Source organism: Dactylosporangium sp. NPDC000244, from assembly GCF_040300725.1.
Lineage (GTDB): Bacteria > Actinomycetota > Actinomycetes > Mycobacteriales > Micromonosporaceae > Dactylosporangium.
On the sequence record NZ_JBEPEH010000002.1, the window covers coordinates 1 to 56828 of the forward strand.

The 56828-nt window shown below is 73.3% G+C and carries 52 protein-coding genes and 1 riboswitch (1 of these 53 running past the window's edge); of the genes, 16 read left to right on the forward strand and 36 right to left on the reverse strand.

What is annotated here, in order from left to right:
* Positions 1–190: 190 nt before the first annotated feature.
* The gene (locus ABT369_RS02530) at positions 191–2038 is read right to left on the reverse strand and encodes a glycerol-3-phosphate dehydrogenase/oxidase (protein ID WP_350609901.1); all 1848 of its coding nucleotides are present in this window, start codon (positions 2036–2038) and stop codon (positions 191–193) included.
* Positions 2039–2106: 68 nt separating this feature from the next.
* Here ABT369_RS02530 and ABT369_RS02535 point away from each other — a divergent pair, with 68 nt between their 5' ends.
* The gene (locus ABT369_RS02535; protein ID WP_350609903.1) at positions 2107–2547 is read left to right on the forward strand and encodes an SRPBCC family protein; all 441 of its coding nucleotides are present in this window, start codon (positions 2107–2109) and stop codon (positions 2545–2547) included.
* Here the strand turns inward: ABT369_RS02535 and ABT369_RS02540 are convergent, their stop codons facing one another.
* A complete protein-coding gene (locus tag ABT369_RS02540; protein ID WP_350609905.1) occupies positions 2548–4116 on the reverse strand; it encodes a phytoene desaturase family protein in 1569 nt (522 codons plus the stop codon).
* A gap of 62 nt (positions 4117–4178) precedes the next feature.
* Between ABT369_RS02540 and ABT369_RS02545 the strand changes: the two genes are divergently transcribed.
* The gene (locus ABT369_RS02545) at positions 4179–6482 is read left to right on the forward strand and encodes a S8 family serine peptidase (protein WP_350609907.1); all 2304 of its coding nucleotides are present in this window, start codon (positions 4179–4181) and stop codon (positions 6480–6482) included.
* 199 nt (positions 6483–6681) lie between these two features.
* Here ABT369_RS02545 and ABT369_RS02550 read toward each other — a convergent pair whose 3' ends face one another.
* Positions 6682–6927 carry a hypothetical protein gene (locus tag ABT369_RS02550; protein WP_350609909.1) on the reverse strand — a complete coding sequence of 82 codons (246 nt, stop codon included), beginning with the start codon at positions 6925–6927 and terminating at the stop codon, positions 6682–6684.
* Between the two features lie 696 nt (positions 6928–7623).
* Here ABT369_RS02550 and ABT369_RS02555 point away from each other — a divergent pair.
* Positions 7624–8559 (forward strand): GNAT family N-acetyltransferase, encoded by a 936-nt coding sequence (locus ABT369_RS02555; RefSeq protein ID WP_350609911.1) that lies wholly within the window; start codon positions 7624–7626, stop codon positions 8557–8559.
* 98 nt (positions 8560–8657) lie between these two features.
* Here ABT369_RS02555 and ABT369_RS02560 read toward each other — a convergent pair whose 3' ends face one another.
* A complete protein-coding gene (locus tag ABT369_RS02560; RefSeq protein ID WP_350609912.1) occupies positions 8658–8897 on the reverse strand; it encodes a hypothetical protein in 240 nt (79 codons plus the stop codon).
* 91 nt (positions 8898–8988) lie between these two features.
* Here ABT369_RS02560 and ABT369_RS02565 point away from each other — a divergent pair, with 91 nt between their 5' ends.
* Positions 8989–10083, forward strand: a complete 1095-nt coding sequence (locus ABT369_RS02565) for a dipeptidase (RefSeq protein WP_350609913.1) — start codon at positions 8989–8991, stop codon at positions 10081–10083.
* Positions 10084–10142: 59 nt separating this feature from the next.
* Here the strand turns inward: ABT369_RS02565 and groL are convergent, their stop codons facing one another.
* The 8 genes from groL to ABT369_RS02605 form a co-directional block, all read right to left on the reverse strand.
* Positions 10143–11762, reverse strand: a complete 1620-nt coding sequence (gene groL / locus ABT369_RS02570) for a chaperonin GroEL (RefSeq protein WP_350609914.1) — start codon at positions 11760–11762, stop codon at positions 10143–10145.
* Positions 11763–12001: 239 nt separating this feature from the next.
* Positions 12002–12994 (reverse strand): Gfo/Idh/MocA family protein, encoded by a 993-nt coding sequence (locus ABT369_RS02575; protein ID WP_350609915.1) that lies wholly within the window; start codon positions 12992–12994, stop codon positions 12002–12004.
* Positions 12991–14424, reverse strand: a complete 1434-nt coding sequence (locus ABT369_RS02580; protein WP_350609916.1) for an NDP-hexose 2,3-dehydratase family protein — start codon at positions 14422–14424, stop codon at positions 12991–12993. The genes ABT369_RS02575 and ABT369_RS02580 overlap by 4 nt, the downstream gene beginning before the upstream one ends.
* Complete coding sequence (locus ABT369_RS02585) at positions 14421–15575, reverse strand: nucleotide disphospho-sugar-binding domain-containing protein (RefSeq protein ID WP_350609917.1); 1155 nt, start codon at positions 15573–15575, stop codon at positions 14421–14423. Before ABT369_RS02585 ends, ABT369_RS02580 begins: the two co-directional genes overlap by 4 nt.
* Positions 15575–16828, reverse strand: a complete 1254-nt coding sequence (locus ABT369_RS02590) for a cytochrome P450 family protein (protein ID WP_350609918.1) — start codon at positions 16826–16828, stop codon at positions 15575–15577. Before ABT369_RS02590 ends, ABT369_RS02585 begins: the two co-directional genes overlap by 1 nt.
* A complete protein-coding gene (locus ABT369_RS02595; protein WP_350609919.1) occupies positions 16825–17940 on the reverse strand; it encodes a glycosyltransferase in 1116 nt (371 codons plus the stop codon). The genes ABT369_RS02590 and ABT369_RS02595 overlap by 4 nt, the downstream gene beginning before the upstream one ends.
* A 77-nt stretch (positions 17941–18017) precedes the next feature.
* A complete protein-coding gene (locus ABT369_RS02600) occupies positions 18018–19025 on the reverse strand; it encodes a methyltransferase (protein WP_350609920.1) in 1008 nt (335 codons plus the stop codon).
* Positions 19022–19351 (reverse strand): TcmI family type II polyketide cyclase, encoded by a 330-nt coding sequence (locus ABT369_RS02605; protein WP_350609921.1) that lies wholly within the window; start codon positions 19349–19351, stop codon positions 19022–19024. Before ABT369_RS02605 ends, ABT369_RS02600 begins: the two co-directional genes overlap by 4 nt.
* Positions 19352–19463: 112 nt before the next feature.
* Here ABT369_RS02605 and ABT369_RS02610 point away from each other — a divergent pair, with 112 nt between their 5' ends.
* From ABT369_RS02610 to ABT369_RS02620, 3 genes are read left to right on the forward strand one after another with little or no spacing between them, the layout of a single operon-like run.
* A complete protein-coding gene (locus ABT369_RS02610; RefSeq protein ID WP_350609922.1) occupies positions 19464–19880 on the forward strand; it encodes a hypothetical protein in 417 nt (138 codons plus the stop codon).
* Entirely contained in the window at positions 19877–21154 is a 1278-nt protein-coding gene (locus tag ABT369_RS02615; RefSeq protein WP_350609923.1) for an FAD-dependent oxidoreductase, read from the forward strand. The genes ABT369_RS02610 and ABT369_RS02615 overlap by 4 nt, the downstream gene beginning before the upstream one ends.
* Positions 21151–22320, forward strand: coding sequence for a class I SAM-dependent methyltransferase (locus tag ABT369_RS02620; RefSeq protein ID WP_350609924.1), 1170 nt, complete (start codon positions 21151–21153; stop codon positions 22318–22320). Before ABT369_RS02615 ends, ABT369_RS02620 begins: the two co-directional genes overlap by 4 nt.
* Before the next feature lie 45 nt (positions 22321–22365).
* Here ABT369_RS02620 and ABT369_RS57895 read toward each other — a convergent pair whose 3' ends face one another.
* Genes ABT369_RS57895 through ABT369_RS02640 form a run of 5 tightly spaced genes read right to left on the reverse strand, consistent with a single transcriptional unit; the run spans position 22366 to position 26016 of the window.
* Entirely contained in the window at positions 22366–22812 is a 447-nt protein-coding gene (locus ABT369_RS57895; RefSeq protein ID WP_502891686.1) for an SRPBCC family protein, read from the reverse strand.
* Positions 22813–22815: 3 nt separating this feature from the next.
* Positions 22816–23067 carry an acyl carrier protein gene (locus ABT369_RS57900; protein WP_502891687.1) on the reverse strand — a complete coding sequence of 84 codons (252 nt, stop codon included), beginning with the start codon at positions 23065–23067 and terminating at the stop codon, positions 22816–22818.
* Positions 23068–23090: 23 nt separating this feature from the next.
* Positions 23091–24308, reverse strand: a complete 1218-nt coding sequence (locus tag ABT369_RS02630) for a ketosynthase chain-length factor (RefSeq protein WP_350609925.1) — start codon at positions 24306–24308, stop codon at positions 23091–23093.
* A gap of 11 nt (positions 24309–24319) precedes the next feature.
* The gene (locus ABT369_RS02635) at positions 24320–25591 is read right to left on the reverse strand and encodes a beta-ketoacyl-[acyl-carrier-protein] synthase family protein (protein ID WP_350609926.1); all 1272 of its coding nucleotides are present in this window, start codon (positions 25589–25591) and stop codon (positions 24320–24322) included.
* Entirely contained in the window at positions 25588–26016 is a 429-nt protein-coding gene (locus tag ABT369_RS02640) for a cupin domain-containing protein (RefSeq protein ID WP_502891698.1), read from the reverse strand. The genes ABT369_RS02635 and ABT369_RS02640 overlap by 4 nt, the downstream gene beginning before the upstream one ends.
* Before the next feature lie 322 nt (positions 26017–26338).
* Between ABT369_RS02640 and ABT369_RS02645 the strand changes: the two genes are divergently transcribed.
* Positions 26339–27526, forward strand: a complete 1188-nt coding sequence (locus tag ABT369_RS02645; protein ID WP_350609928.1) for a nucleotide disphospho-sugar-binding domain-containing protein — start codon at positions 26339–26341, stop codon at positions 27524–27526.
* 213 nt (positions 27527–27739) lie between these two features.
* Positions 27740–28555, forward strand: coding sequence for an AfsR/SARP family transcriptional regulator (locus ABT369_RS02650; RefSeq protein WP_350609929.1), 816 nt, complete (start codon positions 27740–27742; stop codon positions 28553–28555).
* Between the two features lie 123 nt (positions 28556–28678).
* Here ABT369_RS02650 and ABT369_RS02655 read toward each other — a convergent pair whose 3' ends face one another.
* The 4 genes from ABT369_RS02655 to thrC all read right to left on the reverse strand — a co-directional run bounded on the left by ABT369_RS02655 (position 28679) and on the right by thrC (position 33492).
* Positions 28679–28882: a cold-shock protein gene (locus ABT369_RS02655; protein ID WP_190251253.1), complete on the reverse strand. Its 204-nt coding sequence runs from the start codon at positions 28880–28882 to the stop codon at positions 28679–28681.
* A 279-nt stretch (positions 28883–29161) separates the two neighbouring features.
* Entirely contained in the window at positions 29162–30835 is a 1674-nt protein-coding gene (paaN, locus tag ABT369_RS02660; protein ID WP_350609930.1) for a phenylacetic acid degradation protein PaaN, read from the reverse strand.
* Positions 30836–30912: 77 nt separating this feature from the next.
* Positions 30913–31917, reverse strand: coding sequence for a GNAT family N-acetyltransferase (locus tag ABT369_RS02665; RefSeq protein ID WP_350609931.1), 1005 nt, complete (start codon positions 31915–31917; stop codon positions 30913–30915).
* Between the two features lie 306 nt (positions 31918–32223).
* On the reverse strand, positions 32224–33492 hold the full coding sequence (thrC, locus tag ABT369_RS02670) for a threonine synthase (RefSeq protein ID WP_350609932.1): 1269 nt from the start codon (positions 33490–33492) through the stop codon (positions 32224–32226).
* 13 nt (positions 33493–33505) lie between these two features.
* Positions 33506–33644: riboswitch (SAM riboswitch) on the reverse strand.
* Between the two features lie 97 nt (positions 33645–33741).
* Here thrC and ABT369_RS02675 point away from each other — a divergent pair.
* On the forward strand, positions 33742–34659 hold the full coding sequence (locus ABT369_RS02675; protein WP_350609933.1) for a glucosyl-3-phosphoglycerate synthase: 918 nt from the start codon (positions 33742–33744) through the stop codon (positions 34657–34659).
* On the opposite strand, the gene ABT369_RS02680 is transcribed toward ABT369_RS02675, so the two are convergent.
* The 5 genes from ABT369_RS02680 to ABT369_RS02700 form a co-directional block, all read right to left on the reverse strand.
* Positions 34647–35537: a hypothetical protein gene (locus ABT369_RS02680; protein WP_350609934.1), complete on the reverse strand. Its 891-nt coding sequence runs from the start codon at positions 35535–35537 to the stop codon at positions 34647–34649. The two genes, ABT369_RS02675 and ABT369_RS02680, sit on opposite strands and share 13 nt — an antisense overlap.
* On the reverse strand, positions 35528–35992 hold the full coding sequence (locus ABT369_RS02685) for a hypothetical protein (RefSeq protein WP_350609935.1): 465 nt from the start codon (positions 35990–35992) through the stop codon (positions 35528–35530). Before ABT369_RS02685 ends, ABT369_RS02680 begins: the two co-directional genes overlap by 10 nt.
* A 17-nt stretch (positions 35993–36009) precedes the next feature.
* The gene (locus ABT369_RS02690) at positions 36010–36495 is read right to left on the reverse strand and encodes a hypothetical protein (RefSeq protein WP_350609936.1); all 486 of its coding nucleotides are present in this window, start codon (positions 36493–36495) and stop codon (positions 36010–36012) included.
* Positions 36496–36538: 43 nt separating this feature from the next.
* Entirely contained in the window at positions 36539–37414 is an 876-nt protein-coding gene (locus ABT369_RS02695; RefSeq protein ID WP_350609937.1) for an ABC transporter permease, read from the reverse strand.
* 85 nt (positions 37415–37499) lie between these two features.
* Positions 37500–40199 carry an alpha/beta fold hydrolase gene (locus tag ABT369_RS02700; protein ID WP_350609938.1) on the reverse strand — a complete coding sequence of 900 codons (2700 nt, stop codon included), beginning with the start codon at positions 40197–40199 and terminating at the stop codon, positions 37500–37502.
* Positions 40200–40276: 77 nt separating this feature from the next.
* On the opposite strand from ABT369_RS02700, the gene ABT369_RS02705 reads away from it, so the two are divergent.
* Positions 40277–42541: an AAA family ATPase gene (locus ABT369_RS02705; protein ID WP_350609939.1), complete on the forward strand. Its 2265-nt coding sequence runs from the start codon at positions 40277–40279 to the stop codon at positions 42539–42541.
* Between the two features lie 18 nt (positions 42542–42559).
* On the opposite strand, the gene ABT369_RS02710 is transcribed toward ABT369_RS02705, so the two are convergent.
* The 4 genes from ABT369_RS02710 to ABT369_RS02725 are packed head-to-tail and all read right to left on the reverse strand — an operon-like array spanning position 42560 to position 45218.
* Positions 42560–42934: a DUF3263 domain-containing protein gene (locus ABT369_RS02710; protein WP_497979256.1), complete on the reverse strand. Its 375-nt coding sequence runs from the start codon at positions 42932–42934 to the stop codon at positions 42560–42562.
* A 28-nt stretch (positions 42935–42962) separates the two neighbouring features.
* Positions 42963–43901: a hypothetical protein gene (locus tag ABT369_RS02715; protein ID WP_350609941.1), complete on the reverse strand. Its 939-nt coding sequence runs from the start codon at positions 43899–43901 to the stop codon at positions 42963–42965.
* Positions 43898–44383, reverse strand: coding sequence for a SigE family RNA polymerase sigma factor (locus tag ABT369_RS02720; protein WP_350609942.1), 486 nt, complete (start codon positions 44381–44383; stop codon positions 43898–43900). Before ABT369_RS02720 ends, ABT369_RS02715 begins: the two co-directional genes overlap by 4 nt.
* A 49-nt stretch (positions 44384–44432) precedes the next feature.
* Positions 44433–45218 (reverse strand): DeoR/GlpR family DNA-binding transcription regulator, encoded by a 786-nt coding sequence (locus tag ABT369_RS02725; protein ID WP_350609943.1) that lies wholly within the window; start codon positions 45216–45218, stop codon positions 44433–44435.
* A 186-nt stretch (positions 45219–45404) separates the two neighbouring features.
* Between ABT369_RS02725 and ABT369_RS02730 the strand changes: the two genes are divergently transcribed.
* A complete protein-coding gene (locus tag ABT369_RS02730; RefSeq protein WP_350609944.1) occupies positions 45405–46346 on the forward strand; it encodes an ROK family protein in 942 nt (313 codons plus the stop codon).
* Complete coding sequence (gene nagA, locus ABT369_RS02735) at positions 46343–47455, forward strand: N-acetylglucosamine-6-phosphate deacetylase (protein ID WP_350609945.1); 1113 nt, start codon at positions 46343–46345, stop codon at positions 47453–47455. The genes ABT369_RS02730 and nagA overlap by 4 nt, the downstream gene beginning before the upstream one ends.
* Here the strand turns inward: nagA and ABT369_RS02740 are convergent.
* From ABT369_RS02740 to ABT369_RS02750, 3 genes are all read right to left on the reverse strand, one after another.
* The gene (locus ABT369_RS02740; RefSeq protein WP_350609946.1) at positions 47419–48135 is read right to left on the reverse strand and encodes a phosphatase PAP2 family protein; all 717 of its coding nucleotides are present in this window, start codon (positions 48133–48135) and stop codon (positions 47419–47421) included. The genes nagA and ABT369_RS02740 overlap by 37 nt on opposite strands.
* 65 nt (positions 48136–48200) lie before the next feature.
* The gene (locus tag ABT369_RS02745; protein WP_350609947.1) at positions 48201–49442 is read right to left on the reverse strand and encodes a trypsin-like serine peptidase; all 1242 of its coding nucleotides are present in this window, start codon (positions 49440–49442) and stop codon (positions 48201–48203) included.
* Between the two features lie 134 nt (positions 49443–49576).
* Complete coding sequence (locus tag ABT369_RS02750) at positions 49577–51406, reverse strand: NAD-binding protein (protein WP_350609948.1); 1830 nt, start codon at positions 51404–51406, stop codon at positions 49577–49579.
* 92 nt (positions 51407–51498) lie between these two features.
* On the opposite strand from ABT369_RS02750, the gene ABT369_RS02755 reads away from it, so the two are divergent.
* Complete coding sequence (locus ABT369_RS02755) at positions 51499–52563, forward strand: hypothetical protein (RefSeq protein WP_350609949.1); 1065 nt, start codon at positions 51499–51501, stop codon at positions 52561–52563.
* On the opposite strand, the gene ABT369_RS02760 is transcribed toward ABT369_RS02755, so the two are convergent.
* Complete coding sequence (locus ABT369_RS02760) at positions 52560–53582, reverse strand: DMT family transporter (RefSeq protein WP_350609950.1); 1023 nt, start codon at positions 53580–53582, stop codon at positions 52560–52562. The two genes, ABT369_RS02755 and ABT369_RS02760, sit on opposite strands and share 4 nt — an antisense overlap.
* Positions 53583–53995: 413 nt before the next feature.
* On the opposite strand from ABT369_RS02760, the gene ABT369_RS02765 reads away from it, so the two are divergent.
* A complete protein-coding gene (locus ABT369_RS02765; RefSeq protein ID WP_350609951.1) occupies positions 53996–54922 on the forward strand; it encodes a hypothetical protein in 927 nt (308 codons plus the stop codon).
* Positions 54923–55202: 280 nt separating this feature from the next.
* Here the strand turns inward: ABT369_RS02765 and ABT369_RS02770 are convergent, their stop codons facing one another.
* Together ABT369_RS02770 and ABT369_RS02775 are read right to left on the reverse strand one after the other, a co-directional pair.
* On the reverse strand, positions 55203–55442 hold the full coding sequence (locus ABT369_RS02770; protein WP_350609952.1) for a hypothetical protein: 240 nt from the start codon (positions 55440–55442) through the stop codon (positions 55203–55205).
* Positions 55443–55527: 85 nt separating this feature from the next.
* Positions 55528–56484 carry a lactonase family protein gene (locus ABT369_RS02775; protein ID WP_350609953.1) on the reverse strand — a complete coding sequence of 319 codons (957 nt, stop codon included), beginning with the start codon at positions 56482–56484 and terminating at the stop codon, positions 55528–55530.
* Positions 56485–56585: 101 nt separating this feature from the next.
* Here ABT369_RS02775 and ABT369_RS02780 point away from each other — a divergent pair, with 101 nt between their 5' ends.
* Positions 56586–56828, forward strand: the 5' portion of a protein-coding gene (locus ABT369_RS02780) for a fatty acid desaturase family protein (protein ID WP_350609954.1). 753 nt of this gene lie beyond the right edge of the window; the window shows 243 of its 996 coding nt (coding positions 1–243); it begins with the start codon at positions 56586–56588; its stop codon lies off the right edge, out of view.

Below are 56828 nucleotides of genomic sequence, written 5' to 3' on the forward strand. Positions count from 1 at the left end.
GACATGCTCAAGGAGCGCTTCGCCTCCGGCTTCGCAAGCGGCACCATGTTCAGCGGCACCAACACCGAACTCGAGGCCGCCAACTGAAAAAGCACGGACACCCGAGATGCGGCCCGCCAACCGGCGGGCCGCATCTGGCTTTGACGCCGCGCACGAAGCCTTCGCAGGCCGCCGAACTCGAAGCCGCCCGCTAGAGCACGGACGCGCGGTCCGCCTGGAAGCCTCGAACGTCCGGGGCGCCCAGGCGGGCCGCGTCCGCGGTCAGGTCGTCCGGCATGCGCTGGGACTCCTGCTCCGCCGCCACCCGCGCCAGGTAGTGGTCCACCTCACGCGAGCGCGTCGCGGCGTCCCAGCCCAGCACGTCGCCCATCACGCGGGCCGCGTCCTGGGCCGTGGCCGTCCCGCGGTGCTCCGTCTCGAACGAGATGCGCGTGCGCCGGGTCAGCACGTCCTCCAGGTGCAGGGCGCCCTCGGCCAGGGCCGCGTACGCCACCTCCGCCGCCAGGTACTCCGGCGCGCCCGCGACCGGGCGGCGCAGCTCCGGGTCGAGCGCGAGGACCTCGAAGGCCAGCGAGCCGTAGCGCTCGAGCAGGTGCTCGAGCACGCCCACGGGCAGGCCGTGACGGCGGGCCAGATCCGCCCGGTTCGTCCACAGTGGATGGTACCCGTCCGCGCCGAGCAGGGGCAGGTCCGCCGTCCGCGACTCCGGCACCAGGCCGCCGTGCCGGCGCAGGCCGCCCAGGCGATGGGCCACCCGGTCGATGACGTCGGCCGCCATCACGCGATACGTCGTGTACTTGCCGCCGGCGATCAGCATCAGGCCCAGCATGGGCTCGACCACGGCGTGGGTGCGGGAGAGCGCCGACGTCTGCTCGTCGCGGCTGTGGGGCTGGCGGTGCCGCGCCTCCCGGGAGAGCAGGGGGCGCAGGCCCGCGTAGACGCCCTCGATGTCCTCCGTGCCCAGGGGGCGGTCCAGCACGGCGTTGACCTGGCCCAGCAGGTATGCGATGTCCGTCGCCGACGCCGCGGGGTGGCCCCGGTCCAGGGTCCAGTCCGTGTCCGTGGTCCCGATGATCCAGTGCCCGCCCCACGGGATGACGAAGAGGACCGACGTGGGCGTACGCAGGATGAGTCCGGCTTCTCCCGTGATGGCCGAGCGCGGTACGACCAGATGCACCCCCTTGCTGGCCCGCACCTGCAGGCCGGCGGACTCGCGCGGGCCCTGGCCCGTGAGCATGCCGGCGATGTCGTCCATCCACACGCCGGTCGCGGCGACGACTGTGCGCGCCCGCACCTCGAACTCCTCGCGCGACTCCAGGTCCCGCACGCGCACGCCGGTGACCTCGCGGGCGTCGCGCAGCAGGCCGACCGCGCGGGCGCTGGGCACGATCGCGGCGCCGAGGCCGGCCGCGGTGCGGGCGAGCGTCGCGACCAGCCGGGCGTCGTCGACCTGGCCGTCGTAGTACTGGATCGCGCCGCTGATCGCGTCCTCGCGCAGCGACGGGAAGCGGCGGTGCGTCTCCGCCCGCGACAGGTGCCGGTGCAGGGGCATCCCGCGCGGCGACGAGCGGCGCAGGCGCGCGGACGCGGCGAAGGCGTCGTAGAGCCCGACGCCGGCGCCGTAGTAGGCGCGCTGCCAGACCCGCTGCCCCAGCCCGGCGAAGCCGCTGTGGGACGGCAGCGGCACCAGGATCGGCACCGGGCGCACGAGGTGCGGCGCGAGCCGGGACGCGAGCAGGCCGCGCTCCTGGAGGGCCTCGGCGACCAGGCCGAACTCGAGCTGCTCGAGGTAGCGCAGGCCGCCGTGGATGAGCTTGGACGAGCGGCTCGACGTGCCGGCGGCCAGGTCGCGGGCCTCGATCAGCGCGACCGACAGGCCGCGGGAGGCGGCGTCGAGCGCGGCTCCGGCGCCCGTCACGCCACCACCGATGATCAGGACGTCGAAACGCTCCCGGCGCAGGCGGGCCACATCGCCGGCGCGGCGCGCGGGCGACAGGCGGGAAGCCTCGAAGCGGGACGTGGAGGGTTCACGGCGCACTACTACACGGTAGCCGCGCCCGTCACGCCACTGGTGTGAGATGCCCGGGCGGGGGAATGAGACGTGACGTGTCCATCACCGAGCGCATCGTGCGCGCACCCGCCGAGACCGTGTACTCCGTGCTCGCCGACGGCTGGTCGTACTCCGACTGGGTGGTCGGCACCGCACACGTCCGGGAAGTCGACGAGGCCTGGCCGGCGCCCGGGTCGCGGCTGCACCACAAGGCCGGCCCCTGGCCGGTGTCGATCAAGGACCGCAGCGAGTCCCTGGACTGGGACCCGGGGCGGATGCTGCTGCTGAAGGTCCACGTCTGGCCGCTCGGCGCGGGCAACGTCCGGTTCACCCTCGACCCGCTCGACGAGCAGGCGACCCGGATCACGATGCAGGAGCAGTTCACCGATGGCCCGATGCTGAGCGTGCGCAACAAGGTCGGCGACGTCTTCCTGCACTTCCGCAACAACGAGGCCCTCCAGCGCCTGGCCGACCTCGCCGAGCGCCGCAAGGGGTAGTCAGGGGTAGATGCGGCGCAGGGCCGCGTGGATCGCGGCCTGGTACGCGTCGCCGAGCAGGGGCCGGTTGCGGGCCAGCGCCGCGCGCGCCGCGTTCGCACCCGGCGCGCCGTGCACCCCGCCGCCCGGGTGGGCGCTCGAGCTGGCGAGGTACAACCGGTCGATCGGCGTGTCCGCCCGCCCGAGCCCGGCCGTCGGCCGCCAGACGACCTGCTGGTAGGCCCCGGCCGTCCCGCCGTTGATCGCCCCGTCGACCAGCGAGGGGTTCTTGGCCTGCAGCTCCGCGGGGCCGGACACATAGCGGGCGAGCACCAGGTCGTCGAAGCCCGGCGCGTGACGCCGCAGCACGTCGGTGACGCGCTCCACGTGGGCGGACACCTGCTCCGCGGTGATACCGCGCGGGAGGTGGGTGTACGCCCACAGCGACTCGGTCCCGAGCGGCGAACGGCTCGGGTCGGCCGTCGTCATCTGGCCCACGAGCAGGAAGGGGTCCTCGGGCGGGCGGCCCGTCGACAGGTCCGCCGCGTATCGCACGGGGTCCGCGCCCACGTGCACCGTGCCGGCCCCGGCGACGTCCGGCGAGATCCACGGCACCGGCCCCGAGAGCGCCCAGTCGATCTTCAGCGTGGCGTTGTCCCAGCGGAAGCCGGCCAGATCCGCCAGCAGCCGCCCGGGCAGATGCTCCGGCTTGATCATCGATTGGTACAGCGGGAGCGCGGGCACGTCCGCGACGACCGCCCGGCGGGCCCGGAAGAGCCGCCCGTCCGCGCAGCGCACGCCGAGCGCCCGGCCGCCGCCCACGATCACCTCCTCGACCGCCGCGCGGCGGTGCACGACGCCGGGGAAGCGGCGCAGCAGGGCCTCGGTGATCTGCTGCGCGCCGCCCTCGGGGACCGGGAAGCCGTGCTGCTGCGCCAGCATCGCCAGCAGCCAGCCGAAGCCGCCGCCGGCCGCGTCGTCGGGGGCCAGATCGGTGTGCAGGGCCAGGCCGGTGAGCAGCATCCGGGCGCCCTCACCCGCGAACAGCTCCTCGCCGAGCACGCGCGCGGGCACCAGGAAGCGCCGCCCGAGCCGCAGCGCGCCGCCGACGCCCGCGGTCCGCGCGAGGCGGGCACCGGCGCGGATCGGAGGGAACGGGGTGAGCAGGGCGGGGACGAGATCGGGTGCGAGGTTGCGCCATTCGGAGTACCACTGCCGCCAAGCCTTGCCGTCGCCCGGCGCGAACCGTTCGAGCGACTCGGCCGTGAGATCGAGCTCGCGACTGATCACGGCGGCGCGGCCGTCGGGGAACAGGTGCGCCACCACCTCGGGCGCGTGCGTCCAGCGCAGGCCGTGCGACTCCAAGCCGAGCGCGAGCAGCGGCGGCGAGGCGGCCGACAGCGGGTAGAACGCGCTGCACAGGTCGCTGAGGAACCCGGGCGCGGTGATCTCGGCCGAGCGGACCGCCCCGCCGGCGTGCTCGGTCGCCTCGAGCACGACCACGTCCCAGCCCGCGTCGGCGAGCATGTTCGCGGCGACCAGGCCGTTGTGCCCGGCGCCGATGACGACGGCGTCGACGGTTTCGGTCATGCCCCTGAGTCTCCCTCTTGCGTCCTCACGTTTTGTCATACCCGACCCGTAGCATCCGGACCATGACAGCGCCGTCGAGACGAAGCTGGGGTTGGTCGCTCGCCCTCACCATCGTGCTCGGCCTCTGGGTGCCGTTCGTCGTCGTGGTGCCGAATGCGGGCCTCTGGCTCATCGCCGACACGCTCACCATCGAGGGCGAGTCGGCGCCGCGCGTGCTGTGGCTCGCGGTCGCGGTGACCAGCCTGGTGCTGGCCGGGGTGCCGGCGCTGCTGCTCGGCCTGTTGTCGCCGGTGTGGTTCGCGCGGCTGGCGGGACGGCAGTGGGCCCTCGCCGCCGGTTTCGGGGCGCTGCTGGGCGTCGCGCGGCTGGTGCCGCCGACCTATCACGAGGTCTATCTCGCCGTCCTGGCCGCGCTCGCCGCCGCGGCGGCCCTGGTCCACCGGCTCGTCACCGGGCCGCTGCAGCCGCGCATCGAGCCGGACCGCTGGATGCCCTGGCTGTCGCTCGCCGCCGGGCTGCTGCTCCTGCTGCCGTGGCTGTGGGTGGGCGCGCTCGGCGGGGCGGCCGAGACCGTGCTCGCCCTGGTGGCGGCGCTCGCGATCGCCTGGCTCGCGACCCGCCCGCTGCTCACGCTCACCATCCGCACGCCGACGGGCGGCAACGCCTGGGGCCGGGCGGCGGTTGGCGGCCTGCTCGCGGGGGTGGCGCTGGTGCCGCTCGCGGCCGGGGTCGGCGAGCCGGCGGTGCAGCTCCTCGCCCTGCTGTGCGTGCCCCCGGCCGCGTTCGCCCTGGCCGCGCTGCGCCGGGCCGGGATGCCCTCGGTCGTCGCGCTGCTCACGCCGGTGCTGTTCGGCCCGCTCGCGCTCGTCGACCCCGACGAGACCTCGCTCATCCTGGGCCTGCGCGACGGGCTCTTCTGGGGTGCCATCGGCGCCGCCGCGGCGGGCGTGCTGGCCGTGCTCACCGCGATCCTGGTGCTGGTCGTGTTCCGGCGGGTGCGCTGGCACGCCTGGCTCGCCGGAGCGCTCGCGCTCGTGGTGGCCGCGGCGGGCGCGACGGTGTATGTCGGGCTCGGGCGGCCCGGGCTCTACGGCGAGCGGCTCTTCGTGGTCATGCGCGAGCAGGCCGACCTGAGCGGGCTCGCCTCGATGCCCGATCGCGGCGCGCGGGCGCGGGCGACCTACGAGCGGCTGGTCGCGACCGCCGAGCGCACCCAGGCCGCGCTGCGGGCCGACCTGCGCTCCAAGCACGTGGCGTTCACCCCGTTCTACCTGGTCAACGGCGTCGAGGTGGACGCGGGCCCGGTCGCCCGGCAGTGGCTGGCGGGCCGCTCCGACGTCGCCCACGTGCTGCTCAACCCGCAGCTGCGCCCGCTGCCGGCCGTCGCCGAGCCGATGCACGGGTCGCGGCCCGCCCCGACGTCGACGCCCTGGAACCTGACGCTGATCGGGGCGGATCGGGTCTGGGAGCGGTATTCCACCGGCAAGGGCATCGTCGTGGGCAGCTCGGACTCGGGCGTCGACGGCACCCACCCGGCCCTGCGCGGCAACTTCCGCGGCGGCGACGACTCGTGGCTCGACCCCTACGACGGCGCGCGCACGCCCACGGACCACAACGGCCACGGCACGCACACGATGGCCACCGCGGTCGGCAAGGGCGTCGGCGTCGCGCCCGGCGCCGAGTGGACCGCGTGCGAGAACCTGCCCCGCAACCTGGGCAGCATGGCCAACTACGTGACGTGCCTGCAGTTCATGCTCGCCCCCTACGCGCCGGGCGCCGACCCTTGGCACGCGGGCCACCCGGAGCGCGCCCCGCAGGTGCTGACCAACTCGTGGGGCTGCCCGGCGGTCGAGGGCTGCGACGAGTTCTCGATGCGCCCCGCGATCGACGCCTTCGCGGCCGCGGGGATCTTCTTCGTCGCGGCGGCGGGCAACACCGGCCCGCGCTGCGAGTCCGTCACCGACCCACCGGCGAACTACGCCGCGACCCTGACGGTCGGCGCCGTGGACCGCACCACGCGCGTGGCCGACTTCTCCAGCCGCGGCCCAACGGCCGACGGCCTGTCGAAGCCGGACCTGATGGCCCCCGGCGTGGACATCCTGTCGGCCCTGCCGGGCGGCGGCTACGACGTGCTGAGCGGCACGTCGATGGCCACGCCACACGTGGCGGGCGTGGTCGCGCTGATGTGGTCGGCCAACCCGTCGCTGATCGGCAACATCGCCAGGACGCGCGACATCCTCCGCACAACGACACGCCCGGCAACGCTGGCGGGCACCGCGTGCGGCGCCTTGTCCAACACCGTCGGCGCCGGCCTGATCGACGCTTACGCAGCCGTCCAGGCCGCGGTCGCACTCAAAACCCCCTAGCCCCCTCAACTCCCTTGAGTCCTGCTCGCCCAGCCCCTTGGAAACCCACAGCTCAGCTCACACAACTACGCAGAGTATCGATCAAGCCCATCAGTTTTTGTCAATCCTGTATGGTGCTTTTAGCAAGTCGGAACGGGGCACCCTGGAGCCACGTGAACTCCCTCGCCCACCCCTTCATCGAGCCTTTCTCTTTCGTGAATCAGGAACTTCCTCCGGACCTTGCCGCAGGGCCGTCGGCTTCGCGCAGCGGAGTGAGGTCGCGGACGAGCGGCCAGACAACGTCGGGGTTGGCCGAGGCGCCGCCGGCGCCCGCGAAGCCGGGCGTGGTCGGGGCGCCGATGTGCTCGGAGTGGCCCAGCAGTTGCCGGGCCGACCTCCGCCGCAGGACCGGCCTCCACTGCTGGGCGAGCTGGGCGGCGGCGGCAAGGTGACCGTGGTCGGCCACTCGCCGTCGCGCCGACGAGGCTGCTGTAACCGGGCCTTTGTCGCGACCGCCCTGGGCGGGGAGGCCGCGACACTGGTGGCGCGCCTCAGCCGCCGCTCGGCCCGCACTGGCCGGTGCCACGACTCGCAACGGAGAGGAAGCCTTCGACACTCGACCTCATCCTCGCCGACGTGGTGTTGATGTCGGACCGCGACGGCCCGGCTCTGCTCGCCGCCCTACACGCGGGCGGGCATCATCCGCGGCGCTCGGGCCCGCACCGACCTGGCCGGCGGGCCGCACCGGGCTTCTCGGGGCTTCGGCGGCATTCGCGGCGCTCGGACCCGCACTAGCCCGCACGGGGCTTCGGCGGCATTCGCGGCGCCGCGCGGCGGCGGCGTTCCAGCCTGGCCGGTGCTGCCGGTTTTGCCGGCGCGACAAGTCGGGCATTTCGCTTCTGCCGTGCGCTTGGAGCGCCCGTGGGTGATCGTTGCACCCCACACGCCGTTGGCCACGCCCGACTGCTCAGTGCCGTCGGTTCTTGGCGCAAAAAGTCGAGCGGTTCGCGTGGTTAAATATCGGATTTGTGGCCTGTCAGGCGACATTTGGCTTTTTATGTTTTTGTCGGATTCTGGAGCAGCGCGATCCGTGGTTTGCGTTTTGCTCACATCCGTGTGACGTGGGCGGACGCAGCCGCAAACAGTTAGGTATGTTTACCAAATGATCGTGGATCTCGACGGGCTTGCCGGGGTCGGGGCGCTGCTCGCCCGGGCGCTCGACCTGCCGGAGGACGCCGCCGAGGCCGATGTGCTCGCGGCCCGGCTCGCGGCGCCGCCGAGCGGGCGGGTGGTGGTGCGGGTGGGGGCTTCGGACGGTACCGCCGTCGCCTTCGCGTCCATCAGCGATGCCGACCCGCGGCTCGGGCACGTCGAGCTGCTCGCCGTGCTGCCGGAGGCTCGCCGTCGTGGGGTCGGGGCGGCGCTGCTGCGGGCCGCCGAGGAGCGCCTCGCGGACCTGGGCGCTACGCGGGTGCGGCTCGGCGGCAACCCGCCTTGCTATGCGTGGCCGGGCGTCGACGTGCGGTACACGCCGGCGGTGTGTCTGGCGCGGCGCGCCGGGTACGAGGTGACCGACACCGCCTGGAACATGACCGCGGATCTCACCCGGCTAGCCCCGGCGAACGAGTCGGGGACGGACGAGCCGCGGCAGGACGGAAAGCGGCTGGACGAAAAGCGGTTGGGAGAAGCGCGGCTCGACGAAGCGCGGCTCGAGGGGCAGGGCGTGAAGGTCCTGCCGGCCGGGCCCGACACGGCCTCGTGGGTGCGCTCGATCTGGGGCGACGGCTGGGCGTGGGAGGTCGAGGAGTCGCTGGGCCGCGACGGCGCCGGCTGTTACGTGGCCGTGCGCGACGGCGAGATCCTGGGCTTCGCGGCGTACGGCGCCAACCGCCCGAGCTGGTTCGGCCCCATGGGCACCGCTCCGGCCGCCGAGGGGCTCGGCGTGGGACGAGTCCTGCTGCGTCGCTGCCTCGCCGACCAGTATTCGCTGGGCCTGCGGTCGGCGCAGATCGGCTGGGCGGGCCCGATCGGGTTCTACTCCAAGGCTGTTGGCGCCAGGGTGGAGCGCGTGTTCTGGATGTACACAAAGGACCTGTAAACGCATGTAGGGCAGGCCGTGGGTTCACCACGGTCCTACCCCACACACGTGCCGCCGGTGCCCGTGATCCCCCGTCATGCCACGGGCGCCGACGTCGTCTACATGTCCGGCTGATTGCCGCGCTTCTTCTGCAGCGAAGACTGCGTCTTGGTGCGCGCGCGCATCGTTGCCGTGTTCGCGTTGGTGGACTCGCCCGTCATGATCGAGTCGGGCGTGATCGTCATGTCGTCGGTGAGGTCCTGGTCCAGGTAGCCGAGATCGTCTTCGCTGCGGTGCATGCCGCGCTCGATGCTCTGGCCGGAGTCGAAGCTGCTGCTGTTCTTCTTGGACTTGCCCATGATCCCCCCTCATGTCGGCCCGACCTCACCATATGAGGACCGTTCGCATGTTGACGGCAAAACGCGCATATCCGGGACCTAAGGTCGGGCTATGAACGGCTCAGTGGTGCTGGACGGCTTGCTGGTGATGGACGGGCACAACGATCTGCCGTGGCGCCTGCGGGTGCGCGGGGCCGACGTGGATCTGAGCACCGACCTCTCGAGCACCGGCCTGCACACCGACCTGCCCCGCCTGCGCCGCGGCGGCGTGGGTGCGCAGTTCTGGAGCGTGTACGTGCCGAACGACCGCCCCGAGCCCCAGGCCGCCGTCCAGGTCGTCGAGCAGGTCGAACTGGTCCGGAGCCTGGTCGATCGCTACCCCTCGGCCCTCGCGCTGGCCACGAACGCCTACGAGGTCGAGCGGGCCCGCTCGACCGGCCGCATAGCGTGCCTGCTGGGCGCCGAGGGCGGCCACTGCCTCGACAACTCCCTGGTGGTCCTGCGCTCATTGCACAAGCTCGGGATTCGGTACCTCACGCTGACCCACTCCCGCAACACCGACTGGGCCGACAGCGCGACGGACACGCCCGCATCCAACGGCCTGTCGACGTTCGGCCGCGAGGTCGTGCGCGAGCTGAACCGCCTGGGGATGCTCTGCGACCTGTCGCACGTGTCCGACCAGACCATGCACGCGGCCCTGGACACCTCGGCGCACCCGGCCTTCTTCTCGCACTCCTCGGCCCGGGCGCTGTGCGACCACCGCCGCAACGTCCCCGACGACGTGCTCCTGCGCGTGCGGGACTCCGGCGGCGTGGTGATGGTGACGTTCGTGCCGTTCTTCCTGACCAACGCCTGCCGCGAGTGGGGCGAGGAGCTGGCGCGGGTGGAGGACGCGATCGCGGCACCGTGGGACTCGCCGGAGTTCCTGCGCGAGCGCCAGGCCTGGATGGACGCCAACCCGAGCCCGCCGACGACGGTGCGGGACGCAGCCGACCACGTCGAACACGTGCGCGCGGTGGCGGGCGTGGACGCGGTCGGCCTGGGCGGCGACTTCGACGGCACCGAGATCGTGCCCGAGGGCCTGCCGGACGTGTCGGCGTATCCGGCCCTGCTGGCCGAGCTGTCCGAGCGCGGCTGGTCGGAGCCGGAGCTGCGGAAGCTGGCCTGGGACAACACCATGCGAGTCTTCAAGGCCACCTGCGGCTGAGGACAGCAAAGCGGGCCGGCCCCCGGAGGAGCCGGCCCGCGTTGTTGGAGCTGGTGGACTCAGAAGTCCATGTCGCCGCCGCCGGGCGCGGCCGGCGCCTTGTCCTTCTCCGGCTTGTCCGCCACCACGGCCTCCGTGGTGAGGAACAGCGCCGCGATGGAGGCGGCGTTCTGCAGCGCGGAGCGCGTCACCTTGGCCGGGTCGATGATGCCCTCGGCGAGCAGGTTGACGTACTCGCCGGTGGCGGCGTTGAGACCGTGGCCGGCCTCCAGGTTGCGCACGCGCTCGACGACGACGCCGCCCTCGAGGCCCGCGTTCACGGCGATCTGACGCAGCGGGGCGTCGAGCGCGACCTTGACGATGTTCGCGCCGGTGGCCTCGTCGCCGACGAGGTCCAGCTTGTCGAACGCGGTCTTGCCGGCCTGCACGAGGGCCACGCCACCGCCGGGCACGATGCCCTCCTCGACGGCCGCCTTCGCGTTGCGCACGGCGTCCTCGATGCGGTGCTTGCGCTCCTTGAGCTCGACCTCGGTGGCCGCGCCGACCTTGATGACCGCAACGCCGCCGGCCAGCTTGGCCAGGCGCTCCTGCAGCTTCTCGCGGTCGTAGTCCGAGTCGCTCTTCTCGATCTCGGCACGGATCTCGGCGACCCGGCCGTTGATCGCCTCGGCGTCACCGGCACCATCGACGATGGTGGTCTCGTCCCGGCTCACCACGACCTTGCGGGCGCGGCCGAGCAGGCCCAGGTCGGCGTTCTCGATCTTGAGACCGAGGGTCTCGCTGATGACCTGGCCACCGGTGAGGATGCCGATGTCGGCGAGCATCGCCTTGCGGCGGTCACCGAAGCCGGGGGCCTTGACGGCGACCGACTTGAACGTGCCACGGATCTTGTTCACGACGAGGGTCGCCAGGGCCTCGGCCTCGACGTCCTCGGCGATGATCGCGAGCGGCTTGCCCGCCTGCATGACCTTCTCCAGCACCGGGAGGAGGTCCTTCACCGCGGAAATCTTCGACTCGACGATGAGGATGTAGGGGTCGTCGAGGACGGCCTCCATCCGGTCGCTGTCGGTCGCGAAGTAGGGCGAGATGTAGCCCTTGTCGAAGCGCATGCCCTCGGTGAGCTCGAGCTCGAGGCCGAAGGTGTTGCTCTCCTCGACGGTGATGACGCCTTCCTTGCCGACCTTGTCCATCGCCTCGGCGATGATCTCGCCGACGGTGCTGTCACCGGCGGAGATGGAGGCGGTGGAGGCGATCTGCTCCTTGGTCTCCACGTCCTTGGCGAGGTTGGCCAGCTCGTCGGCGACGGAGGCGACAGCCGCCTCGATGCCGCGCTTGAGGGCCATCGGGTTCGCGCCGGCCGCGACGTTGCGCAGGCCCTCGCGGACCAGCGCCTGCGCGAGCACGGTGGCCGTCGTCGTGCCGTCACCGGCGACGTCGTCGGTCTTCTTCGCGACTTCCTTGACCAGCTCGGCGCCGATCTTCTCGTACGGGTCCTCGAGCTCGATCTCCTTGGCGATGCTCACACCATCGTTGGTGATGGTGGGGGCGCCCCACTTCTTCTCGAGCACGACGTTGCGGCCCTTGGGGCCGAGGGTCACCTTGACGGCGTCGGCGAGCTGGTTCATGCCCCGCTCGAGACCGCGGCGCGCCTCTTCGTCGAACGCGATAATCTTGGCCATTCGGCGTTGTCCTCCTGGACACTCACGATTCGCCACGACCCCGTGGGGCCGGCGGCTCACCGCCTGCTTTCGCACCTTCGAGGACCCAGGCGGGATCCCCGGCGGTCGGGCCGGATGAGCCCGCGACGACCAGCCTCAGGTGGTTGCCCACCGGAGGACTGCACCGTCCCGACCTTGGCACTCACCGGTTGGGAGTGCCAAGTCCTTGTTTAGCACTCTGGCCCGTCGAGTGCAAGCAATCAGGCAAGCCCGCCAGGTGAACCGGCGGAGGAGGCCCGGCGGGCGCTGAGCCGCACCTCATCGACCAGTTCCGCGGTGCGCAGCGTGGCCGGATCCGGCTCGTGGCGGCCCTCGCGCACCTGCGCCGCGAAGGCCTCGAACGCGCGCCGGAACTGGTCGTCGGCGGGCAGCCGCTCCTCGTGCTCGCCCTGGGCGTCCGTGATACGCACCACTGGCTCGAGGCCGGCCGGGGCGGTGAACGCCCGGTCGAGCAGGAGCCGGCCGGTGGAGCCCCAGGCCGTGTACCACGACCCGTACGCGTGCTCCAGCCCGAACCGGACCCCGACCATCACCCCGCCGGCCGAGACCAGCAGCGCGCTGCCGCCTACGTCGACCCCCGTGCCCGGGTCCTCGCGCAGGCAGGCGCCGACGAGCTCCAGCTCGCCGAAGAGGTCCTGGGCGGCCCGGATCGGGTACACCCCGAGGTCGAGCAGCGCCCCGCCGCCGAGCTGCGGGGAGTACCGGACGTCGGTCGAGGGAAGCGGCGGGATGCAGAACACGGCGTCGAACGAGCGCGGCTCGCCGATCCGCCCGGCGGCCAGCAGCTCCCGGACCGCCCGGTGCTGGGCGTGGTGCGGGAAGACGAAGTTCTCCCGCAGCACCAGCCCGCGCGCCGCGGCCAGCTCCACCAGCTCGCGGGTGTCCGCGGCCGAGGTGGTCAGCGGCTTCTCGGCGAGCACGTGCTTGCCGGCCTCGAGCGCGGCCCGCGTCCACTCGTGGTGCAGGCCAGTCGGCACCGCGAGGTACACGGCGTCGACGCCGGGGTGGGCGAGCAGCTCCTCGTAGCCGACCGGCTCGCCGCCGAACTCGGCGGCGTACCGGGCCGCCTTGTCCTTGTCCCGGCTGGCGACCGCCGCCACGACGGTGCCCGGGCACGCGACCAGGGACGGCAGCGCCTTGCGCTTGGCGATGCTGCCGCAGCCCAGCACACCGACCCGCAGCGGGGCGCTCACCAGGCCCCCCGCAGCCCGGTCACCAGCGTGCGGGCCTGCACGTTGACGTAGTGGCTGTGCCGCAGCAGGTCGGCGAGCTGCTCCAGGGTCATCCAGCGGTGGTCGGGCGTCTCCTCGATCTCGACGTCGTCGGCGGGCTCGACCACGACGTAGCGGCTCTCCGCGCGGTAGAAGCGGCCGCCCTCCTCCGACAGGACGGTGTCGTACCGGATGCTCTCCCGCGGCGCGTTGAGCACCGTGTCGAGGTGGGCCGGGCGCTCATGCGCGGGCCGGTGCCGGTAGCTGTCCGGGGTGCACTGCACCGTCGGGGCGAGCTCGACCACGTCCAGGTAGCCGGGCTCGACGCGGGCGTTGACCAGCACGTGGAGCACGTCGTCGATGCGCCGGGCCAGGAACGCGGCCAGGCCGAGCCCGTGCGGCTCCAGCAGCGGCTGGCGCCACGCGGCGATCTCGCGGCCGCGGGCCTCGACGTCGACCGCGATGACGCTGAAGTACCGCCCCTCCTCGTGCGAGATCGCGTCGTCCTCCCGGTGCCAGCGCTCGACCTGGTTGAGCGGGACCAGCCGGGTGACGACCTCGTGCCGGCTCTGGCAGTCGGTGATCCAGCTCATGATCTCGCCGGTGGTGTGCTGGGCCCGCTCCCCGGTCAGCGAGCGCACGGTGGCCACGGCCCAGTCGTCGTCGGCGTGCGAGAACGCGCCGCCGAGGCCGGGTCCGGAGAACGGCAGGCAGGACAGGACCGTACGGGAGTCCATGTTCACCAGGTTGTCCACGTTGAGCAGCCGGTGCAGCTGACCGATGGTCACCCAGCGGAAGTCCTCGCCGACCGGCACGTCCTCGTCGATCTCGACGATCATGTTGCGGTTGCGCTTGCGGAAGAACCAGGAGCCCTGCTCGGACTGCAGCACGTCGGCGATGATCTGCTCCGGCCGCGCCTCGCGGAAGTGCCGCAGGTAGGGCACCGCCCGGCCGCCGTGCACCTGGGTGTAGTTGCTGCGGGTGGCCTGGACCGTGGGCGAGAGCTGCAGGTCGTTGCAGTTGCCCGGCTCGGTCTTGGCCTGCATCAGGCAGTGCAGCACCCCGTCGAACTCGCGCACGAGGATGCCGAGAATGCCGATCTCGGGCTGGTGGATGATCGGCTGGCTCCACTGCGGCACCGGGCCGTAGTCGCTGCGCACGTGCAGGCCCTCGATGAGGAAGTACCGGCCGCTGGCGTGCCCGAGGTTGCCCGTCGCCGGGTCGAAGGACCACTGCCCCAGCTCGGCGAAGGGGATGCGGGTCACCTGCTGGCGCAGCGCGGCCGCGCGGCCGGCCCACCAGTCGCGGAACTCGTCGTTGGGGGTGACGGGGCTGTCCAGGGCCATCGCCGAGCGGGCGATCCGCTCGGCGAGGGACACCCGCAGGTCCCGCACGCCGGTTGCCGTGTTCATGCTTGGTCTCCGATCCGTGAGAGGTGACTCAGGACTTCGGTAGGACTGGGAGCCGCCTCGGCCTCGGCGCGCAGAACACCGGCGCGGGACGCGAACGAGGGCTCCTCCAGAAGCCGCTCGACGGCGTCGCGGATGAGCGAGTCGTCGGGGTCGGGCGAGCCGAGGTCGATCGCCGCGCCGGCCTTCGCGAGCTGGGAGGCGTTGAGCTTCTGGTCGGGTACGCCCGGGCAGATCACCTGCGGCACGCCCTGCACCACCGCGGTCATGAAGGTGCCGCCGCCGCCCGGCGAGACGATCGCCGCGCAACCGGGCAGCAGCTGGGCGAGCGGGGCGTGCTCGAGCAGCACGACGTTGTCCGGCACGGCCCCGAAGCCGGCCCGGTCGCGCGCGGCCACGGTGACGACCACGTCGACGCCGAGCTTGGCCACGGCGGCCACCACCCGGGCGGCGTCGCTCCCGCCGCCGCCGTAGCGGCCCAGGACCGAGCCCCAGGTCACGCAGACCCGCGGCCGGCCCGAGTTTCGCGGGAGTGGCCCGGGCCAGATGGCGTCGCGGTTGTACGGCACGTGCCGCACCGCCTGCCGGGGCCCGTCGGGCTCGAGCTGCAGGCCGGGCGGGCAGGGGTCGATGGTGAACGCCCCGCGCGGGTCCGGCACCGCGACCCCGGCGCGCTCGGCGAGCGGGGCGAGGGCCTCGGCCTCCCACCGGCGCAGGGTCTGCGGGAAGTCGACGCCCCACAGGTGGCGCACGTGCGGGAGGCCGGCCCGGACGGCGACGATCGGGGCCGCGTACGTCGTCGGCTCGTGCACGATGACGTCCGGCCGCCACCGCTCGACGAGCTCGGTCAGGCCGGGCAGCATCGCCCCGGCCATCGCGGTGAAGATCGCCAGCGGGTGCTCGACCGGGCGATCAGCCGGGCGATCGGCCGCGCGGGCGCGCGAGGGCGCGGCGGGCATGTTCGGGATGAGGGCCGCGAGGTCCACGTCGGTGCCGATGCGCGCGGCCGGCAGCCCGGCCGCGCAGATCTCGGGCACGATGGCGGGCTGGCCGGCGACGAGGACGTCGTGGCCGGCCAGGCGCGCGGCCCAGGCGAGCGGGATCATCGGGTGCAGGTGGGACGGCCACGCCCAGCTGGTGAAGAGCAGGCGCATCAGCGGGTCTCCGTCCGGCCGAGGACGCGCCCGGGGTGCACGGGCAGCGCCAGCGGGGACCGCACGATCGGGCTGTGCTGCCAGCCGACTTCCCGCGGCGGTACGGCCAGGGACAGCTCCGGGCACCGGGCGGCCAGCGCGGCCAGGCCGGCGCTCGCCTCGACCCGGGCCAGCGGGGCGCCCAGGCAGTAGTGCGGCCCGTGCCCGAAGGCGAGATGCCGCGGCTCCGCGCGGCCCAGCAGCAGCCGGTCGGGCTCGGCGTTGGCCGCCGGGTCGCGGTTGGCGGCGGCGAAGGACACCATGACCGGGTCGCCGGGCCGCAGCTCGGCCCCGCCGAGGTGGACGGGCTCGGTCGGGAACATCCAGAACGACGTCTTGACCGACCCGTCGTAGCGCAGCAGCTCCTCGACCGCGTCCGCGCAGCGCCCGGGCTCGGCGTGCAGGGCCCGCCACCGGCCGGGGTCGGCCAGCAGGTGCAGCACGCTCGTGGCGAGGAATCCGAGGGTGGTCTCGTAGCCGCCGATGAGCAGCACGAACAGCGTCGAGCGCAGCTCGGGCCCGGTGAGCCGGTCGCCGTCGGCCGCCGCGGCGGCGAGGGTCGACACGAGCCCCTCCCCCGGCGCGCGGCGGGCCGCGGCGATCAGCTCGTCGAGGTAGTCGAACAGGCCCCGCACCGCCGCCTCGCGCCGCCGCGCCGACTCCTCGGGCCCGGCCTCGGCGTCGTCGGCGACGATCGCGCGAATCCAGCCGCGGAACCGGTCCCGGTCCGCCTCGGGCACGCCGAGCAGCTCGCAGATCACCATCGCCGGCAGCGGCTCGGCGAACGCGGTCACGAGGTCTGCCGCGTCCCGCCCGGCGAGCCCGTCGACGAGGTCGTGGGCGAGCCGGTCGACCTGGGCCCGCAGGTGCCGGACCGGCCCGGCCGCGAAGACGCCGGAGACGAGCCGGCGCAGCCGCGCGTGGTCGGCGCCGTCTGTGATGCCCACGTGCGGCGCCATGACGCTCGGGTCGGCCGTCGGGTTGGCCCGGTTGGCGGCCAGCCAGTCGGCGCGGGCGTTGCGCGGGTCGCGGCTCATCCGCGGGTCGGCGAGCAGGACGCGCGCCTCGGCGTAGCGGGTCACGAGCCACACCCACTGCCCGTCGCCGGTGCGGGCGCGGTGCACGGGGCCGGCCTCGCGGAGTTCGGCCAGCAACGCGTACGGGTCGGCGTCGTGGACGGCCGCGAACGGGTCCGGGAGCACCTCGACCGTCACGACGCCACCTCCGCGAGCAGCGGCACCAGGGCGGGCGGCGGCGGGGCGGCGGCGTTGTCGGCCGCCAGGCGGCCCGTGGCCGACACCACCGAGGGGTCGCCGAGCAGCTCCTCCACCGCGGCCGAGACGAGCGCCGGGTCGGCCTCGGCGCCGGGCACGCAGCGGCCCGCGCCGGCCTCGGCGACCCGCTCGCCGTGGTCGAAGTTGTCGTTCACGAACGGCATCGCGATCTGCGGCACCCCGTGGGCGACGCACGTCATCGTGGTGCCGGCGCCGCCGTGGTGGATCGCGACGGCGGCCCGGGGCAGCACCTGGTCGAGCGAGAGCCAGCCGGCCGCGACGACGTGCTCCGGCAGCGGGCCCAGCTGGTCGCGCACGGCCGGGTCGACGGCGAGGGCGACCGTGAGGCCGAGGGTGCCGAGGCGCTCGACGATGCCGAGCAGCAGCGCCTGCACTGCGGGCGCGCGGCCGAGGAACGATCCCGCGGTCAGCACGGCGAGCGGGCGCCCCGGGTCCCCGAGGTCCCCCGGAGTCTCGGCGGCGCCGTTGTACGGCACGTAGCGCATCCGGCGGCTCGCAGGCTGCCGCGGCAGCTGGAGCTCCGCGGGGCAGACGTCGAGGCGGAGCGCCTCGCGGGGGCGGCCGGGCAGGCCGAAGCGGGCGTAGACCGGCGCCAGCTCGTCGTGCGCGGCGTCGTGCAGCTCGCGGCGGCTGGCGATGCCGTACGTCTGGATCGCGAACGGCACCCCGAGCGCGGCGGCGGCGATCGGCCCCGCGAACTCGGTCGGCTCGGTCAGCACCAGGCCGGGCCGCCAGGACTCGACCAGGCCGGCGAGGCCGTCGACGGTCCGCGCGGCGAGCCGGCCGAAGCCGCGGCCGGTGCCGGTCAGCAGCTCCCGCCGGTCGGCCGACGGCTCCGGGCGCATCACGGCGCGCGGGTCGAAGGGGTCGGTCGCGGCCACGACCGGCAGTCCGGCGGTGGCGGCGTAGGCGACGAAGGGCTCGGGCGTGGCGACGAGCACGTCGTGGCCGGCCGCGCGCAGCGACCAGCACAGGGATACGAGGGGCAGGAAGTGTCCGTGCGCCGGACACGTGGTCACGAGGACGCGCATGCGGGAAACTCCAGACGACGGGGGCCCGCGGCCGCGGGGACGTGACCGCGGGCTCCAAGCAAGCACTGGAGCGGGGCTCAGGCCCGCTCGGCGACCAGCACGTGGAACGGCAGCCCGGGCACCTGCCGCTGGACGATGTTCGTGAAGCCCGCGTTCGTGATCATGTCGTGGTGGGCCTGCTGCGAGTGCACCTCGCCGGCGGCCGTCCACGACAGCATGAGGATCGAGAAGAGGTACGGCTCCGGGTCCTCGGCCGGGGCACCGTCGCGCACGAAGCTCACGACGCCGAGCCGGCCGCCGGGCTTGAGCGCCCGGGCGGCCCGGGTCAGCAGCTCGGTGCACCGCTCCTCGTCGAAGTGGTGCAGCACGTTGGTGACGAGCACCAGGTCGTGCGGGCCTTCGTAGCCGACCTCGAACATGTCGCCGGCGATGAACCCGGCCCGGTCGTGCACGCCGAGCTCGACCGCGTGCTTCTCGGTGATCGGCAGCACGTTGTCCCAGTCGAGCCCGGTCACCCGGGACTGCGGGAAGCGCCGGGCGAGGGTGAAGCCGTAGAGGCCGTGCCCGCAGGCGACGTCGAGGATCGACAGCGGGTCGCGGCCGGCCGCCCACGGCTCGAGCAGGTCGCCCATGACCTTCGCGGTCGGCAGGGTGACGGCGGAGGCGTACTCCGCGAACGTCTCCCAGTAGGCGAAGCCCGGCGTCTCGGCGTTCTGTTCCTCGACGGTGCCGCCGTGGCGCACGGCGTCGGCGAGGCGGCCGAGCGAGTCCCACTCGAAGCGGCTGACCACGACGCGGGTCATGTCGCCGAGGTAGCCCGGGGCGGAGCTGACGAGCACGTCGGCCGCCCCGTCGGCGAGGGCGTACCGCTCGCCGTCGGCGGTGAGCAGCCCGACCGCGGCCAGGGCGTCGAGCAGGATGCGCATGCCGCGCGGGTCGGCCCCGGCGTGTTCGGCCACCGCCGCGGCCGTGCCGGCGCCGCCGTGCACGGCGTCGAACACGCCCAGCTCGACGGCGGTACGCAACAGGCTCGTCTTCTTGTAGGCGCGCATCATCTCGTTGACGCTCGCGCGAGTGACGGTCATGGCAACTCCGCCGTCCACTCGTAGAACGGCTTCGCCTCGGCGTCGCGCATGGTCGGCCACTGCGGGTCGTACGGCGTGATGAGCGTCGACATCTGCCGGTTCACCTCCTGGAACAAGGGGTGGTCACGGTTCTCGTAGAGGCGCTGCCGGAACTCGCCGTCGGCCTCGACCAGGTGCAGGTACAGGCCGCGGAAGCCGTAGAGGGTGCGCCGTTGCGCGCCGATCTGCCGGGGCAGGTCGGTGCCGTCGTGGGCGCCGAAGACCTCGGCGATCCGCTGCTCGTTGCCCTCCGGCAGGCGGCCGATCATCAGAATCTTGTGCTTCACGCGGCCAGCTTGGCAGCGACGGATTGAACCGGGATGGACTCGCGCCGGACCGGCCCGGGTGCGTCCATCAGCTCTCAAGGAGCACTCCAGCGACGGCATTTACGTTCCGCTCATGGCCATCACCGCTTTCGATAGACCCGATGTCCCGGACGGCTGCGCCGAACTGAGCGAACGCGCGCGGGAGCCGGTGGCCGCCGTGCTCGCCTTCCTGCTCACGACCGGACAGCTCACGACCGGACAGCACAGCCCGGACGACCGGGCCGCGGACCACGTCGCCGGCCTGCTCGGCGTCCCGCCCGAACGCCGGGCGCCACTGCTGGCCTGGGCCCGCGGCGAGCTGTCCGGCGAGGACCTGCTGGCCGCGCTGCGGCACCTGGTCGCCTCCCCCGACCTGCTGGAGCAGGGGCTGCTCATCCACTGCCTGCGGGGCATCCGCGCGGGCGCGCTGGAGCCGGAGGAGCTGGTGCGCACGGCGGTCGTCCTGCTGTCCCAGGCGCCCGCGCTGGCCGCCGGGCGGGACCCGGCATGAGCGAGGAGACCGACTGCTGCGTGGTCGGCGGCGGGCCGGCCGGGCTGTTCCTCGGGCTGCTGCTGGCCCGCTGCGGCGTGCGGGTCACGGTGCTGGAGAAGCACGGCGACTTCCTGCGCGACTTCCGCGGCGACACCGTGCACGCCTCGACGCTGCGCCTGCTCGACGAGCTCGGCCTGGGCGAGCGGTTCCAGAAGATCCCGCACCAGCGGCTGGACCGGGTGCGGGTCCAGCTCGACGGGGGCACGTTCGTGCTGCCCGACTTCACGCGACTGCCGCCGCCGTACTCGTACCTGGCCATGGCCCCGCAGTGGGACCTGCTGAACCTGCTGGCCGAGGCGGGCGCCGCCGAGCCGACGTTCCGGCTGGTCATGCGGGCGACGGTGACCGGGCTGCGGGAGTCGGACGGGCGCGTGGCCGGCGTCGAGTACACCGACGCGCAGGGCGAGACCCACCGGCTCGCGGCCGCGTTGACCGTGGCCTGCGACGGGCGCTCGTCGGACGTGCGGCGGCTGGCGGGGCTGGACCCGTACCGCCGCCACTTCGGCGCCCCCGAGGACACCCTGTGGTTCCGGCTGCCCCGCCACCCGGACGATCCCGGGGGCCTCGTCATCCGCTTCTCCAACGGCCGCGGCATGGTGCTCGTCGACCGCGGCGACTACTGGCAGGTGGCGTACCTCATCCAGAAGGGCTCCTACGAGCGCCTCCGGACCCAGGACGTCGACGTGGTGCGGCGCACCGCCGTGGCGCTCCTGCCGTGGCTGGCCGACCGGATCGGCGAGCTGGGCTCGTGGGACGACGTGCGCGTGCTGGACGTGCGGATCGACCGGCTGCGCCGCTGGTACGCCCCGGGCGTGCTCTGCATCGGCGACGCCGCGCACGCCATGTCCCCGATCGCCGGGGTCGGCATCAACCTCGCCGTCCAGGACGCGGTCGCCACCGCCCGGCTGCTCGGCGGCGTGCTCGCGGCCGGGCGGGCGCCCACCGTGCGGCAGCTGGCCGCGGTGCAGCGCCGCCGCCGGTGGCCGACCGTGCTCGTGCAGGGGCTGCAGCGGGTGATCCAGCGCGACGTGTTCACCGGCGACGGCCCCGACGCCGAGCAGAACATCGGCCGCACCGGCGCGAAGCCCGCGCCGCCGATCCGGCTGATGCAGCGCTTCCCGGCGCTGGGCGGCCCGCCGGCCCGGCTGGTCGGCCTCGGCCTGCTCCGCGAACGCCCGCCGCGCCCCGCACTGCGCGACGGGACCACCACAACCGTGAGGGAGATCGCATGACCGAACAGGAGACCGTCGAGGCCCTGATCCTCGCCGTGGGCGGCCGGCCGGACGGCGTGCGCGCCGCCGTCGACCGGCTCGGCCCCGAGCCGGTCGCCGAGGCCGTTGTGGCGGAGCTGCGCTTCCGAGCCGCGCCCCCGGCGGACCTGCCCGAGGTGAACATCCAGCTCGACCTGGTGCACGGCGAGCGGACGCTCGGGTTCGTCGTCACCCTGTCCGGCAAGGGGGCCACCGCCGCCGCCGGACTGGACCCGGACGCGCCGATGTGGATGTCGTACGAGCTCGCCGACCTCGTCCACGCGGTCTACGGCCCCGCCGGCGCCCGGGCCGGGCACACCCGCCGGGTGGAGCTGCGCCTGGGGCGCGACGAGGACGGCCCGCCGAACCCGAAGGCGTACCTCGTGAAGCTCGAACCGGTCGCCCGGGCCGCCGACGCGCTGCTCGGCGCCGTCGACCCGCGCGAGCCGAGCCTGGGCGAGCTGGCCGTGCGCTACGGCACCGACAAGTGGGGCGGCCTGCACTGGTTCGCCCCGCACTACCAGCGGCACTTCAGCGAGCTGCGTGACGAGCCGGTCCGGCTGCTCGAGATCGGCATCGGCGGCTACGAGCAGCCGCACCTCGGCGGCGGCTCGCTGCGCACGTGGAAGCGGTACTTCCGCCGCGGCCTCATCTACGGGCTGGACATCTTCGACAAGTCCGCGCACGACGAGCCCCGCGTCACCACGCTGCGCGGCGACCAGAGCGACCCCGCCTACCTGCGCGAGATGGCCGAGCAGTACGGCCCGTTCGACATCATCGTGGACGACGGCAGCCACATGTCCGGGCACGTCGTGGTGTCGCTGCGCGCGCTGCTGCCCTACGTGCGCCCGGGCGGCTACTACGTGGTGGAGGACCTGATGTTCTCCTACTTCCAGGGCTTCGGCGGCAGCCCGACGGACCTGAACTCGCCGGACACGTCGGTCGGCTTCCTCAAGACGCTCGCCGACGGCCTGCACTACGAGGACCGGCCCGGCCTCGATCCGGCGCAGGCGCGGTACTTCGACCGCAACATCGGCGCCGTGCACTTCTACCGAGGCGTGGCGGTGATCGAGAAGTCGGTCAACGCCGAGGGCTCGCTGCCGCCGTGGATCCCGCGCTCCGGCCTGCCACCCCGCCGAGCGCAATGAACAAGGGGGGCCCGCCGCTCGGCGGGCCCCCCTTGTTTCTCACTTTCAGCGTGCCGCTTCGACCAGCGATTTGATCCGGCCCATCTGCACGGCGCTGGTGCGGTTGATCCGCGCGGTCATGCCGGCGTCGTCGACGGGGGCCGTGGGCTTCATCGCGAAGTCCTGCACCCACCGCATCCGGACCCCGCCCGGGACCTCGGTGTAGTCCCAGTGGATCCGCATGTACTCGAACGGCCCGGTCTCCACCCGGTGCGCGCTGACCGTGCGGGTCGCCGCGTCCGGGGTACGCTCCGAAACCCAGCTCCAGACCCGGCCCTCCTCGTCCGGGTGCATGGTGAGCCGGAAGCGGACGGTCTCGCCCTCGCGGGCCAGCACCTCGGCCGAGGCGTACTCGCTGAACAGCTCCGGCCAGCCCGGCACGTCGTTGGTCAGTTGCCAGACGAGGTCCATGGGCGCGTCGATGACGATCTCGTTCTCCGTGTGCCCGGCCACGGCTCAGGCCGCCGATCGGGCGCGCAGCAGGGCCACGGTGTCCTGCAGCGTGGTCTCCTTCTCCACCAGGCCCTCGGGGATCTCCCGGCCCGTGCGCTGGGCCAGCCGGGCGGCGATCTCCAGCACCGCGAGCGAGTCGAGCCCGATCTCCTCGTAGGTGGCGCCCGGCGCGGCGCCCTCGACGTCGACGCCCGCATCGGCGCCGGCCACCTCCCGCACGACCTGTCGCAGGTCGTCCACAGTGAACTCGGACATGGTCCGTCTCCTTTCGTCGTTCGTTACAGCGACAGCACCAGCGCCGCGTTGAACCCGCCGAAGCCGCGGGCCAGCACGAGCGCGTGGCGCAGGGGGGCCGGGCGAGGGACGCCGAGGACAAGGTCGATCTCGTACTCCGGCGCGGGCGCGGCGGTGCCGGTGGTCGGCGGGATCACCTGGTCCCGCAGGGCCAGCAGCGCCGTCGCGGTGTCGAGGGCGGAGCCGCCCGCGTACAGCCGCCCGGTCATGGACTTGGGCGCCGTCACCGGCACCCCGCCCGGGCCGAAGACCACCCGCAGCGCCTCGGCCTCCAGCCGGTCGGGCTCGGGCGCGCCGTGCCCGTCGGCGAAGACCACGCCGATGTCGCCCGGCTCGAGGCCGGCGTCGGCCAGGGCCAGCTCGATCGCCCGGCGCAGCCCCGGCGGGCGGCCCGGCCGTCCGGGTGCGCCGCCCGGGGGCGGGTCGAAGGTGGCGGCGTAGCCGGCGACCCGGCCGTAGACGCGCGCGCCGCGCTCGGCGGCGCCCGCGGCCGACTCGACGACCAGGATCGCGCCGCCCTCGCCCGGCACGTATCCGGCCGCCGCGGCGTCGAAGGGCCGGTAGTGCCCGTCGCCGCTGAGCAGCCCGCTCGCGCCCTGGCAGACCAGCGCGTACGGCGAGAGCGGCGCCTCGGTGCCGCCCGTGAGCACCAGCCGCGAGCCGGTGCGCACGGCCCGGCGGGCGTCGGCGATCGCGTCGAGCCCGCCCGCCTGCTCGGTCACCCGCACCCCGCACGGGCCCCGCAGGCCGTGCCGGATGGACAGCTGGCCGGTGGTCGCGGCGTAGAACCAGGCGATCGACTGGTACACCCCGACGAACTGCGGCCCCTGGCCCCACAGCTTCTGGATCTCCCGCTGGCCGAACTCGTTGCCGCCGGACGAGCCGGCGGTGATGACGGCGAGCTCGTACTCGGGCCGGCCGGCGAGCTCGGCCCCGGCGTCGAGCAGCGCCAGGTCGGCGCCGCCGAAGGCCAGGTGCGTCCAGCGGTCGGTCTGCACCGCCAGCCGGCCCGGCACCCGCTCCTCGGCGCTGAACGCCTCGACCTGCCCGGCGACGCGCACCGGGAACCCGTCCGGGTCGAAGCGGGTGATGGCCGTGATCCCGTCGCGGCCGGCCAGCGTCGCCGCCCAGTAGTCCTCGTGGCCGATCCCGTTCGGGGCCACGATCCCGAGGCCCGTGAAGACCGCGTCGTCAGCGTTCATGCCGTCAGCGTTCATGCCGCCACCGCCCGGTCCGAGGTGAGCACCACGGCGGTCTGGAAGCCGCCGAAGCCGCTGCCGACGCTGAGCACCGTGTCGACGCGCCGCTCGCGCGCGGTGAGCGGCACGTAGTCCAGGTCGCACTCGGGGTCGGCGTGGTGCAGGTTCGCGGTCGGCGGCACGACGTTGCGGTCGATCGCCAGCGCGCACGCGGCCAGCTCGATGGAGCCGATCGCGCCGAGGGAGTGCCCGACCATGGACTTGATCGAGCTGACCGGGGTGCGGTAGGCGTGCGCGCCGAGGCTGTCCTTGAACGCCGCGGTCTCGTGGCGGTCGTTCTGCTTGGTGCCGGACCCGTGGGCGTTGATGTAGTCCACCGCCTCGGGGTCGAGGCGGGCCTCGCGGAGCGCCTGCCGGATCGCCTCGGCCATCTCGCGGCCGTCGGGCTTGAGGCCGGTCATGTGGAACGCGTTGCTGCGCCCGGCGAAGCCCGCGATCCGGCCGTACACGTGCGCGCCCCGCCGCCGCGCCGCCCCGGCCTCCTCCAGCACCAGCACGGCCGCCCCCTCACCGAGCACGAACCCGTTGCGGGTGCGGTCGAACGGCCGGGAAGCGTGCTCCGGGTCGGCGTTGTCCGGCGAGGTGGCCCGGATGGCGTCGAAGCACGCGACCGTGATCGGCGAGATCGGCGCGTCGGTCGCGCCGGCCAGCACGATGTCGGCCGCGCCCTCCTGCACCAGCCGGAAGCCGTGCCCGACCGCGTCCAGGCCGGAGGTGCACCCGGTGGAGGTGAGCGAGACCGGGCCCTCGGCCCCGGCCAGCCACGCCACCTCGCGCGCCATGGAGCTCGGCACCAGGTAGTCGTAGAGCGGCGCGACCGCGCTGGCCGGGTCGACCCGCCAGTGCTTGCCGCCGTCGCTGACCTCGACGTAGTGGTCCTCGAGCTTGATGGTGCAGCCGACCGCGCTGCCGAGGCTCACCCCGACGCGCTCGGGCGGCACCCGGCCGAACTCCACGCCGCTGTCGCCGAGCGCCTCGCGGGCCGCGACGAGGGCGAACTGGGCCGCCCGGTCGAGGGTGCGCGCCTGCTCGGGGTTCAGCCCGTGGGCGAGCGGGTCGAAGTCGACCTCGGCGGCGATGCGCGAGCGGAAGCCGGTCGCGTCGAACAGCGAGATCGCGCGGGTCGCGGTGCGGCCGGCGGTGAGCAGGTCCCAGAAGGCCTTGCGCCCGACGCCACCGGGCGCGACCACGCCGATCCCGGTGACGACCACCTCGCGCCCGCTCATTCGGCCGGCGCCAGCCGCATCGGGGCCTCCCCGGGGTTCGGCTGCGGCTCGGTGTCGACGTGGCCCAGCTCCGGGCGCGGCGCGAGCGGTCCGAGGTGGAAGACCACGAACGCGTCCGTCGTACCGCGGTTCTCCACCCGGTGCCGCACCTCCTTCGGCACGAAGACGGACTCGTCCGGTCCGAGCGGCACGGGCTCCCCGTCCAGGCGCACGGTGACGTCGCCGCGGACGACGAAGAGGAACTCCTCCGAGTACGGGTGGTAGTGCTCCGAGACGAACTCACCCGGCCGGAGCGTCAGCGCGCCCATGAAGCCCGAGGTGGCGCCGACGGTGGCCGGGCCGAGCAGCACCCGCAGGTCACCGCCGCGGCGGCGGTTCGGGGTCGCGTCGGACAAGCGGATTGCCGGTGGTGTGTGCTTCACGATTGATCTCCCCCTGCTGGGTCTCAGCACCCGGGCGACCGGCGGTGAACCTCGCAACGGCCGGCCGGCAGACACGAGCGATCGTTCCAGCGCCTTCTGGACCGGCCCTCGCGGCGAACTTGAACGCCGCCCGCACGGCCGCGGCCCGCCCCGCGCGCCCGTCGCCGGCGCCGCCGCTCGACCAGCCTGTTCGAAGGCAACTCCCAGGCAGGCAGTGGCGTTCGTCACGCATCCGGCAAATCGCTAGGAGGGTGTCGAGCCGCTCCAGTTCGGCTCCAGTCCGGTTCTGCATATTCACAGAGGTGAACATCGCGAGGAGGCATCAATGAGGGTCCTTTTCACGTTGGCCGCGGCGGAGGCGCACCTGTATCCGCTGGTGCCGCTCGGCTGGGCGTTTCGCGCCGCCGGGCACTCGGTGCTGATGGCGACGAGCGCGGACTTCGTGCCCGCGGTCACCGCCACCGGGCTGCCGGCCGCGGCCGTCGCGGACGAGGTCGACCTGGTCGGGTGGCTGCGGCCGCCGGGCCCGCCACCGGGCTCACCATCGGGCCCCCCGCCGGGCTCACCGTCGGGCCCGCCACCGGGCTCACCGTCGGGCGCCGACCGGGCCGGGCCGCCGTCGCCCGGGGAGATGGCGGCGCGCACCGGCAGGCGCTTCGGCGAGCTCGCGGTGCGGGCCCTCGCCGGCACCCGGGCGCTGGTCGAGCGGTGGCGGCCGGACCTGGTCATCGCCGAGCCGGCCGAGTTCGCGGGCCCGTCGGCGGCGGCCGCGGCCGGGCGGCCCTGGGTGCGCCATCAGTGGGGCCTGCCGCTGCGGCCGGAGCTGGCCGCGAACGCGGTCGAGGCGCTCGCGGCCGGGGGCGGCGGCTGGGCCGAGCCCGCGCGGACGCTGGACGTGTGCCCGGGCAGCGTGCAGTACCCGGGCGTGGACGGCGGGCTGCGGATGCGCTACGTGCCGTTCAACGGCACCGCGGTCGTCGAGCCCTGGCTGCTGGAGCCGCCGGCCCGCCCGCGCGTGCTGCTCACCCTGGGCACGATCCTGCCCCGCGACGAGCGGGCCGAGCCGCTGTGGCGCCGGCTGCTCGAGCAGCTGTCGGGGCTCGGCGCTCAGGTGTGCATCGCGGTTCCCGACCGGCACCGCGCGTCGCTCGGCCCGCTGCCGGACGGGGTGCGGGCGGGCCGGTTGCCGCTGGCCCAGGCCCTCGCGGGGTGCTCGATGATCGTGCACCACGGCGGCTCGGGCACCGCGATGACGGCGATGGCCGCGGGCGTGCCGCAGGTGATCCTGCCGCACTTCGCCGACCAGTTCGGCAACGCCGAGCGCTTCTCGGCCGTCGGGGCGGCCCGGTCGCTGCCGCCGCACGAGGCCTCCGACGCCGAGCTGCGGGAGGCGTGCGAGGCGGTGCTGACCGACCCGGCGCACCGGCGCGCGGCCAAGTCCGTGGCGGCCGAGAACGCCGCCGCGCCGGACCCCCACGAGATCGCCGGGCGATTTCCGTCAAACCTTCAATAGATCCATGCATGACAATGTTACGCGGCACAATTGTTCGCGCCGCAACTTTTCGGGCCGACAAAATCCCTGCTGAACGGGCCTGGAGCGCGGCGAAACCACGCGGGCGCGAGCGATCACGGCCAGAAATTCACGGAGGTGCGACCCACGTCTTACAATAGAGAAATGTCAATTTGCTGACATTGTTGAAAGCGCACCAACTTACGGGGAGTACACGTGCATTTTCGCGTCCTGGGCCCTCTGGAGGTCGAGCACAACGGGAAAGACCTGACACCGCGAGCGGCAAAGCAACGCAAGGTACTCGCGGCGCTCCTCCTGCAGGGCAACCGCCCGGTGAAGATCTCGGAGCTCATCCGCGAGCTCTGGGACGACGAGCCACCGGCCAGCGCGGTGAACACGCTGCAGACCTACGTGCTGCGCATCCGGCGCATGCTGGACGCCGCGGCACCGGAGGGCGGCCGGCCCTCCGGCAAGCACGTCCTGCTCACCGCGCCCGTCGGCTACCAGTTCCGGCTCGGCCACGGCCAGCTCGACCTGCACGACTTCGAGCGGCTCTCCGAGGCCGGCGTCGAGGCCATGCAGCACAACCAGTTCCACATCGCGGCGATGCAGTTCCGCGCCGCGCTCGAGCGCTCGCGCGGACCGGCGCTCGCCGACGTGCAGGCCGGGCCGCTGCTCAGGGTGCACGTGGCCCGCCTGGCCGAGCAGGTGCTGCGGGTGCGCGAGCTGCGCATCGAGGCCAACCTGCGGCTGGGGCGGCACGCGATGCTGATCAGCGAGCTGACCGGCCTCGCCGCCGAGCACCCGACCCACGAACGGTTCCACGGCCAGCTCATGGTGGCCCTCTACACGGCGGGCCGGCGCGCGGAGGCGCTGGACCTCTTCCGCCGGCTGCGCGCCTCGATGGTGCGCGAGCTCGGCCTCGAGCCGGCCGACTGGCTCACGCGGCTGCAGCACGCCATCCTCACCGGCGAGTCCGGGCCGCTGAACCCGGTGGCGACCCCCGCCTACCAGGCCGCCTCGTCGTGGTGAAACGGCGCGAGCGGCGCGATTGGCGAAAATTCGGGCATTGACGTGCATGCCGGAGAAAGGGCGCAGGGCACCGTTCCTCAACAAATGAGGACGGTGCCCCGGCGCGGTATTTCGGAGTCTGGGTCAGGCGAGGAGCCGGACCCCTTCGGCCTGCGGACCCTTCTGACCCTGCGCGATCTCGAACTCGACGCGCTGTCCGTCCTCCAGCGACTTGTAGCCGTCCATCTGAATCGCGGAGAAGTGGACGAAGACGTCCTGCCCCCCGTCGACCGCGATGAACCCGTAGCCCTTCTCGCTGTTGAACCACTTGACGGTGCCCTGTGCCACGGTGCACTTCCTCTACTTCAGACCTTCTGCCTCCCGGCCGGCTGTGGGAAACCGGGCCGCGGTCTTCGACCACAGCCGCCGGGACCGGGGGTGGCTCCAGCGAGAGGAACGACGACCGAACCGCACGGTACAGGAGTAGCCGAGGCGCCGACAGGCCCAAATCGGACAGCAAGGTCACGAATCAAACAGCCGGAAAAGGTCGCCGAGCATGCCTTCTCGCAATTTTTCCCTTGCAGAGTCAAGCATCGCCCGGCGACTACGTGTTACTGACTTTCGGCGCTACACGTGACGGCGTGACTGAACTACACGGAAGCGGCTCGCGACGTAGGCACCGTCGGTGAGCGCGGCATTGGCGGCGGGATTGGCGCCGCTGGCGTGGAAGTCGGAAAACGCGGCCGACTGGTTCACGAAGACGCCGCCCGTAAGGTTGACTGACAAATGCACACCTGCAAGTAGTGCGGCCTCTTCCACGTCGTCGAGGACCTCCGGCGACGTCGAATACACCGAAGCGGTCAATGCGCCCTTCTTCCCGACGGTGTCCGCGAAGATCCGCAAACTGCCCGCCGTGGAATCGGTGGCGACAACGAAGGAAATGGGGCCGAACCACTCCGAGCCATAAGTATCCGCATCACCCGCGCCGAGTTTCCGGATGAGCGGTGTACGGACCGTCGCCGACGCATAGGCCGGGTGTGAAACGTCTGATGATTCGAGCACCGCGTCGCCGACCGTCGCGGCTTTCTGGAGCCTTTCCAGAACGCCCTCGTTCACGATTGCGCCGGTAAGTTCCACGCCCTTCGCGGGCTCCGCGGTGAGCGCCGAGACGGCGCCGGCAATGCCCTGGGCGACCTCGTCGAGACTCTTGTGCCCCTCGTTCGTCGCGATGCCGGCGGCGGGCACGAGAATGTTCTGCGGAGTGGTGCACATCTGCCCGGAGTACAGCACCAACGAGAACCCGATGTTGCGGCACATTCCGGCGAAATCGTCGGTCGAGTCGACCACGATGGTGTTCACGCCGGCCTTCTCGGTGTAGACCACGGCCTGGCGGGCGTTGGCCTCCAGCCAGTCGCCGAACTCGGTCGAGCCGGTGAAGTCGATGATGCGCACCTCGGGCCGCAGGGCCAGCGTCTTCGCGAGCCCCTCGCCGGGCGCCTCGGCGGCCAGCAGCACGAGGTTGGGGTCGAAGCCGGCGTCGGCGAGCGTCTCGCGGGCGATCTTCACGGTGATCGCCAGCGGCAGGACGGCCCCCGGGTGCGGCTTGACGATCACCGGGTTGCCCGTGGCCAGGGACGCGAAGAAGCCCGGGTACGAGTTCCAGGTCGGGAACGTGTTGCAGCCGACGACCAGGGCGGCGCCGCGCGGTACGACATGGAAGGTCTTGGACATGTGCAGCGTCTGGCCCTTGCCCGCGGGCTTCTGCCAGTCGGCCGTGGCCGGGGTGCGCGTCATCTCGCGGTAGGCGTAGGCGACCGCCTCGAGGGCCCGGTCGAACGCGTGCGGCGCGCCGGCCTGGAAGGCCATGACGAAGGCCTGCCCGGTGGTGGCGTGCACGGCGTTGGCGAGCTCGAACGCGGCCTTGTGCAGGCGCGCCAGGATCTCCAGGCACACGCCGGTGCGGGCCTGCGGGCCGGCCGCGCGCCAGGCGGGCATGCCCTCGGCGAGCGCGGCGAACGCGGTGTCGAGGTCGAGGTGGGGGTAGCGCACGTCGAGCGCGATGCCGAAGGGCGAGGCCTCGGTCGCGACCCAGTCGGTGATGCCGGGCTGATCCTTGAGGGGGAAGTCGGCGCCGAGGTAGGCCTTGTACGCCGCCTCGCCGTCGGCGGCGGCGTGCTCGCCGTAGACGCGCGGGCTGGGCGACTCGGGATAGTTTGACCAGTACGCACGCTCGGCGATCGCGGTCAGCGCCCGCTCCAGCGTGTCGGCGTGGCTGGCGAACATGGGGTGTGAGTTCTCCATGGCGCCATCCTGCCACCGCGGAGCGGGCCCGCCGACCATCTGACGAGTTCCCGCGACGGTTCCCCCGGCCGGCAACCTCAGTCCCGGATCGGACCCTGCCAGTTGGCCCAGTGGTCGACGAGGCGGAAGCCCATCGCCTCGTTGATCGCGATCATGTACGAGTTGTCGGCCGCGTTGAACGTGTCGATCGTGGTCACCGCCGGCTCGGCCGCGCGCATCGCCCGCAGGTTGGCGACCTTGGCCACGATGCCGAGCCGGCGGCCGCGGTGCGCGGGGTGCACGAGGGTGATGAGCTGCCAGGCGTGCCAGTCGACGGTCCGGGCGACCCTGATCGCGGTCCAGGCCACCAGGCGGCCGCTCGCCTCGTGGACGAGCCCGGCCTCGTAGCGCCGCGAGCCCCAGGCCACAAACGCGGCGTGCTGGGTGCGCAGCCGCTCCGCGTCGACCCGCTCGGGCTCGTAGTCGAGCTCACCCATCGGGGTCTCGGTCACGAACGAGCTGTCCAGTGCGGCGAGGTCCTCGACGTGCTCCTCCGGCAGCGCGTCGCCCCAGTGCACGAGGCGGTAGCCGGCGGCCCTCGCCCGGCCCTCCGCGTAGAGCCGGTCGAGCGCGGCCTCGTCGGCGTCGGCGAGCAGCAGCCGGCGGCGGGCGTCGAGCAGGCCGTTCGTCATGCCGCACGACTCGGCGAACCCGGCGGGTTCGGCCGGGCCGAAGCCGAGCACCCGCGTGCGGCCGTCGGCGCGGGCGACGGCGGCCGCGTGCGCGAAGAGGGCCCGGCCGACGCCCCGCCGCCGGTGGGCCGGGCGGACGTGGATGTCGACGTGGGCCTTGTCGAGGTTCTCGTGGCGGGGCAGGTCGAGCTGGACGGCACCGACCGGCTCGCCGCCCTGCCGGGCCAGGAAGCGGTGGCGGAATTCTCGGGGCGGCGGGACGCGCCACTGCATGTCGTACTGATACCGGCATTCCGGCGGCAGATCGGGCCGGTCCGCGTGGACCGACTCACCGACGATCTCGAACGCCGCGTCGACGGCCGCCGGGTCATCGGCGCGCACCTCGACGATCTCGAGCGTGTGCGGGGTCATGGGCCTCAGGGTGTCGCCGAGCGGCGGCTCCCGGCAATCCATTTATCCCCGGAAATGGTCGGGAGGACGCTCGCCAGCACCTCCGGTGCTGTGGTCGCGGATCCAGGGATCTCGCGGCGACACGTCCTCCCGCACCGAGCATCCTGAACCCCGGGACCTAGGGCGTCAAGTCACCCATCCGACATTCCGCGCAGCAACGACTACGCTCGGTATCGATCATCTCCCCCACTTGGACGAGGCACCCCTCGTCCAAGTGTGGAAGCGCTCTCTGCAGATCAACGGACCGTGATCGCGGGAGCGAAAAAATCATCCGAGCAGACCGGCCTCGCGGGCCGACTTCAGCGACGGCTTGACCCGGTGCGTGGGAACGGCCCGGTCGGCGACCGCATCGAGGGTCTTGAGGCCGTCGCCGGTGTTGAAGATGACCGTCTCCGCGTTCGGGTCGAGCTTGCCGGACTCGACGAGCTTCTTGAGCACCGCGGTGGTGACCCCGCCGGCCGTCTCGGCGTAGACGCCGGCGGTCCGGGCGAGCAGCTGGATGCCCTCGCGGATCTCGTCGTCGCCGACGTACTCCATCCATCCGCCGGTGCGCCGCACGGACTCCAGCGCGTAGACCCCGGCGGCCGGGTCGCCGATGTTGAGGGACTTGGCGATGCCGGTCGGCTTCACCGGGGTGATCTCGTCGGTGCCGTCGTGCAGCGCCTTCGCGATCGGGTTGCAGCCGGCCGACTGGGCGCCGAACACCTTCCACTCGGTCGGCGGGACGAGCCCGATCTCGACGAGCTCGGCGAACGCCTTGTCGATCTTCGTGAGCAGCTCGCCGCTGGCCATCGGGATGACCACCTGGGCCGGGATGCGCCAGCCGAGCTGCTCGGCCACCTCGTAGCCGAGCGTCTTGGAGCCCTCGGCGTAGAAGGGCCGCACGTTGACGTTGACGAACGCGGTGTTCTCGAACTCGTCGGTCTCGGTGAGCTCCGAGCACAGGCGGTTGACCTCGTCGTAGGAGCCCTCGATGGCGACGACCTCGCCGCCGTACACGGCCGTCATGACGACCTTGCCGGGCTCCAGATCGGCCGGGATGAACACGGTCGAGGGGACGCCGGCCCGCGCGGCGTGCGCGGCGACGCTGTTGGCGAGGTTGCCGGTGGAGGCGCAGGAGTAGCGCGTGAAGCCCAGCGCCTTCGCCGCGGTCAGTGCCACGGACACGACGCGGTCCTTGAACGAGTGCGTCGGGTTGGCGGAGTCGTCCTTGACGTAGAGCGGCGCGGTGAACCCGAGCTCCCGGCCCAGCCCGTCGGCCCGCACCAGCGGCGTCAGGCCCGGGTCCAGGGTCACGCGGGTTTCGGGGTCCAGCCCGACGGGCAGCAGCGGCGCGTAGCGCCAGATGTTCTTCGGCCCCGCCTCGATCTGCTCGCGGGTCACCTTGGCCAGCGCCGCCGCGTCGTAGCCGACCTCGAGCGGGCCGAAACACTCGTAACACGCGTGCTGCGCGGCGAGCGGGAACGTCGCCCCGCACCCGCGGCAGACCAGGTTGCGGGCGGGCGAGTCGGTGAAGACGCTGAGCGTCGAGGTCATGGCAGAGGCCTTCCTCTCATCTTTCCCAAAGCGCACGGGCGTGCACCGGGACGGATTTGGCACCTACCGCGACAAGCCTCGTCTTCGAGCACACGTCGCAGGGGTTGCCGGGGCTTCATCGGGCCGTATCCCTCTGCCCCTCTGGATGAGGTATTGAGTTGTGGGTGCAGCTGTACCCGAGTGTAAGGGGCACCACCGGCCCCCGGGTATGAGTCATCTCACGAGCTGGGCCGGGCTAGCGTTTCAGGCATGCACCCTGCGGCGGCGGACTGGTTCACGCGGCGCACCTCCCGCTGGCCCGACTGGCCGGCCGACGAGGTGCTCGCGGCGAAGGGTGACACCCGGGTCAGCGTGGTGCTGCCCGCGCTCGACGAGGAGCCCACGGTCGGGGAGATCGTCACCGGGGTGCGCAGCCTCGGCCCCCTGGTCGACGAGCTGATCGTGGTCGACTCCGGCTCGGTGGACCGCACCGCCGAGGTCGCCGCGGCCGCGGGCGCCACCGTGCACCACCGCGACGACATCCTCCCGGCGACCGGCTCGCGGCCGGGCAAGGGCGAGGTGCTGTGGAAGGCGCTCGCCGTCACCAAGGGCGACATCCTGGTGTACGTCGACGCCGACCTCACCGACTTCCGGCCCCACTTCGTGACCGGGCTGCTGGGCCCGCTGCTGGCCGACCCGGCGACCCTGATGGTGAAGGCGTTCTACGACCGGCCCCTGCTCGACGTCTCCGCGGCCGGCGGCGGCCGGGTCACCGAGCTGGCCGCCCGCCCGCTGCTCAACGCGCACTTCCCGGAGCTGGCCGGGGTCGTGCAGCCGCTCGCCGGCGAGTACGCGGCCCGCCGCACCCTGCTCGAGTCGCTGCCGTTCGCGGCCGGCTACGGCGTGGAGACCGGCCTGCTCATCGACGCCTGGCGCGCGCACGGGCTCGACGCGGTCGCCCAGGTCGACCTGGGCCAGCGCACCCACGGCCACCAGGACACGGCCGCGCTGGGCCGCATGGCGGCGACGATCCTGCAGACGATCAACGCCCGCGTGTCGCCGAGCCACTCCCTCTGGCCGACGTTGACGCAGTTCGAGCGGCGGGATTCGGCGGTGGTACCGCACGAGACGGCCGTCGCCCACCCCGACCGCCCCCCGATGGTGACCGTCCCCGGCTACACCGCCTGAGCCTCGTCCCGCGCTCCTTCTGCTTCCCCGGCTTCTTCTGCTTCCCCGGCTTCTGCCGCGGCTTCCGCTTCTGCCGCTTCTTCCGCGGCTTCCGCTTCGTCCGCGGCTTCCGCCTCTGCTGCGGCTTCCGCCCGGCGCGGGTCGGGGCCGAGCAGCAACGCCGCCAGCCCGGCGGTGACCAGCACCGAGACGCCCGCCGTCGCCGGTCCCGGGCCGCCCGTGACCAGGGCGCCGAGCGCGAGCCCGGCCCCGGCGCCGGCCGCGACCACCAGCCGCACCGCGAGGCGCGCGGCCACCGGACCGTCGAGGTACGCCGCCGTCGCCACCGCGAGCGCGCCCCCGAACAGCACCAGCGGGACCGCGATCGACCAGCCGTCGGCGAGCCCGGACGGCCCGAGCACCGCCCCCGCGGCCGCGTGCAGCGCGGCGACCGGCAGCGCGATCGCGGCCCCGGTTCCGGCCGAGACGGCGACCCGCCGCCGGGCGAGCGCGCCCGGGCGCGGCTGGAGCCACCCCAGCGACTCCGGCCGGTAGTCCTCGTCCAGCCCGTGCCGGTCGCGGGGCAGCCGCAGCACCGCGAGCCCGGCGGCCCCGGCCAGGGCCGCGACCACCAGCCCGGCGGGCGCCCAGGCGGGCAGGTCGCCGGCGGCGAGCCCGAGCCCGAGCGCGACCAGCGCCCGCAGGCGGTGCAGGGAGGCCGGGCGGCCGATGAGGTACTGCAGCAGCGCCGCGAGCGTGAGCGCCGCCAGGCCCGCGAGCGCCCAGCCCAGCACCGCCCCGCCCGGGCGCCACGGCTCGGCCGCGAACCCGAGCGCGGCCACGACCAGCCCGGCCACCTCGGCCAGCACCGCCACGGCGACCGCGAGCATCACGCCCACGACTCCTCCAGCCCGTGCCGCTCGCGGGGGCGGCCCAGCACGACCAGCGCGACGATGCCGGTGAGCAGCGCGGCCACCAGGGTCCAGTAGTGCCCGCGCCACTCGGGCTCGGGCGGCGGGACGACGCCGTACCAGTTCGGCAGGTACCACACGACGACCCCGGCCGCGGTCGCCACCAGGGCGCGCAGCCGGGCGAGGGCGCGGCCGCGGCCGGTGACGTAGCCGAGGAGGGCGGCCATCGTGGCCAGGCCGAGCCCGCCGAGCACCAGGATCATGAACGTGCCGCCCAGGGAGAGCTCGCTCTCGGCCACCGTGTTGGTCATCGACCGGTTCGGGTCGATCCGATCGGCGATCGCCTGGCTCGCGGAGACCTGGTGCATGAAGCCGGGCAGGAACAGCGCCAGGGCGATCAGCTCCGCGCAGACGGCGGCGATGACGGCGAGCATCAGCCTCACGGCGACGACGATAAGGCTCAGGCGGCCCGGGCGTCGTCCGTCGCGGGCACGAAGCGCCACAGCTGGGCGGTCGCGGTGCCGGCGCCCACGATGGCGACGCCGAGGGCGGCCCACTCGGCGGTCAGCAGCCACCACGGCGTCTCGATGATCGCGACCGGCGGCTCGCCGGAGATGGAGGCGACCACCAGCACGACCGCGACCAGGAGCATCAGCACCAGCAGCAGGACCGAGACGAGCCGCAGCATCCACCGGCCGGTGCGGCCGCCGAGGCGGGCCATGACCGTGCTGCCCGCGGCTATTGTGGCGCCGAACGCGCTCGCGATCGCGCCGATGAGCGTGAAGATCTTCGCGGTCTGCGCCTCCACCGGGCCCCGGGTCAGGTTCGAGCTCTGGGCGAAGTGGGTCCACTCGTAGAGGTGGGTCTGGTCGTAGTACAGCCCGGCCGCGAGGGCGGCGAGCCCCACGGCCAGGGCACATGCGCCGGCTAAGGCGGAGATCCGCATGGACGGGCACCCTACCCGCCGGTAGGGGCCCGTCCAATGCTGGTCAGCTCACGACGTCCTTGCGCAGGAAGCGCCACCAGGCCAATGAGAAGAAGACGGTGGCGTAGACCAGGGACGCGATCGCGCCCTTGACCAGGTCGTCGGTCTGCATCGGGCTCGACAGCAGGCCCAGCCAGGCGTCGGCGTAGTGCGTCGGCAGCACGGTGCGCAGGTTTCCCAGCGCGGTGATCTGGTCGAGGATGTTCGACAGGATCTGCAGGAGCACCGCCCCGCCGACGGCGCCGAGCGGGGCGTCGGTCGACACCGAGAGCAGGAACGCGAGGGAGGCGACGACGAGCAGGGTGACGCAGAGGTACGCCACGATCTCCATCAGCCGCACGATGCTCGTCCCGGCCGCGATCTCGCCGCCGATCGGTGCGCTCAGTGGCGCCCAGCCGTAGCGCAGGGTGCCCGCGGCGAGCGCCGTCGCCACCAGGATCAGGATCGCCGCGAGGCTGTAGAGCATCGACACGGCGAGCTTGATGCCCAGCAGGCGGGAGCGCGGGACCGGCATCGCCAGGAGGTACCGCAGACTCCCCCAGCTCGCCTCGGACGCCACGGTGTCGCCGTGGAAGAGCGCCACCACGACGACGAGCAGGAAGCCGGCCGAGACGAGCAGGGTGAAGAGGGTGAAGTTCGGCCCGCCGCTCGTGGCCAGGTCGGACAGGCGGGAGAACTCGCCGCCCCCGCCGCCGTTGTCGTTCGAGTTGCCGCTGTCGAGCTGGAACGCGGTCAGGATGATCAGCGGGAGCAGCACCATGAAGCCCAGCGCGAGCTGGGTGCGCCGCCGCGAGCCCTGCCGGCGGATCTCCGTCCACAGCGAGAGGGTCGCGCCCGGCCGATACCCGGCCGCGCCCCCGACAACCTCCGTGGTGCTCATGCCGACACCTCCGCTTCGCTCCGGCGCCGGCCTGAGCTGAACCTGTGCTGCTGACGAGCGGCCACTCCGCTTCGCTCCGTACCGCTCATTCCCGCTCCCCGCTCGCCTTGGTGTCCCCGCCCACCAGGGACAGGAACGCATCCTCCAGCCGCCGCCGCGGCGTGACCCGGTCGATGCCGACCCCGGCCCGCACGAGCGCCGCGACGACCTCGGCCCGCGGCGTGCCGTCGATGTCGATGACCAGCCCGCGCCCACCGGACCAGGCCACCGAGCGCACCCCGGCCACCTCGCCCAGCACCTTCTCGGCCTCGTCGACGTCGGAGACGTCCAGCTGCACCGTCGGCGAGTCGCCCACGATGTCCTCGACCGGCCCGGCCGCGACCACCTCGCCCCGGTGCATGACCACCACGTCGGTGCAGGTCTGCTCCACCTCGGCGAGCAGGTGGCTGGAGACCAGCACGGCCCGGCCGCCGGTGGCGTAGCGGCGCAGCACCTTGCGCATCTCGGCGATCTGCGGCGGGTCGAGCCCGTCCGTCGGCTCGTCGAGCACCAGCAGCTCCGGCAGGCCGAGCATGGCCTGGGCGATCGCGAGGCGCTGGCGCATGCCGTGGCTGTACGTCTTCACCCGCCGGTGCACCGCGTTGCCGAGCCCGGCGATGTCGTACGCCTCCTCGAAGTGCGCGTCCGCCGCGGGCCGGCCGGTGGCGCGCCAGTACAGCTCCAGGTTCTGCGCCCCGGTCAGGTGGGGCAGGAAGCCCGGCCCCTCGACGAGCGCGCCGACCCGGGACAGCACCGGCGAGCCGGGCAGCAGCCGGTGCCCGAAGACCAGGATCTCGCCGGCTGTGGGCCGGGTCAGGCCCATGAGCACGCGCAGCGAGGTGGTCTTGCCGGCCCCGTTCGGCCCCAGCAGACCGACGACCTGTCCCCTGTGGACGGTGAAGTCCACCTTGGAGACGGCGACGAAGTCCTTGTACTCCTTGCGCAGGCCCCGCACCACGAGCGGCGTGTCCACGTGCTCGGTGTCGACGCTGCGATCGATGCGCCGGGCCCGGCCGCGGGCCACCAGCAGCGCGATCACGAGCGCGAGGGCGATCGCGGCGACGAGGGCGGCCAGGACGTACCGCCAGATGACGTCCGGGTTCGCGATCGGCGTCCCGGCGGCGGCGGGCAGGGTGATCGCCCCGTCGACCGCGACGGTGTAGACGACCGGCTCCGGCGGCGACCAGTAGGCGGTGTCGGCGGTCGCCACGGTGATCCCGACCCGGCTGCCGGCCTCGAAGCGGTGCACGACGGCGGGGAGGATGACGGTGATCGGTACCGCATCCGCGATGTCCTTCGGCAGGCCCGTCAGCTTGATCGGGGCGATCAGCCCGTCCGGGATCGACGGGGTGCCCTTGGACGGCAGGTCGTAGAGCTTCACGAACAGCGTCGCCTCGCCGGTCGGGGACGCCGCGCGGATCTTGACCCGCGGCGCGCCGGCGGTGTCGAGCGCGGCGCCCAGCGGGGCCGAGACGAAGTCGGCGTGCTGGCCAGGGATCTCCCGCGAGACGCCCGAGGCCAGGCCGCTGGAGCCGAGCAGGCTCGACAGTCCGGCCAGCGGCAGCGACGAGATCCCCGCCGGGTTGCCGTCCGGCGGGTTGGCGATCGGCTGGGCCGGCCCGCTCAGGTCCACCGTGGTCCCCGCGCCGGTGATGCCCGGGTAGGTGTCCACCTTCGAGGCGGCGGTGACCAGGCCGCGGCCCTGGGCGTTGAGGCCGGAGACGCGCGAGTAGGTGAAGCTGTTCTCCGGCGCCTTGCCGTTGCCCTTCACGTAGTGGTCGAGCCACTGCCCGGTGAGCAGCTTCAGCCGGTCGACCTCGGACTGCGGGCCGGTGCCGCCGTCGTGGCCGCCGGTGAACCACGCGACCCGCACCGGGGTGCCCGTGGCCGCGATGCCGCGCGCGTTCGCGTCGCCCTCGCTGAGCGGGAACAGCGTGTCGACCTGCCCCTGGACCAGCAGCGTCGGCGCCTTGATCTTCTCCAGCACCGACGACGGCGAGGACTTGCGCAGCAGGGCCTCCGCGGCCGGGGTGGCCTTCCCGGTCGTGGCGATGTCGAGGTAGGCCCGGCAGACGTCGGCCGCGAAGCGCCCGCACTGCGGGTTTCCCGGGTTCTCGGAGGCGCCGAAGAACTGCCCGGCCCACTGCTTCTTGAACACCCCGCCGGGCAGGAACACGTTGACCAGGTCGTTCCACGTGATCATCGGCACGATGGCGTCGACCCGGGTGTCCTGGGCGCCCAGCATCAGCGCCAGCGCCCCGCCGTAGGAGCCGCCGACCGCGGCCACCTTGGGGTCGTTGCCGGACTTGGCGATGTCGGGCCGCGCGGCGAGCCAGTCGATGAGCCGCTGGGCGTCCTTCACCTCCCAGTCGGGGCTGTCGAGGTGGATCTCGCCGGTCGAGCGGCCGAAGCCCTGGGCCGTCCAGGCCAGGACGGCGTAGCCCTGCTCGGCGTACAACTCGGCGTCGCTCTTCACGCTCTGCTTCGTGCCGCCGAAGCCGTGCGCGAGCAGGATCGCCGGCACCGGGGCCGCCGAGCTCGCGGACTTGGGCAGGTAGAGCGTCGAGTCGAGGGTGACCTCGTCGGTGTCGCCGGGCCCGGTGCGGACCGTAAGCATCTGGTCGGTGGTGCGGTAGCTCTTCGGCGCGGGGGCCGCGGCCCACCCCACCAGCCCCGCGACCAGCACGATCCCGACGGCGCCGGCGATGATCTGGCGCCGGCTGAGGCTCGGGAGACGAAATCGCATTGACCAAACGTACGCACCGGATGTTGCGGAAAGTGGAAAGACTCAGCCCCTTCACAGCAACAGCTACGCTCGAACGCGTGTCGGCGACCTTGACCCTGACTGCCAGCCTGCGCCCGGCCGCGCTCGACGCCCGCCGCGGGGTCGTGCGCCTGCACCCGGAGGTGCTCACGGCGCTCGGGCTGCGCCCCGGCGACCCGGTCACGCTCACCGGGCGGCGAACCTCGGCCGGGATCGTCGCGGTGGCCGAGCCGGGGGCCAGCCGCGCCCTGCTCTACGCCGACGACCTGCTGCTGGGCAACCTCGGCCTGCGCGACGGCGGCCAGGTCACCGTCGCGACCGCCCCGCTGCGCGCGGCCGGAACGGTCACGCTGTCCGGGCCGTCCGAGATCATGGCGGTCGTGTCGCCGGAGATGCTGCGCCTGGCGCTGCTGGGCAAGGTCGTCACGGTGGGCGACAACGTGTCGCTGCTGCCCCAGGACGTCTCGCTGGGCACCCTGTCGGTGTCGGCGCCGGCGGTCCACATGGTCGACCGCGGTCTCGTCGAGGCGGCCCGGCGCAGCCTGTCCAACACCGTCGGCTACGCGTTCACCAGCGCGCTGCTGAGCGTCGAGGCGGCCGAGCCGGCCGGCGCCGCGCTGGTCACCATGGACACCGCGGTCGGCTGGCTGCATGGCCATGCGACACACGCCCCGGGCGGCGTGATGGCCACGCCCAGCTCCGCCCCGGCCCCGGCCACGCCGACCGTGACCCCGGCCGGCCCGGCGCCGACCCTCGACGACCTGCCGGGCCTGCGCGCCCAGGGCGAACAGCTCATCGAGCTGCTCGACCTCGGCTTCCACCACGGCGAGGTGCTGGCCAAGCTCGGCACCACCGTCTCGCTCGGCGTGCTGGTCACCGGCCCGGCCGGCTCGGGCAAGTCCGCGCTCGTGCACGCGGTCGCGGCCCAGGTCGAGGCCCAGGTGGTGGCGCTGTGGGCGCCCGAGATCGCCGCCCTGACCAACAACGACGCGGCCGCGCGCCTGCGCAAGGCGGCCGACGAGATGCGTGGCGCAGACGGCGAGCATCGTCCGGCGATTCTTCTTGTTTCCGACGTCGACGCGCTCGCCCCGCGCGACCAGCCCGGCCCGCTGTCCACCGTCTTCCGCCAGCTGCTCGGCGAGCTGATCCGCGAGGGCGAGGCGGTCGTGTGCACCACCAGCCGCCCCGAGTCGGTCGACCCGGCTCTGCACTCCCCGGAGCTGCTGGCCCACGAGATCTCGCTGCCGCTGCCCGACGCCGCCCTGCGCCGCGAGCAGCTCGCGGTGCTCACCCGCGGCATGCCGCTGGACGACGACGTGAAGCTCGACGACGTCGCCTCCCGCACGCCCGGCTTCGTGGCCGCGGACCTCGCCGCGCTGGCCCGGGAGGCGGGTGTACGCGCTGCGCTGCGCCATCGCCGCGAGGCCGAGACCCCGAAGGTCGTGATGGCCGACTTCGAGGCCGCCCTGGAGGTGGTCCGGCCGACGTCGATGGCCGAGAGCTCGCTCGAGCTGGCCAAGGTGACCCTGGACGACGTCGGCGACATGGTGGACGTGAAGCAGACGCTGACCGAGTCGGTGCTGTGGCCGCTGTCCTACCCCGACGCCTTCTCCCGCCTCGGCGTCGAGCCCCCGCGCGGGGTGCTGCTCTACGGCCCGCCCGGCTGCGGCAAGACCTTCCTGGTCAAGGCGATCGCGGGCACCGGCAAGGCCAACGTGCTCTCGGTGAAGGGCGCCGAGCTGCTCTCGAAGTGGGTCGGCGAGTCGGAGCGGGCGGTCCGCGAGCTGTTCCGCCGGGCCCGCGAGGCCGCCCCGACCCTCGTCTTCCTCGACGAGGTGGACGCCCTGGCCCCGACCCGTGGCCAGGCGACCGACGGCGGCACGACCGACCGCGTGGTCGCGGCCCTGCTCACCGAGCTCGACGGCGTCGAGTCGCTGCGCAACGTCGTGGTCATCGGCGCCACGAACCGCCCCGACCTGGTCGACCCGGCCCTGCTGCGCCCGGGCCGCCTGGAGCGCCTGGTCTTCGTGCCGCCGCCGGACGCCGACGCGCGCGCCGAGATCCTGCGCGCGGCGGCCAAGTCGGTGCCGCTCGCGCCGGACGTGGACCTCGCCGCCCTGGCCGCATCGCTGGACCGCTTCTCGGCCGCGGACTGCGCGGCGCTGGTGCGGGAGTCGGCCCTGGCCGCGATGCGCGAGTCCCTGGACGCGACCGAGGTGACGGCGGCGCACGTGGAGCTGGCCCGCTCGCGCGTGCGGCCGTCGCTCGACCCGACGCAGGTGGAGTGGCTGGCCAACTACGCGGAGCAGCAGCGGGCCCGCTGAGCGGCCGGCGCGGCCGGCTCAGCGGCGGCGGGCGCGCGAGGCTCGCAGGCGGCGCAGGCGCTGGACCACGATCGGGTCGTGGGCCAGCGCCAGCGGGTTGTCCAGCAGGCCGTTGAGCAGCTGGTAGTAGCGGGTCGCGCTGAGGCCGAAGGTGTCCCGGATGGCCTGCTCCTTGGCGCCCGCCTGCCGCCACCACCGCTTCTCGAACGCCAGGATCCCCTTGCCGCGCTCGTCGAGCTCGGCCGGCTCCTCGGCGACCGCGATGTCCGGCGCCGGGGCCGGCTCGTCGCCGTCGAGGAAGTCGTCGATGTCCTCTGTGGACGGTTGCGCGGGCACGCGGGCAGCGGCGACGTCGTCGCGCCGCAACCTCCGCACCTCACCCACGCCGACCACCCTATCGGGTGAGGGCCTCGATCACCCGCTACGCAACGCGGCCGCCGACCCAGCTCAGGTCCGGGGCCTTGAACGCCAGGTCCATCAGGGCCTGGTCCACCTCGTCCCGGGTGAAGTTGGCGCTGGGATCCTGCTCGTCCGGAACCCACAGCGTGATGCCTCCGGGGCGGCCGAACTGGGCATACGTGTGCTTCGGGGCCTCTCCCGTCGAGGCGACCACCATGGCGGACCGGGTGCGGTCGAGCGTCTCCGAGGTGACCGAGGTCAGCCAGCCGCCGGGGCGCGGGTGCACGGCCAGCGTCAGCCGGCCGCCGAAGCGGGCGGGGAAGCCGACGGTCAGGTTGAGCGGGAGCGTGGACGCGCTGCGGGTCAGGGAGCGGGCGACGCGCACGGCGAGGTCGGCCTGGTTCGGCAGCTGATACGCCGTGACCCGGATCGGCGTTCCCTCGTGCTCCCACGACACCGTGGCCATGTCCGTCACCGCGAGACGGCCGCGGGCCTGGCCCAGGGTGACCGGCTCGCCGGCGTCGGCGTCGCCGAACCGCTCGCCGATGGTCAGGGTGATGCCGGGCGCCGGCGAGTGGTCCTCCGGGTAGGCGACGCCGGGCGGCAGCCAGCTGCGCCGCGAGCCGAAGAACGCCGCGTCCGAGGGCATGACGGTGACCTGGCGATACTGCTCGGAGACCCCGTCGGGCAGCCAGCCGGGGCCGAAGCGGAACGGGGTGCCGGCCGCCACCGAGGGGGCGGCGGGACCGGCCGGAACGCCGGAGCCGGAGCGGGCCAGCAGCGGCACGCCCACGGCGGTCGCGGCCGCGGCGCCGCCGAGGGCACCCGCGCCGACCAGGAGCGTGCGGCGCTGGCGGTGGACCCGGGCCCGGGCCGCGATCCGGGCGCGCACCCGCTCGGGCGGCGGCGCGGTCGCGGCGATGGCCTCGAAGGCGGCGTGGATGAGCGGTTCGTCGGTCACGTCGTGCTCCTCGAATATTCGCGCAGGGTGGCGAGGCCGCGGGCGGCGTGGCTGCGGACGGTCGCCGGGCGGCAGCCGATCAGGTCGGCGATCTCCGGGTCCGACAGGCCCTCGTAGTAGCGCAGGGCGATGACGATCCGCTGGCGCACCGGCAGCGCGGCCAGGCGGCGGATCATGGCGTCGCGCTCGTCGACGGCGGTCGCCGGGTCTTCCAGCGGGGCGCCGACGGTGTCCAGCGCGGACAGGGACATGGGCACGACCCGGGCCGCACGGCGGCGGCGCCACGAGGCGAGCTCGTTGACGATCATGCGTTTGACGTACGCCTCGGGCACGTCGGCGGCGCTGATCCGCGCCCAGCGGGTCTGCGCGCGGGACAGCACCTCCTGCACGATGTCCTCCGCGAGATGCGGATCGCACGCGAGCACGGTGGCGTACCGCAGCAGCGCGGCCAGCCGTGCACTGAGAAACTCCTCGAATTCCACCGGCGCCCCCTTCGCCCCTCTGACGCGGGTGGAGCCGGGAAATGTGGAGTCAGGCGGTGACGATCTTCACGCCGGCCTCGCGGAAGGCGCCCAGCGTGGCGTCGGTCGCGTTGGAGTCGGTGACCAGGGTGTCGATGCGGTCGATCGGGCAGATGCGCGCGAAGGCGTGCCCGCCGAGCTTCGAGCTGTCCGCGATGATCACGACCCGGCGGGCGCGGGCGACCATGAGGCTGTTCATCGCCGCCTCGCCCTCGTGGTGGGCCGCGGCGCCGAGGGTCACGTCGAGCGCGTCGACGCCGAGCAGCGCGATGTCCAGCGTGACGTCGCGCAGGATGTTGCCGCCGAGCGGGCCGACGAGCTCGAAGGACTGCGGGCGGACCACGCCGCCGGTGACCACGATCTTCATCCGCGAGCGCACGAGCAGCTCGTTGGCGATGTTGAGCGCGTTGGTGACCACCGTGAGCTGGGCGTCGTCCACGCCGCCGGTCAGCTCCGGGCGCACCGCGAGCGCGCGGGCGACCTCGGTCGTGGTGGTGCCGCCGTTGAGCGCGACCACCATGCCCGGCGAGACCAGGGCCGCCGCGGCCGCGCCGATGCGCTGCTTCTCCGGGGCGTGCTTGGCCGTCTTGTACCGCAGGGGCAGGTCGTACGACACCCCGTTGGCGACGGCCCCGCCCCGGGTACGCGTGATCATCTGCTGCTGCGCGAGCTGATCGAAGTCGCGCCGGATGGTGGCCTGGGACACGTCGAGGCGCTCGGCGGCGTCCTCCACGCTGATCCGGCCGCTGTCCGTGAGGATCTCGAGGAGCGCGTTCCAGCGCGCGTAACGGTCCACGCGGCCCCTCCCTGCGCGTACGGTGCGAGATGTGTGCACAATAATGCGCGAAACGGCCGGTAAACGCAAAGGCAACTGCTCGAACCAACGGATGGGCGACAGTTGCCAGCCCGACGGCCGGTGCGCGATGATGCGCCAACCGGAAGGTTTGTTCACAGTAACGATGGGGCGAGGACAGAGCCGCACATGACGCAGACCGTGATCGCTCTGGACGTCGGGGGCACCGGCATCAAGTGCGCGCTCGTCGGCGCCGACGGCGACGCGCTGCACACGGTGCAGCACGCCGAGCGCCACCCGACCGGGGCCGAGCGCGGCGGCGAGGCCGTCATCGCGACCATCCTGGACATCGCCGAGGGGCTCGCCGCGACCGCGCGGGCCAAGGGGCTGGAGCCGGTCGGCGCCGGGCTGGTGGTGCCCGGGGTCATCGACGAGGTCAACGGCATCGCGGTCTGGGCGGCGAACGTCGGCTTCCGGGACGTACCGCTGCAGGCCCTGCTGGAATCCCGCCTCGGGCTGCCCGCGGCCCTCGGCCACGACGTGCGGGCCGGTGGGCTGGCCGAGGCGCGGCTGGGCGCCGGGCGGGGCCGCGACTACGTGCTCGTCATCCCGATCGGCACCGGGATCGCCGCGGCCAACGTGGTGCACGGCCAGGTCTACACGGGCGGGCACGGCGCCGGCGGCGAGATCGGCCACATCGTGGTGCGCCCGGGCGGCCCGGAGTGCGGCTGCGGCCAGCGCGGCTGCCTGGAGGCGATCGCCTCGGCGTCGGCGGTCGGCCGGCGCTACTCCGAGCAGGCCGGCCGCACCGCCACCGCCGAGGAGGTCGCGCGCCTGGCCGCCGAGGGTGAGGCGACCGCGGTCGAGGTGTGGCGCGAGACGATCGACGCCCTCGCCGACGGGCTCATGACCGGCATCGCGCTGTTCGACCCGGCGGTGATCGTGCTCGGCGGCGGCCTGGCCGAGGCCGGCGAGGCCCTGCTCGCACCGCTGCGGGCCGGCGTGCACGCGCGGGTGACGTTCCACCGCGAGCCCGAGATCACCCGCGCGGCGCTCGGCGACGAGGCCGGCTGCCTGGGCGCGGCCCTGATCGCGCTCGACCACCTGCACATGAAGGAGAGCACCGCATGACTGTGGTATCCGGGGTCCGGGTCGTCGCGGGCGACCGCGTCATCGACAACGGTTTCGTCCGCGTCGAGGGCTCACGGATCGCCGAGGTCGGCGCGTCGCCCTCCGGCCAGGCAACGGATGCCGCCGTGGTCGTGCCCGGGTTCGTCGACATCCACGTGCACGGCGGCGGGGGCGCGACCTTCACCACCGGCGACGCGGACGAGGCGCGCAAGGCGGCCGCGTACCACCTCGGCCACGGCACCACCACGATGCTCGCCAGCCTCGTCACCTCGTCGCCGGAGCTGATGATGAGCGCCACCAGGGCGTTCGCCCCGCTCGCGGCCGAGGGCCCGATCGCCGGCGTCCACTTCGAGGGCCCGTACCTGTCCCAGGCCCGCTGCGGCGCCCAGAACCCGGCCCACCTGCGCCACCCGGACCTCGGCGAGCTCAAGTCGCTCATCGACGCGGGTGAGGGTGCGGTACGGCTGGTGACGGTCGCCCCCGAGCTCCCCGGCGCCCTGGATGCGATCCGCCTGCTGGTCGAGCGCGGGGTCGTCGCCGCGATCGGGCACACCGACGCCACCTACGAGGAGACGCTCGCCGGTGTCGAGGCGGGCGCGACGGTCGGCACGCACGTGTTCAACGGCATGCGCCCGCCGCACCACCGCCAGCCCGGCCCGGTCTTCGCCCTGCTCGGCGCGGCCGGCGTGGTCTGCGAGTTCGTCGCCGACGGCATCCACCTGCACGACGGCACTCTGGCTTTTGCCGCCTCGGTCACCGGCCCGGCCCGCGCGGCGCTCATCACCGACGCCATGGCCGCGGCCGGCATGCCCGACGGCACCTACGACCTCGGCGGGCAGAGCGTCGACGTCGCCGAGGGCGTGGCCCGGCTGACCCGCGACGGGGCGATCGCCGGGAGCACCCTGACCATGGACCGCGCGTTCCGCCGGGCCGTGGGCGCGGGGCTGTCGCTGGTGCACGCCTCGCGGATGGCCTCGGGCACGCCCGCCCGGGCGATCGGCCTGGACGCCACCGGCGAGCTGCGCGAGGGCGCCGCCGCGGATCTGGTGCTGCTCGACGCGGAGCTCAACGTTCAGCGCGTGATGCGCGCCGGCTCCTGGGTGTCGTAGAACGGGCCGGACCAACTCTTGAACACACCCAGGGGGATCGCGTCCCACGGCACCCGCCGCAGGATCCGGTCGAGGAGCACGCCGAGCATGAGCGCGGCGAGCCCGTCGGTGACCCAGTGGAAGCTCAGGTACGTCGTGGTGAACAGCACCACCAGCGGGACCACGTAGCGGATCGCGGTCACGAACCCCGGGCACAGCACGCCGGTGAGCAGGGTGGCAAGCACGCCGTAGAACACGATGGTGTTGATGACGTGGCCCGACGGATAGGACATGCCCGAGTCGATCCGGAAGAGCCACTCGGGATGGCTGAGCTCGTGGTTGCTCGGCGCGGTGCGGTCCGTCCACAGCTTCACCGGACCGATGGTCACGTAGGTGATCAGCTCGGCCCCGATGAGCGGTAGGAACGGGCGGACCGTGTGCCGGGCCCGGCTCATGAAGAAGGCGACGATCGCGACCAGCGGCGTCAGGACGGCCCCGCCCTGGCCGAGCAGGTTGCCCCCGCGCAGCACGAGGTAGAACCACCGGGGCCGGTGCGCGTCGACGAAGTCGCGCACGGCGAGATCCAGACCCAGCAGCGGGGTCTTCGCCGCGAGCAGGATCGTGATGAGCGCGAAGCCCGCGAGCAGCAGCGCGTCGAGCCACCAGCCGGCGGGACGGACGGGTCGAAGCTCGATGCGCACGAGGGCAAACGGTACCCGAACACGACGAAGGGCCCGGTCGCCCGGGCCCTTCGTGCACAGGTTCTCTACATCAGGTTGCGCAGCTGGGCGGCGATCCGGTCGATGCGCACGCCCGAGTTGGGGCAGCCGCCGAAGTGGTGCAGCGCGATGACCTTGTTCGTGCGGCGGGAGATGACCGGGGAGCCCGAGGAGCCGCCGTCGGTGTCGCAGTAGTACGACATGTCGGTGTTGGCGGCGTAGCCGTCGTAGGACGGGTCGCTCACGGCGCAGTTGCCGCTGCGCTCGGTGCTGTCCTGGCTGGTGATCACCGTCGGCGCGCCGCGCGGGTGCTGCGGGATGTAGAGCTCCTCGCCGCGCACCGGCGCCCGGTCGTCGATCTGCAGGTAGCCGAACTGCTGGATCTGCGCGAAGTTCTTCACGCTGAACAGCGTGTAGTCGAGGATGTCGTCGGTCGCGAGCACCTGGTCGCCCATGACCTTGACCGGGCGCAGCGTGTTGCCGCCGTTGCACTGCGCGCACTCGTAGTTGAACCACACCTCGGTGCTGCGCGCCTCGCGGCTCGTGGTGAAGCAGTGGTGGTTGGTCAGCATCCGGTTCTGGGTGCCGACCCGCCAGGCGGTGCACAGCTCCACCCCGTTGATGAGCAGCCGCGCGACCGGCTTCGAGTTGGCGTACGCCACCGGGTCCGACGACTTGTAGCAGGCGGCGTTCTCGGTCTCGTTGGCCCGGCCGCAGATGCTCTCCTCGTGCGGCGCGGCGGCGAGCGCGGCCTTGCGGTCGGCGTCGGCCTTGGCGCGCTCGGTCGCCGTCTGCCCGCGGGCCACCTTGTCGACGGTCACGCCCATGCTCGCCAGCCGCGAGCGGATGCCGAAGACGTCCTTGCCCGCCTTCCGCACGCGCACGACCGCGCGGTCGCCCGACACGGACATCGTCCAGTTGTCGGATCCGCTCAGTTCTTCCGCGGTGTACTCGTACTGCTCCGCCCCGCTCGCGTCGCTCACGACGACCTTGTCGCCGTCGCTCAGCGCGAGCCGCGAGAAGTGCACCTTGACGTAGTCGGCACCGGCGTAGGTGAACGTGCGCGAGGCGGCCCGCTCGATGCTGCCGCCGGTCACCGACTCGAGCACCCCGGTCTGGGTCGCGCCCGGTTCCTCGAGCCCCGACACGTCGTGGAACAGGCGCAGCTGCGGCGCGGTGGCCGGCGCTCTCTGCGGCTGCGGCGAGCCGGAGGAGGCCATGGCGACCCCCGCCCCGGTGACTCCGAGCAGGGCACAGACCCCTGCCACCAGCAACGACTTACGCCGCATGAGCGCGTCCTTCCATGGGTTCGCAGAGCAGAAGGGATACGCCCGCCGGAGGGAGGGGTTAAATCGGGCGATCCGCCCATTCAACGACCGATCCCCGCACAAGGGATCGGGATCCGGCCGCTCTGACCGCCTGGCTAGGAAATGCGGTCGACCGTCCCGCCGGTATGGGCCAGAAGGCCACCCAGCCCCACCCGCGTCGTTACCACGGTCAGCAGATCGTCGGCGCGCAGCACGTAGGTGCCCGGCGGGGCCCAGACCGTCCGGCGCTCCTCGTCGGTGGCGACCGCGAGGACCTGCACCTCGCCGACGTCCTGGGCCGCCTCGACCGGGCTCCCGTCCAGCCGCGAGCCGGCGACGATCGGCACCTCGGCGAGCAGCAGCACCCGGCGGCCGACCGGGATGGTGCCGATCACCTCCCGCTCGAGCAGGGCGGCGGCGAAGGCGGGGGCGGCCAGGAAGGACACGCTGCGCGAGGCGGTGATGCCGAAGGCGCGCTGCACCCGGTCGGCGAAGCGGCCGTCGAAGAGCCGCAGGATGACCCGCAGGTCGGGCTTGAGCGTGCGGCCCTCCAGCGCGGCCTCGAGGTTGGCCTGGTCGTCGGTGGAGACCACCACCAGCGCCCGGCAGGTGTCCACGGACGCGGCCCGCAGCGTCTCGACGTTGCTCGCGTCGCCGACGATGAACGGCACCCCGCGGCTGCGGGCCGCCTCCGCGCCCCGGGCGTTCTCGTTGCGGTCGATCACCACCACGGGCACGCCGAGGTCGACGAAGGCGTGCATGACGCGGGTGCCGACGTTGCCCAGCCCGACCACGACCACGTGCCCGGAGACCGGCTCGCGCAGCCGGCCGAGCGCGAGCGCCAGCCGCGCGTTGACCACCGCCTCGACCACCGCCGCCGTGATCACCGGGATCAGTGCCACGTTGACCAGCCCGAGCAGGGTGGTGATCACCTTCTCGGGCCAGTGCGACTCGAGCTCGGGGCTCGCCCCGGTCAGCTCGGCCAGCAGCGTCACGTAGGCGGCGTTCCACCAGCTCACGTGCTTGTAGTGGGCGATGACCGCGGTGCCGGCGATGAGCATGACCACCAGCACGAGCGCGGTCAGCCAGAGCTTGCGGCTCACCAGGCCGCGCAGCGCGTGCAGGGGATGGCGCAGCTGATGGCGCCACCAGCGGCGGAACCGGCTCTCGCGCACCGCGGGCGGCCGGTCCAGGCGCTCGCCGCGCTCGACCACCGTGGCGGCGCGCTCGCCGTTGGCCACGGCCAGGACCAGATCCGCGTCCTCCCGGGGCAGCAACTCGGGCTCGTCGTCCGCCCGGGTGCGGGCCAGGCCGCAGACGACGTCCTCAGGGCGGACCTCGGCGCGGCGGGCCACGAACAGGGTGCGCTGCGCGACCCGGACGTGCACCGGCGCGACCTCGCCCAGCGCCTCGGAGACGAAGGCGGGCGCGGCCATCTGGGCGTCGGAGAGCACCCGCACGTCGGCGAAGTTGCGCCGCACGCTGTGCCCGAGGCGCAGGTTGAACATCCGGACCACCAGCCGGATGCGCGGGTTGACCTCCTGCGCCTGCAGGGCCGCGTCGAGGTTGCCGATGTCGTCCTGCTTGACCAGCGCGAGGGCGTCGGCCCCGGCCAGGTCGGCCCGCTCGAACGCCTCGGTGTCGGGCTTCTCCGCCTCGATCACCCGGCCGCCGTGCTCGGCCACGAGCCGGGCGATGTCGGGGCCGTACCGCCGCCGGGTGCTGGGCAGGATGGCGGTGACGTGCACCCCGTACTGCAGGATCAGCTCATTGATCAGCCGCACCGCCAGGGGGTCGTCCCCACACACCACGACCCGCTTCGCCGGCGCGTGCACGATGTGTCGCTCGGGCCCGGCGACCGGCTCGATCGACCACGGACGGGTGATCGCCTGAACGCGTGGAAGGTTCCCCCGCAACCGCCTCATCAGCCACGACTCGGACGTCACCGGCCGATCCTAGCGAAGATCACCAGTTTCCGATGACCCACGATCTCGTTGGTCCCGGCGAATCGCATTGTCGACCAGATTGGTTTTCGAGGATGAACACGTGGCTTCGCCGGACGGTAGGGACCGTCGGCATCGCGGGCGGCATGTTGCTGCTCGGCGCCGGCGCCGCACACGCCGATGACACCGCGCTGGCGCCCGGCCAGCTGGACGACCTGTTCTCGCCCGCCGGCGGCCCGAACAACCAGTCCCTGCAGCTGCAGGCGCACACCGACCGCATCGACACCAGCACCGAGGCGACGACGTCGGCCCCGCTGAGCGGCAACCGCATCAACCGCCAGGCCGTTCCGGGCATGCTCCAGGGCCTGCCGGTGTCGAGCCTCGTGCCGACCGACAGCCTGGGCCTGCCGCGCACGACGTCGAGCCGGCTGACGAACCTGCCGGCCCTGCCGACCGACGCCGTCGCCGCCAACGCCCTGCCGGGCGCGGGCCAGGCGCCGTCGCTGGCCGACACCGAGAACTCGCTGTCGACCCTGCCGCTCGTCGGCGGGCTGACGGACCTGTCGCAGCTGGGCCTGCCCGGCACCGACACGCTGCAGGGCACCTCCATCGCGGACACCTCCACCGCGTTCCCGTCGGTCAAGCCGTCGCCGCGCAAGGCGAAGCAGGGCAAGACCGAGGACCTCCCGCTCGTCGGGGGCCTGCCGCTGCTGGGCGGCGGCCTGCCGGTGCGCGGCACGCTCAACCCCGTCGACAACCTCGGCCTCCCGATCGGCGGCGGCCTGCCGGGCGCGGGCCGCGGCGCCACCGAGGCGGGCGGCCTGCCCCTGGTGGGCGACCTCCCGCTCGGCGGCAGCGACGTGCTCAAGAACGACTCGATCACCGGCGTCCCGGTGATCGGCGGCGTGGGCCCGACGCCGGGCGTGAGCACGACCGCGGTGGCGAACCGGCTCGTGCCGACGACGGGCGCCCTGCCGCAGGCGGCGAGCAACCTGCCGCTGGTGACGGAGTCGGCGGCGTACGCGCCGCGGCACGCGGAGTCGGACTCCTACGCGCCGCGGCACGCGCAGACCGAGGCCCTGCCCGTGGTGACGGGCCTGCCCGTGGTGGGCGGCCTGGCCCAGGGCGCGCTGCCCTTCTTCAGCGGCATCGTCGGCTAGCTGCTGCTGGTTTCGCGAAGGGCCGGGCGCTGAGCGTCCGGCCCTTCGTGTTGCGGCCCTTCGTGTTGCGGCCCTTCGTGTTGCGGCCCTTCGTGTTGCGGCCCTTCGTGTTGCGGCCCTTCGTGTTGCGGCCCTTCGTGTCCGGCCCGGCGTTCCTGCACCGCGAGCGCGGCGACGCAGGCCAGCAGGATCGCGCCGCCGGCGGCGGACCACGGGGTCAGCCGCTCGTGCAGCACCAGGGCCCCGAGCGCGACGGCCGCGAAGGGTTCACTCAGCGCGACCACGGACGCCGTCGTCGCCCGCACCACGGTCAGCCCGCGGAAGAACAGCGCGTAGGCGAGGGCTGTGGGCACCGCGCCCTGGAACGCCAGCAGCGCCAGCGTCTCGCCCAGGCCGTCCGCCCTCGGCAGCAGGCCCTCGAACGCGGCGATGGGCAGCAGCACGACGGCGCCGACGGCGAAGCCGGTGAGGGCCGAGTCGAAGGGGTCGTCGGCCTGGGCCCGGTTGAGCAGCGTCACCGCGGCGTAGCCGGCCGCCGAGACCAGGGCCACCGCGATGCCGGCCACGGGGTGAGGGCCGGCGCCCGGGCTCCGCAGGACCAGCAGGACCAGGCCGGCGACCGAGGCGGCGACCGTGATCAGGCCGGCCCGCCCGAGCCGCTCGCCGAGGAACAGGCGGGCGCCGATGGCGATCAGGATCGGGCCGGAGCCGAGGGTGACCACGGTGACGATGCCGACGCCGCCGAGCGCGATGGCCACGTAGTAGGCGGTCTGGTAGACGGCCATGCCGAGGCCGTTGAGGATGCGCGTCGCCGGTCTGGCGCGCCGGCCGGTCGCGGTGCGCAGGAACGGCCGGAGCGCCGCCAGCAGGGCCAGGCCACCGGCGTAGCGCCAGAACGTGACGGCGATCGGGCCGAGGCCGCTGTGGTCGTACAGCACGGCGGCCACGAAGCCGCCGAAGCCCCACGACACGGCGGCGAGGGCGATGAAGAACAGATTGAGGCCAACGGAATTTCGCATACGGGTGTGCTCCCGGGTCATCGGCTGGGCTGGACGCGTTTCCGAACGCGGGCAGCCGCCATCGACCCGGGGTCATGCCGCCGGGTGCCGTGGTCTCCTGGCCTGCCCGCTACCGAATGGGCGGCGGGCACACGATGCGCAAGCACATGCGCGGGACCTTAGCGATCACCCCGCGGACGGACACCCGATTTTCCCGGCCGATCACGATGTGATGACAAGTCGCCGACACCCACCCGCCGACCGGCACGGACCGCGACCGCGACACGCCGCCCGACACGCCGTTGAGCGGCGGTTTCTTGCCCGAGGGTCACTATTCGTGTACGTAACTTCGCCGAATAGTCACATCTCGATGGGGTGCCCGCCTGGGTCGCGGCGATTACGCTGAGGCAACACGCACAGCCGGAGGTCGCGCCGTGGCCATTGACTCCCCCGCCACGTTGGCACAATCCCCCCGTGACCTGCCGTGGACCCTCACGGGCGGGCGCGGAATCTTTGGGCTCGACCCGGTCACCGGGGCCATCGTGCTCTGGGTCGGGTTGATGGCCGTCATCGTGTTGTTCGTCCTCCTCGCCGCGTTCCTGTCGCGCTGGAGCCTCTACCGGCTCAACCGCGCCGACCGCCGGGCCGCCGTCGAGCAGGCTGAGGCGAGCCTGAGCCCGGCCGAGCGTTCCCGGCTGCGGGTCGAGGCCGGCGAGCTCATCCGCCAGGCCGCCGCGACCGCCGCCGCCGCGAAGCGCGCCCAGCTCACCGTGGTCGAGTCGCAGGCCCGCAGCCTGGCCGCGCAGACCGCCCGCGAGCACGCGTGGAACGTGTTCGACGTGGCCCAGAAGGCCTACCAGGAGGCCCTGCAGGCCGCCGGTCAGGTCGCCGCCGGGCCGCAGCAGCCGGTGCTCGACCAGGACGATGAGACCAAGCGCGAGGTCTCGCGCGCGGCCCTGGACGCCTTCAAGCGCGGCGACATCACCGTGGACGCGCTCGAGCAGGTGTTCAAGGGCGTGGCCGGGGCCGATCCGCTGCAGGAGCTCGCGGCCCGCGAGGTCGAGCTGCGCCGCACCGCGGAGAGCCGCGCGCGGCGGCTCTACGACGCGGCGGCCGCCACCGAGCGCGCCGCGGTGAAGGCGGCGGACGTGGCCGTGGTGGCCGCGGCGGCGCTGGCCCAGGAGGCGGCGGAGGTGGCCGCGGAGGCCGCGGAGCTTCGCGACACGCTCGACGCGGCCCGGCAGGCGGGGATCACGGCTTCGACGATCCTGCCCAAGACCCGGGTGCCGCGGCAGCGCAACCGGAACCTGCGATCGGATGCGGCAGACAAGGCGACGCTCGCGACCGGCGAGGCCGTCTGACCCCCGGCCGACGCTCGCGTAGAACGGATAAGGCTCAGCGCGAGGCGTCGGCGCGCAGCCCGAACCTGCGACCGGCGAGGCCGTCTGAACTCAGGCGGTCGCTCGCGTAGGACGGATGAGGCTCAGCGCGACCACCCCCGGACCTGGCAGCGTCGGCGCGCAGCGCCGAGCGGTGTCTGGCGGGAGCGACGGTCCGCACCCCCGCGGACCCGAGTCATGCCCTGCTGACACCCGGCGCGGACGGCCCGGTGCCGTGGGTCAGGCCGTGTCAGGCCGGGTGTCAGGCCGAGTCCGAAAGGGCGTCCGTCGGCCGCTCGAACCGCATCTCGGCCAGGGCCTCCCGCAGCCGCGGGAGGTCGTCCTCCGCGAGCTGGAACGACGCCCGGCAGATCTTGTCCACCCACAGCGACACCACCACGGTGCCCCGCTCCGGGTGGCCCGTCACGCGCATGGTGCGGTCGCCGCCGCGGCGGTCTTCGAACACGTCGCCCGATTTGGGCAAAGCCACGAGCTCACCCATGCATCGATGGTGCGGCACCTAACGCCGGTTCAGCAAGTGTTCGGTGCCGCCTCATCCACAAGATCGCCCAGGGCGAGGGCGGGGGTCAGGCAGCGACGGGGATCACTGCACTCGGCGACGGGTGCTCGATCACGACGGTGGCCGGGGACGGTACGCCGGAGTCGGGATCCAGATCGAGGACCGCCACGGTGTTCGAGTGCTGGTTCGCCACGCACAGGGCGCCGTCCAGCACCGCGAAGTGCCGCGGCCAGGTGCCCCCGGTGCTCACCTCGTCGACGGGCAGCAGGCCGCCGCCCTCGACGGCGAACGTGGTGATCGTGTCGTTGCCGCGGTTGGCCACGTAGAGGTGCCGGCCGTCGCGGGACAGCGCGAGCTCGCTGGGCAGGTTGTCGCCGACCGGCTGCACGAGGCAGGAGGGCTTCACGTCGAGCAGTTCGAAGCCGGAGGTGTACGTCGAGACGCTCGACGCCAGCTCGTTGGCGACGAACACGCGCCCGTCGGGGTGGAACACGAGGTGCCGCGGCCCGGTGCCCAGCGGCTGCACCGTCGTGGTGCGCAGGTGCTCCAGGCGGCCCTCGGGCGTGACGCGGTAGTGCACGATCGCGTCCATGCCGAGGTCGACGGCGTGCAGCATCGCGCCGCGAACGGTCACCTGGTGCGCGTGCGGCCCCTCCTGCCGGTCCGGGTTGACGCTCGCCCCGGCGTGCTGGGCCAGGTCGGTCTGCCGATCGAGCCCGCCGTCGGCCCGCAGCGCGAACACCGCGACGCTCCCGGTGGCGTAGTTGGCCACGAACAGCCGGTCGTCCGCGACCACGGCGTGGCACGGGGAGCCGCCGCCGGTCGGCAGCGTGTTGATCAGCTCACCGCCGGGGGTGAAGGCCGAGACCTGCCCGCCGTCGAGCTCGCCGACGGCGTACCGGACCCCGCCCGCGCCCACCGCGAGGAAGCTCGGCGCGGGCGAGCGCACCGGCGGGGCGAGCGGCTTGAAGTCGTCGTCGTAGGTGGAGTACTGGTCTGCGTAGGAGCCGATGAGCAATGGCACCCGTCAAACCTATCGACCCTTAAGGGTGGGGGCAGCACTACCATCAATCGCGGGGGCTGCCGGGTTCGATCACGGCCCATGAAACCGGAACGCTGAAGCGCATGACAGTTCTGGTCTCTGCGGAGCGAACGAGCGACTTCACCGCCCTGTCCCAGCGGATCCGCGCGGCCGGACTGCTCGACCGGCGGCCCGGCTATTACGCCCTCCGGCTCACCCTGGTCGTCGCCCTCTACGCCGGCGGCTGGGCCGGGCTCGCGCTCACGCACAGCCTGTGGTTCGCGGCCGTGCTCGCGGTCGCGTACGCCCAGGTCGCCCTCGTCGCCCACGACCTCGCCCACAAGCAG

Coding starts and splice junctions, on each gene's coding strand:
- thrC (WP_350609932.1), bottom strand. CDS start 33,492: ATGACCTCGACGCTCAGCGTCTTCACCGACTCGCCCGCCCGCAACCTG.
- ABT369_RS57900 (WP_502891687.1), bottom strand. CDS start 23,067: ATGTCCGAGTTCACTGTGGACGACCTGCGACAGGTCGTGCGGGAGGTG.
- ABT369_RS02545 (WP_350609907.1), top strand. CDS start 4,179: ATGACAGCGCCGTCGAGACGAAGCTGGGGTTGGTCGCTCGCCCTCACC.
- ABT369_RS02580 (WP_350609916.1), bottom strand. CDS start 14,424: ATGAACACGGCAACCGGCGTGCGGGACCTGCGGGTGTCCCTCGCCGAG.
- ABT369_RS02565 (WP_350609913.1), top strand. CDS start 8,989: ATGAACGGCTCAGTGGTGCTGGACGGCTTGCTGGTGATGGACGGGCAC.
- ABT369_RS02540 (WP_350609905.1), bottom strand. CDS start 4,116: ATGACCGAAACCGTCGACGCCGTCGTCATCGGCGCCGGGCACAACGGC.
- ABT369_RS02700 (WP_350609938.1), bottom strand. CDS start 40,199: ATGCGATTTCGTCTCCCGAGCCTCAGCCGGCGCCAGATCATCGCCGGC.
- ABT369_RS02585 (WP_350609917.1), bottom strand. CDS start 15,575: ATGCGCCTGCTCTTCACCAGCTGGGCGTGGCCGTCCCACCTGCACCCG.
- ABT369_RS02755 (WP_350609949.1), top strand. CDS start 51,499: ATGAACACGTGGCTTCGCCGGACGGTAGGGACCGTCGGCATCGCGGGC.
- ABT369_RS02620 (WP_350609924.1), top strand. CDS start 21,151: ATGACCGAACAGGAGACCGTCGAGGCCCTGATCCTCGCCGTGGGCGGC.
- groL (WP_350609914.1), bottom strand. CDS start 11,762: ATGGCCAAGATTATCGCGTTCGACGAAGAGGCGCGCCGCGGTCTCGAG.
- ABT369_RS02555 (WP_350609911.1), top strand. CDS start 7,624: ATGATCGTGGATCTCGACGGGCTTGCCGGGGTCGGGGCGCTGCTCGCC.
- nagA (WP_350609945.1), top strand. CDS start 46,343: ATGACTGTGGTATCCGGGGTCCGGGTCGTCGCGGGCGACCGCGTCATC.
- ABT369_RS02675 (WP_350609933.1), top strand. CDS start 33,742: ATGCACCCTGCGGCGGCGGACTGGTTCACGCGGCGCACCTCCCGCTGG.
- ABT369_RS02630 (WP_350609925.1), bottom strand. CDS start 24,308: ATGAACGCTGACGACGCGGTCTTCACGGGCCTCGGGATCGTGGCCCCG.
- ABT369_RS02690 (WP_350609936.1), bottom strand. CDS start 36,495: ATGCGGATCTCCGCCTTAGCCGGCGCATGTGCCCTGGCCGTGGGGCTC.
- ABT369_RS02615 (WP_350609923.1), top strand. CDS start 19,877: ATGAGCGAGGAGACCGACTGCTGCGTGGTCGGCGGCGGGCCGGCCGGG.
- paaN (WP_350609930.1), bottom strand. CDS start 30,835: ATGGAGAACTCACACCCCATGTTCGCCAGCCACGCCGACACGCTGGAG.
- ABT369_RS02745 (WP_350609947.1), bottom strand. CDS start 49,442: ATGCGGCGTAAGTCGTTGCTGGTGGCAGGGGTCTGTGCCCTGCTCGGA.
- ABT369_RS02730 (WP_350609944.1), top strand. CDS start 45,405: ATGACGCAGACCGTGATCGCTCTGGACGTCGGGGGCACCGGCATCAAG.
- ABT369_RS02595 (WP_350609919.1), bottom strand. CDS start 17,940: ATGCGCGTCCTCGTGACCACGTGTCCGGCGCACGGACACTTCCTGCCC.
- ABT369_RS02600 (WP_350609920.1), bottom strand. CDS start 19,025: ATGACCGTCACTCGCGCGAGCGTCAACGAGATGATGCGCGCCTACAAG.
- ABT369_RS02665 (WP_350609931.1), bottom strand. CDS start 31,917: ATGACCCCGCACACGCTCGAGATCGTCGAGGTGCGCGCCGATGACCCG.
- ABT369_RS02760 (WP_350609950.1), bottom strand. CDS start 53,582: ATGCGAAATTCCGTTGGCCTCAATCTGTTCTTCATCGCCCTCGCCGCC.
- ABT369_RS02560 (WP_350609912.1), bottom strand. CDS start 8,897: ATGGGCAAGTCCAAGAAGAACAGCAGCAGCTTCGACTCCGGCCAGAGC.
- ABT369_RS02610 (WP_350609922.1), top strand. CDS start 19,464: ATGGCCATCACCGCTTTCGATAGACCCGATGTCCCGGACGGCTGCGCC.
- ABT369_RS02645 (WP_350609928.1), top strand. CDS start 26,339: ATGAGGGTCCTTTTCACGTTGGCCGCGGCGGAGGCGCACCTGTATCCG.
- ABT369_RS02770 (WP_350609952.1), bottom strand. CDS start 55,442: ATGGGTGAGCTCGTGGCTTTGCCCAAATCGGGCGACGTGTTCGAAGAC.
- ABT369_RS02695 (WP_350609937.1), bottom strand. CDS start 37,414: ATGAGCACCACGGAGGTTGTCGGGGGCGCGGCCGGGTATCGGCCGGGC.
- ABT369_RS02635 (WP_350609926.1), bottom strand. CDS start 25,591: ATGAGCGGGCGCGAGGTGGTCGTCACCGGGATCGGCGTGGTCGCGCCC.